The 57,671-nt window shown below is 46.8% G+C and carries 26 protein-coding genes (1 of these 26 only partly in view); 14 read left to right on the forward strand and 12 right to left on the reverse strand.

Annotation, left to right across the window (positions count from 1 at the left end; all coding sequences use genetic code 11):
- Window positions 1-2,485: COR domain-containing protein (locus tag QUA56_RS04840; RefSeq protein WP_333353959.1), on the forward strand; the 2,485-nt coding region annotated here is incomplete at its 5' end.
- 76 nt (window positions 2,486-2,561) lie between these two features.
- On the opposite strand, the gene QUA56_RS04845 is transcribed toward QUA56_RS04840, so the two are convergent.
- The 3 genes from QUA56_RS04845 to hetZ all read right to left on the reverse strand — a co-directional run bounded on the left by QUA56_RS04845 (window position 2,562) and on the right by hetZ (window position 7,362).
- Window positions 2,562-4,925 carry a transglutaminaseTgpA domain-containing protein gene (locus tag QUA56_RS04845; RefSeq protein ID WP_333353961.1) on the reverse strand — a complete coding sequence of 788 codons (2,364 nt, stop codon included), beginning with the start codon at window positions 4,923-4,925 and terminating at the stop codon, window positions 2,562-2,564.
- Between the two features lie 192 nt (window positions 4,926-5,117).
- The gene (locus QUA56_RS04850) at window positions 5,118-6,188 is read right to left on the reverse strand and encodes a hypothetical protein (protein ID WP_333353964.1); all 1,071 of its coding nucleotides are present in this window, start codon (window positions 6,186-6,188) and stop codon (window positions 5,118-5,120) included.
- Window positions 6,181-7,362 (reverse strand): heterocyst differentiation protein HetZ, encoded by a 1,182-nt coding sequence (gene hetZ, locus QUA56_RS04855; RefSeq protein ID WP_333353967.1) that lies wholly within the window; start codon window positions 7,360-7,362, stop codon window positions 6,181-6,183. The genes QUA56_RS04850 and hetZ overlap by 8 nt, the downstream gene beginning before the upstream one ends.
- A gap of 151 nt (window positions 7,363-7,513) precedes the next feature.
- Between hetZ and QUA56_RS04860 the strand changes: the two genes are divergently transcribed.
- Window positions 7,514-7,978 (forward strand): hypothetical protein, encoded by a 465-nt coding sequence (locus QUA56_RS04860; protein WP_333353970.1) that lies wholly within the window; start codon window positions 7,514-7,516, stop codon window positions 7,976-7,978.
- A gap of 83 nt (window positions 7,979-8,061) precedes the next feature.
- Here QUA56_RS04860 and sds read toward each other — a convergent pair whose 3' ends face one another.
- On the reverse strand, window positions 8,062-9,033 hold the full coding sequence (gene sds, locus QUA56_RS04865; protein WP_333353973.1) for a solanesyl diphosphate synthase: 972 nt from the start codon (window positions 9,031-9,033) through the stop codon (window positions 8,062-8,064).
- A gap of 2,335 nt (window positions 9,034-11,368) precedes the next feature.
- Between sds and QUA56_RS04870 the strand changes: the two genes are divergently transcribed.
- The 5 genes from QUA56_RS04870 (at window position 11,369) to QUA56_RS04890 (ending at window position 21,718) form a co-directional block, all read left to right on the forward strand.
- Window positions 11,369-13,942, forward strand: coding sequence for a CBS domain-containing protein (locus QUA56_RS04870; RefSeq protein ID WP_333353975.1), 2,574 nt, complete (start codon window positions 11,369-11,371; stop codon window positions 13,940-13,942).
- A gap of 53 nt (window positions 13,943-13,995) precedes the next feature.
- Window positions 13,996-14,394, forward strand: coding sequence for a response regulator (locus QUA56_RS04875; RefSeq protein ID WP_333353978.1), 399 nt, complete (start codon window positions 13,996-13,998; stop codon window positions 14,392-14,394).
- The gene (locus QUA56_RS04880; RefSeq protein ID WP_333353981.1) at window positions 14,391-17,549 is read left to right on the forward strand and encodes a PAS domain S-box protein; all 3,159 of its coding nucleotides are present in this window, start codon (window positions 14,391-14,393) and stop codon (window positions 17,547-17,549) included. Before QUA56_RS04875 ends, QUA56_RS04880 begins: the two co-directional genes overlap by 4 nt.
- Window positions 17,550-17,872: 323 nt before the next feature.
- The gene (locus tag QUA56_RS04885) at window positions 17,873-19,810 is read left to right on the forward strand and encodes a response regulator (RefSeq protein ID WP_333353985.1); all 1,938 of its coding nucleotides are present in this window, start codon (window positions 17,873-17,875) and stop codon (window positions 19,808-19,810) included.
- Window positions 19,811-21,718, forward strand: a complete 1,908-nt coding sequence (locus tag QUA56_RS04890; RefSeq protein WP_333353988.1) for a PAS domain S-box protein — start codon at window positions 19,811-19,813, stop codon at window positions 21,716-21,718.
- 267 nt (window positions 21,719-21,985) lie between these two features.
- Here QUA56_RS04890 and QUA56_RS04895 read toward each other — a convergent pair whose 3' ends face one another.
- Complete coding sequence (locus tag QUA56_RS04895; protein WP_333353990.1) at window positions 21,986-22,273, reverse strand: hypothetical protein; 288 nt, start codon at window positions 22,271-22,273, stop codon at window positions 21,986-21,988.
- Between the two features lie 32 nt (window positions 22,274-22,305).
- Here QUA56_RS04895 and QUA56_RS04900 point away from each other — a divergent pair, with 32 nt between their 5' ends.
- A complete protein-coding gene (locus QUA56_RS04900) occupies window positions 22,306-22,758 on the forward strand; it encodes a response regulator (RefSeq protein ID WP_333353992.1) in 453 nt (150 codons plus the stop codon).
- A 38-nt stretch (window positions 22,759-22,796) separates the two neighbouring features.
- Window positions 22,797-24,542: a diguanylate cyclase domain-containing protein gene (locus QUA56_RS04905; protein WP_333353996.1), complete on the forward strand. Its 1,746-nt coding sequence runs from the start codon at window positions 22,797-22,799 to the stop codon at window positions 24,540-24,542.
- Between the two features lie 425 nt (window positions 24,543-24,967).
- Here the strand turns inward: QUA56_RS04905 and QUA56_RS04910 are convergent, their stop codons facing one another.
- The 5 genes from QUA56_RS04910 to QUA56_RS04930 all read right to left on the reverse strand — a co-directional run bounded on the left by QUA56_RS04910 (window position 24,968) and on the right by QUA56_RS04930 (window position 42,805).
- On the reverse strand, window positions 24,968-28,258 hold the full coding sequence (locus tag QUA56_RS04910; RefSeq protein WP_333353999.1) for a PAS domain S-box protein: 3,291 nt from the start codon (window positions 28,256-28,258) through the stop codon (window positions 24,968-24,970).
- A gap of 502 nt (window positions 28,259-28,760) precedes the next feature.
- On the reverse strand, window positions 28,761-33,782 hold the full coding sequence (locus QUA56_RS04915) for a PAS domain S-box protein (RefSeq protein WP_333354001.1): 5,022 nt from the start codon (window positions 33,780-33,782) through the stop codon (window positions 28,761-28,763).
- A gap of 555 nt (window positions 33,783-34,337) precedes the next feature.
- The gene (locus QUA56_RS04920) at window positions 34,338-35,558 is read right to left on the reverse strand and encodes a hybrid sensor histidine kinase/response regulator (protein ID WP_333354004.1); all 1,221 of its coding nucleotides are present in this window, start codon (window positions 35,556-35,558) and stop codon (window positions 34,338-34,340) included.
- 252 nt (window positions 35,559-35,810) lie between these two features.
- Complete coding sequence (locus QUA56_RS04925; protein ID WP_445242872.1) at window positions 35,811-42,305, reverse strand: PAS domain S-box protein; 6,495 nt, start codon at window positions 42,303-42,305, stop codon at window positions 35,811-35,813.
- A 368-nt stretch (window positions 42,306-42,673) separates the two neighbouring features.
- Window positions 42,674-42,805, reverse strand: a complete 132-nt coding sequence (locus QUA56_RS04930) for a hypothetical protein (RefSeq protein WP_333354010.1) — start codon at window positions 42,803-42,805, stop codon at window positions 42,674-42,676.
- A 290-nt stretch (window positions 42,806-43,095) separates the two neighbouring features.
- Between QUA56_RS04930 and ppsA the strand changes: the two genes are divergently transcribed.
- The 3 genes from ppsA to QUA56_RS04945 all read left to right on the forward strand — a co-directional run bounded on the left by ppsA (window position 43,096) and on the right by QUA56_RS04945 (window position 54,939).
- Entirely contained in the window at window positions 43,096-45,573 is a 2,478-nt protein-coding gene (gene ppsA / locus QUA56_RS04935; RefSeq protein WP_333354012.1) for a phosphoenolpyruvate synthase, read from the forward strand.
- Window positions 45,574-46,232: 659 nt separating this feature from the next.
- Window positions 46,233-46,553 (forward strand): DUF6464 family protein, encoded by a 321-nt coding sequence (locus QUA56_RS04940; protein WP_333354015.1) that lies wholly within the window; start codon window positions 46,233-46,235, stop codon window positions 46,551-46,553.
- Window positions 46,554-47,706: 1,153 nt separating this feature from the next.
- Window positions 47,707-54,939, forward strand: a complete 7,233-nt coding sequence (locus tag QUA56_RS04945) for a DUF4347 domain-containing protein (protein ID WP_333354019.1) — start codon at window positions 47,707-47,709, stop codon at window positions 54,937-54,939.
- Between the two features lie 52 nt (window positions 54,940-54,991).
- Here QUA56_RS04945 and QUA56_RS04950 read toward each other — a convergent pair whose 3' ends face one another.
- The gene (locus QUA56_RS04950; RefSeq protein WP_333354022.1) at window positions 54,992-55,549 is read right to left on the reverse strand and encodes an NUDIX hydrolase; all 558 of its coding nucleotides are present in this window, start codon (window positions 55,547-55,549) and stop codon (window positions 54,992-54,994) included.
- Window positions 55,550-55,643: 94 nt separating this feature from the next.
- On the opposite strand from QUA56_RS04950, the gene QUA56_RS04955 reads away from it, so the two are divergent.
- The gene (locus QUA56_RS04955; protein ID WP_333354024.1) at window positions 55,644-56,426 is read left to right on the forward strand and encodes an AMIN domain-containing protein; all 783 of its coding nucleotides are present in this window, start codon (window positions 55,644-55,646) and stop codon (window positions 56,424-56,426) included.
- Between the two features lie 129 nt (window positions 56,427-56,555).
- Here QUA56_RS04955 and QUA56_RS04960 read toward each other — a convergent pair whose 3' ends face one another.
- A complete protein-coding gene (locus tag QUA56_RS04960) occupies window positions 56,556-57,152 on the reverse strand; it encodes a DUF3172 domain-containing protein (protein WP_333354026.1) in 597 nt (198 codons plus the stop codon).
- Window positions 57,153-57,567: 415 nt separating this feature from the next.
- Here QUA56_RS04960 and clpS point away from each other — a divergent pair, with 415 nt between their 5' ends.
- Window positions 57,568-57,671: the 5' portion of an ATP-dependent Clp protease adapter ClpS gene (clpS, locus tag QUA56_RS04965; protein WP_333354029.1), read on the forward strand. Its footprint extends 178 nt past the window's final position; only the first 104 of its 282 coding nucleotides appear in the window; the start codon lies at window positions 57,568-57,570; the stop codon falls past the right edge of the window.

Genomic DNA, 57,671 nt, shown 5'->3' on the forward strand with positions numbered 1-57,671 from the left:
TCTGACAACACTTTACCTCAGTAACAATCAGATAACAGAAATTCCCGAAGCGCTCGCCTCCTTGTCCAATCTGACAAAACTTTACCTCTGGAACAATCAGATAACAGAAATTCCCGAAGCGCTCGCCTCCTTGTCCAATCTGACAACACTTTACCTCAGTAACAATCAGATAACAGAAATTCCCGAAGCGCTTGCCTCCTTGTCCAATCTGACAGAACTTGTCCTCAGTAACAATCAGATAACAGAAATTCCCGAAGCGCTTGCCTCCTTGTCCAATCTGACAAAACTTAACCTCTGGAACAATCAGATAACAGAAATTCCCGAAGTTCTGGGCAAAATGGAGAAACTGGAACAATTGGATTTGCGGGGCAATCCGATACCAATTCCGCCGGAAATTCTGGGCGAAAAGGACTTCTATAAAAGTCCTGGCGATTTGCGTACCATTCTCGATTTCTACTTCCAAACTCGTGACCCCAACGACACCGAAGAACTCAACGAAGCCAAACTTTTGATTGTCGGCGAAGGCGAAGCGGGAAAAACCACCCTAGCAAACAAACTCCTCAATACCGACTACCAACTCAAAGAACGAGAACCCGCCACCGAAGGCATCGATGTGATGCGCTGGGAATTCCCACAACCCAACGGCAAACCTTTCCGCGTTCACGTCTGGGACTTTGGCGGACAGGAAATCTACCACGCCACCCACCAATTTTTCCTCACCGAACGTTCCCTGTACGTCCTCCTCGTCGATAACCGCCGCCAAAACCCCAACCTCTGCTACTGGCTGAGTGCCGTCGAACTCCTCAGCAACAGCAGTCCCGTCTTTCTCGTCCAGAACGAAAAACAAGACCGTCGCTGCGAAATCAACGTTTCCCAACTGCGTCGTGACTTTGACAACCTAATAGAAAAACCCCTCACCACCAACCTCGCCAGCAATCGCGGACTCGCAGAACTCCAACGCGCCCTCCAAAACCGCATTGCCACCCTCGACCACATCAGCACGCCCGTTCCCAAACGCTGGGCAAGCGTCCGCCACATTTTAGAAAACTATTCCCAACGCCAAACCCACATCGCAGTCAGCGAATTTTTCGACATCTGCGCCAGCCAAGGCTTTAAAAAATCCGATAAACCCGCCATGCTGACTCTCAGCAAATACCTTCACGACTTGGGAATTATCCTCCACTTCCAAAAAGACCCCATCCTCAAAAACATAGTCATTCTGCGTCCCGAATTGGCAACCAATGCTGTTTACAAAGTCATCAGCAAGAAAGAAATTACTGACGAAAAAGAAGTCGCCGACAACGCAGAAGTCATCGCCAACTGCGGGTATTTCACCCAGGAAAACCTCAAACAAATCTGGTGCGAAAGAGAATACCGAGACTTGCAGGACGAACTACTCCACTTAATGAAACACTTTAAACTGTGTTACGAAATCCCCTGCCAACCCGGACAATACATCGCCCCGCAACTTCTACCCCTGGAAACGCCCGATTACGCTTGGGACGACACCGATAACCTGATTTTGCGCTACGAATACGATTTCATGCCCAAAGGCATCATTACCCGCTTTATCGTAGAAATGCACTTGTTAATATACCGCCCTCAATCCGATTTACCAAAGGGTAGGGGGGATATTGTCTGGCGCGATGGAGTCATCCTAGCCGACAATTACGCCAAAGCCGAAGTTATCGAGAATTACCACCAACGAGAAATCGGCATTCGAGTTTCCGGCAACCAGAAAAAATCCCTTTTAGACCGTATCCGCCACGAACTCTGGAAAATTCATGCTACTTATGACAATCGCCTAAAATACCAAGAATTAATCCCCTGCAATTGCGAACGATGCCAAGGCAGCCAAGACCCTCACCTCTACGATTTTGAAGCGCTGCGCGTCCGTTTGGCAAACCACTGCTACAAAGCCGAATGCCAAAAATCTTATCAAATGGTGAACGTGCGCGGCTTGATGGAAGATTTCCCGGACAATTTGCAACGATGGGAAGAGAAAGAGCGAATTTCTGGAATCGATCGCCCCGATTTTGGAGATTCTTCTAGCATTCAATTCAATATCAACGTTAACGGTAAAAAAATGACTCAAGATTCTTCCAAAACCAACAACTTCAACGGCCCGATGTCTGGTGTGATTGGCAGCGACAACGCCACAGTTAGGAATAACGCATTTATCCAAAATAATAACGCCAATACCGCCGAACTGCTACAACTAATTTCATCAATGCGTGAAACCGCCGCCCAGTTTCCAGAAGACATTCGCGAGGGTGTAATTATCGATATTGAAGATGTCGAAGCGGAAATTAAGAAACCGGAAAACCAATGGAATAAAGCCAGATTAAAGAAAAGTTTAAAAGCTATTGCAGCGACGGCGGCTGCGATCGGAGTTGGTATCGGAGGTGCTGTTGATTTGGCCAATAAGACGATCGATGTCGGTCAAAAACTGGGTATCGAACTCAAGCTACCATCGGCACGGTAAATTATTATTTGCGATTTTCGCGATATTCATATTACCACAGTCAGGACACGGCGCCGTGTCCGACTGAGAATTTATATTATCTTAGCTTTTTGAGTTTCTTCAAGTGCGATCGCCTCAAATTTTCTACCAACTGCCGCAACTGACCCAAATTTCCCGCTTCGCCGCCGTACTTCCACCGCACGTAAGCTTGCGAAACTTCATCAATCACCTCGGCTTCATCAGTTGCACGATCGCGCCGCATTGCCTCAGCATACTCCAAAGGCGTTTGAGCTTTCTGCTTGGCAAATCCCCGACTCGCCAAATCCTTCAGCATTTGCTGATAAACCCCCTCCACCGGCGGCAATTTCGCCAGCCAGCGGCGGTAGCGCCACTTGCGCCACAGTTGCCAAATTAACCAGCCAAAGAAGCCAAATGCGATCGCACCAATCAAACCAGTAAACAACCCCACCCAGCCCTTCGCAAACTGCCCCAAAAACCAGCCCAGAATCAAACTTATCCAGCCAATTACAAAACCTATAACTGAATCGAGCCCGCTTCTGAGAGGAGTCGGTAGCCAACCCGCTATCCACTTCCAAAACGATTCCAGCGCACTAAAAGTCTGGTTGTCTTCCACCGAAGCCGGAATCAGCGGATAACCGGGAATCGGATTAAAAGCAAACCAGCCGTTATTGGGAAAATATACCTCCGTCATCAAGAAAGCGTCGGTATTTTTCACAACATACAAACCAGTAAACGGGTTAAATTCCCCCGTATCGAAACCGCCCGCCATTCGCGCTGGAATCCCGATCGACCTCAGCATAATTGTCAGTACCGTCGAAAAGTGGTCTGGATATCCACCTGTAACTTTTTTGCCGCCCTGGGTGTTTTTGTAGCCAAACAAAAAACCCTCGACTAAATCTTCACTTTCCTCTAAATAAGGCAAAGCTTTTTCAATTTTATAATTCGGGTTTTGCTTCAAATATTGAGCTAAGTACAAAGCTTTTTCGTAAGGAGAATCGATCGATCTATCTGATTTAGCTACTCTCGTCCTTGCTAGCAATATTTCCTCTGTTTTTGCCCGCACCTTGGCGGCAATTTTGGGCGGAACATCTAAATAGAACTTGCGAATGTTTTTCGGGTAATTAGTACCAGTTTTACCCAACAGAGCTCGATCGCGAAAAGGCACATTAGAAATCACCGTATAAGTCAAACCTTCCGCTAATTCCACAGGCGATCGCAAACCCCCCTCCGCATCAATCGCCACCTCTGTCGTCGGAAAATAAAGTTCCTTCGGCTTGTTTAAAGCCGGAATCAAATTCGGCAACTGAGCAACAATAGTATAACTTTGAATCACCTCTTGAGTGCGGGGCGCATTGGGAAAAGGATTCAGAAAAAATTGATAAGACCACCTAGGTCTATTCACCTTAAAAGCTTGTTCGTTGCGAGAAATTTCCCAACCCTGACCGGTGTATTTGTCGAAGCCCAACACCCGCCAAAAACCCGCCGCCTGCGATCGCACCCGCATCACCACTTGGGGTTTCATTTCCCCCCGCAAATTTTGATTGATGCGCTGGTTGAAACCGTAATAAAAAGTAGAGTCCACCTCTCCTGGCCCAGAGTCTGGGTTTCTCCCCTTTCCTCCGCCAGTTCCTTTTTTATCTCCTCCTCTGACATACCCCGGATTCAGAATGCTGCGGGAGTCAAACTCGCCCTGATATTGAATGGGAGCACTCACCGGAAAAGTCCGCAATTGATAGCCTGGGAGGCGCGGCAAAAACGCAAAAATAGTCAGCCCCAACCCGACAGTTATCAGCAGCAGCAAAGCAAAATACTTTGGGGATAAAGTAGCAGCAAATAGCGACAGGCTTTCATTTTTCTCTTTACCTTTTGCTGTTTCGCCAATGGCTTCTGGCTTCAAAAATCCCAAGCGCGATCGATAATCCAAAACCAAAGTCGGAAGCGCTAAAGCCAAAAACACCAATAACAGCGGCCCAAAAGTCAAGGTTTGGCTGAGAGTCGCTGCTACCCCCAACAAAATTAGCCCGATTACCATCGAGTAGCCCAAATCCTTGCGGCGGGGCAAATCGAAGCTGTGCAGCACTTGGAGTTGAATTAACAGTTGCGCTAAAACTAACCGCGTATCATTCAATTCTCCCACCAAGCGGCTAAAAAAAGCAAACAGCGCCACCAGCATTCCAATAGCTATGCAGAACTTAGCAGCTACATTGCGATCGCGGCGGCGGTACCAACTCCAAGTTGCTCCCAAAATACTAACAGGCACAGCCCACAGGTTCTGGGCTTCTTCGGCAGCAACGTCAGTAGCTACAATTCCCACAATTACTAACAACTGAACTAGGATTCGCAGCAGTAAAGAATCCTCAATCACCGGCGGAGGCATGGCCTCAATCTGCTCCCACAGCTTACCCAAAACAGGTATATTTCGCAGGTTATCAGTTGTCATGTGCACCCATCCAACGATTTTAGATTTTAGATTTTAGATTTTAGATTTTATCCACAGATGAATCTGAGAGGGATTTAACTAATATCTAAAATTTTTGGCTTTCCGCGATAGAAGTCGAGGAATTGCATCGGTTTTTGTGTGAGGTCAAACCGCAGAGTAAAAACCTAAATTATTTACTCTAATTAGACCTTTCTAGTTGCTATTTTGTCCTGCCAAAATTGGACGAATAGCAAACATCAAAGGTCTGGTCTCGAAGTTTTGGAATCGAACTTCTAGGGCATAAGTCTTGTCAGGTTGCGGATCGAACAACTCCACACTTAAATGCCCCGAATTCGGACGCTGTGCAGTTGTTTCGGCATCTCCTCCCTTGAGTTCCAAACTTCCTGCCCCGGGAAATTGGCACTCAACTCTTAAACACGGCATTGGCTGTTCTCTGTTGCGGTTCGACAGGTATTGAGCCTCTAGAGTCAGCGAACCCAAACCAGTCAGCCACTCCCGCGAAACCGGCGGCTGATTCACAGGACAATTCAAAGTTAGAGACTCAAGGATTTCCCTGGCGGCCAACAGCGACAGCACCATTTGTTGATCGGTAGTCGCCGCTTCGTAATTTGGGAAATTTTCAAAATCTAAAAATCCCCGCAAAGAACCTCTGAGCACTAAACCAGCTAATTCATTGAGTTCCTGAGACTGGCCCGGAAACAAGCTATCTACAGCGCGAACTAACTTCGAGCCTTCCCGCAGCGACGACATTACCAGTTCCTGACAAGGTTCTAGCAGTTGAGCAAAAACCTTTTCGGCGATCGGAATTGGCAGGCGGCCCCACTTGATATTTTGTAGTTGGGGAGTCCAGAGGTGCAGGGGGGGAACCCATTGCGGGGCTACATCGTCTGGGTAATCGTGGTCGTAGCTTTTGAATTCTGTTTCCCAGGGGAACAGCGGCGGGTTAGATTCAATTTCGGCTCTAAGCCTTTCTTTTAACAAGGTCTGAAAACGGTCTTGCACGGTCGGTATTTCTCCAATTGTCAGCGGTTGTGCGGGTGCATTGCTGTGCGCCCCCACTTGATAGTCCAGCGGGTCTGGTTCGTCCCATTCCCAGTATTCCACCCCGGAAGTCTCTTCTGTTTCGCCCCACTCTTGTGAGCGAGGGGACGGATTGAAGTTTTCCTCATCTTCACTAGAGGCATTCGCGATTGGCGCCTGCAATATCCAGTCTAAAAAATGGCGCTCGAAAGCCTCTGCATCCCTGTTCGTTTCGTTATTCATCACTAGATGCCCCTTCTCCGGAATCTGAACGATTTCGCAATTCCCACGCAAGTTCCAGCAATTTAAACCACCGCTTCTGTACCTGGGCTACCGTGCTGCCCAGGGTTTGGGCGATCGCTGACTCTGACAGACCCTGTTGCTTCAACTTTAGCAAACGCTGTCCCTCTGGACCAATTTGCTCGCCAAAATCCTGCCACTGAGAAGGCAGCAAACCCAGATTTCGATCTAAGTCTGCTTCCAGCCACTGGTGAACGAGTTCCCAGCGGTGCGACATGGCGAACCTGAGCAAATGGTACTTGAAGCGCTGCTGCAAATAGTCTCTTTGGCGGGGAGTTATGCCCAGGATCGACTCTATTTCATTAGTCGGTAAGTCTTTCAAGCGCAGCACGAAGTAATCAGCGCAGTCTTGTTGGCTGCGCTCTTTCAAGTAAGCGACTAATTCGTCAATCACGTTTTGCCGCAGAGATTCTGACTCGTCGCCTAGCGGACGAATTGCCGCCGAACCCTGTCCTGCCATCGCTTCCCGCACGGAGTGCACCGAGGTGTCGTTCCAAGTTTGGTCGGAATCTGAAGCCCCTCCGTCGGCGGCTTGTTCCATATCTACGGAGGTTTCTTTGGGCTGCTGCTGGGAAAAGGTTTGGGCCCGTAAAATAATTAGTTGCTGGCTGCGGTTCCGAGGTAAAGGAATGCGCCGCTTGCCAAAGCGCTCTACAAAGGCCATGTACTCTGCTAGTTCTAAGCGAGTGCGGGGACTGTAGGTGGGTAGCAGTTGGGTTTCGCGCCGGAATGCCTTTAAAGCTTCCAGATAAAATCCTTGCAAAAAATCTTTGATCAGTTCTACTCGCGCCTGATAGCTAGACTGCACCTGGGGTGGGGTGATGTAGCGATAGACGATCGCGCTGAGGGTACTGTGCAATTCTACTCGCCCGGGCCCGGAGCCTAAATTGTAATAGTGGAGGCATTGTTGCAAGCGGTGATGGGCGAGACTTAGGGCAGAACCTTCTATGTCTCCAGAGGCTTGAATCCGCTGGCTTTCGGTGCATATCCTGTTGACTTCTGCTGCGAGTCGTCCTGCTACATCCCGGCAGTTCTGCTCAGACGCGCGAGTGGACTTTTTGAGTTCGTCTAACAGCAGTTGAAATATGGTTTCCACGCTCTGGCAGATTTCCCGCATGATAGTTTACAGCTAACAATGAAACTAGCACACCCTGGGACTTTAAATTTGGGATTTTACATTTTATAGCGGGCAGTGCTGGGTATCACATACTTGGACGCGCACCTGTTACCCTGAAATTCTTAAACTCAAATCTCAAATTAACTGACTGATGGATTTAGACCAACAGATTCAAACACTGATCGAAAAAGCTCCGCCCGACGGTTCGACGCCACAAATCTTAAAGGCGATCGCCCCGGCCCTGGTGTTAATTGCCCAACAGCTACAGCACCTCGAATACTCGATCCTGCAAGCGGTAGACCAAAGTTGGGCGATGGTGGTTTTGAGCAATCTCAAGCAACCGGGACGGGAGAAGAGGGTGATTTATGCTTGGAGCGCTCTTAAAGATGCGTCACAGGCCGCGGCTGCTGCGGGCGATCGTCTCAGACCGGTGCCTTTGCCTGTCACTCACATTTTATTTCAGATGATAGCTCTTGAAGGTCTCGACAGCATTGTTTTTTTTGAAAATCCCGGCAATCAGGAAGTGGGAACGGAAATCCCTCGCGAGCAAGTACAGAGCTTAATTAATGTTTACTTGCAACAGTATCGATCGGCTCCACCGCCGGATATTGCCTAAACAACTCAATTTTCTATTAATTGGTAATAGGGCATTACCCATTACCAATTTCCCATTACCAATAAAGTGTAACTTTTTCACCTCTAATAAAGTCTGCTCAAAACGTATTCAGCCAAATCAATCAAAGCTTGACGGGGTTCTGAATGGGGCAGCGCAGCTAAGTATTCGACGGCTTTCTGTGCGTGATGTGTGGCTAGTTCTCGCGATCGTTCTATTCCTTTAGAATCTTCTACCAGTGCCAGGGCCTGCTCTATATCTCCTTCTTGAGCAAACTCCCGATCGACGAGAACTTCCAAGAAAGGCTTTTCTTCTAGGGCAAATAGTGCTGGTGCTGTCAGATTACCGCTTCTGAGATCCGAGCCTGCGGGTTTCCCCAAAGTTTCCGTTGAAGCGGTGAAATCTAATATATCATCTACTATTTGGAATGCCAAACCAATGTTGCGACCGTAGTTGTACAAATCGTCTGCTATTTCCGGTGAAACCTGGCTCAAACAGCCCGCTGCTTTGGAACTGTTGGCAATTAAAGACGCTGTTTTGTAATAACTTTTTTCTAGGTAAGCTTCGATCGACAAGCTGGTGTCAAATCCATTTAGTCCCTGTTGAATTTCCCCCTCAGCTAAATCCATAATCACTTCTGAAAGCAGTTTGACTACTGGCAGGTTGTCCAGATTTGCCAAATGCCAGCTCGATTGAGCAAACAGAAAATCTCCCGCCAATACTGCCACTCGGTTGTTAAACCGACTGTGAACTGTCGGCACTCCCCGCCGCAGATCCGACTCGTCCACCACGTCGTCATGGACTAGACTAGCTGTGTGGATCATTTCCGTGATTTCAGCGAGGCGGCGGTGTTTTTCCGTGATTTCCCGATCGGGCATAGTTGTCCGGGCCATCAACAGAACGATTGCGGGTCTCACCCGTTTTCCCTTTGTGCCGAATAAGTATTCTGCAGCCGCGTACAAGATGGGATGACGGGCACCCACTAACTGTTTTAAGTTTTCTGTCAACAGTCGCAGGTCTTGTTCAACCGAGGAAAATAGGAGAGTGCTAGAGATCATGGATACGCCGACTCAAGCCGTAAAGTAACAAAATTTTACAGATCATATCTTTATTTTAAGGTAATTCTCTGCAATAGAAAAGAAAAATCTAGGCGATCGGCAGTTATTTGTCATCTGCCGCCCGATGGCTCTCGGGTGACTCCCATCCGGCGGCCAGAGGGGTTGCCCCTATTGTATCGAATTGTTAAGGACACTGCCAAAAAATCTCTAAATCCCAGAAACCCTGTGTTACTATGGGTATTAAGGATTTAAACAATTCTATACATTAAGTACAGCCAGACTGGCAGGTAGCTTTTAGGTGCCTGTAAGAGTTTCGTAGAGCCAGCCTTGTTAGTCGATCGCAGCAAAAATTTCTGGGACATATTTTTAGTTACTCGTGGCTAAAAGTTTTCAGAAGTTAAGAGTAGCGCATCTTAATGTGCACGGTAGCTCAAAGCAGCTAAAGTGGATAGTTTTAGGCTGTTTAAGCATCTGTAAAGCAGTAAATCATTATTGATGACCGGGAACGCCTAAATGTTCCCGGAGGCTCGATCTGGAAAAGCAGCCTTCAGAACCAAGGCATGGTCTTGCGTGCTGACTTAATGTAGTAGGTCTTGAACTTGTCCTCCTCCCCCTAGTCCTTGACTTTTGGTTCTAATTATGATTTATCGCGATATTCCTCTAATTATTCCCATTATGGCCGCCGGCTATGTAATGACTATTTATGTACTGCTGATGCTGGCCGAACGCAGCGCTAAAATAACTCGATTGGGCGAGTAGTACACTGCTCGGCAGCCAAATCCGGCAGCAGTGCGATCGCTTCACCGCAGAGAATTCCGAATACTCAATAATAACCCTGCCTTGAATGCTTGCGCGCAAAGACAGGGTTATTATTTACAATTGCAGGCACCGTGGTTTTCTGGAGTACGAGTTACTGCAACACTTCGGACAGTTTCAGGGCTTAAGCATGGGGACGCTTATTCCCCTACGAAAAATTTTGCGACCAGGAACGACAAATATACGAGTAAACTGGGTTTCTTCGGTCTGCGTGCGAAGCGAACTAAGTGTTGAGGTCGTAGTCTCAAACCCTTGATTTACCAGAAAGCCTATAGTGTACCTCGGCAAGCGAAGCCCTCACATTCATCACCCTGAAACCCTTATTCTACGGTTTACCATCGAAAACTATCCGAAGTGTTGCAGTAGGGGAATTCACCGATTTATGCCTTTTTCTACGCGGCTTGGATCGTCGTTTTCAACGGTGAATCTCAAGACATTGAATCGGCAAATAAGTTAGGCAAATTGGCTTTAAACTTAGTATCAATGTTCAATGCCAAAAGCCTCTGAGGCAGGATACTATATGTAGTAGCAGCTTGTATCGCTCACAGCATATATCGTGTCAGGTAAACCCTGCCAATGTTCCTATAAAGCTATCAAAGTGCGCTAAAAAACGGAGATTTTGAAGTTGTCGGTTATTTGACAAACACAAATATCAATATTCCTATTTTGTCTTGCAATAGCGAGCTTGCAGACCTCTAACATGAAATTGCCGCGTCTAGCAACCTGCTCGCTTAACTCAAAAAATCAATAAACTTGCAGTGCAATCAAGTATTTCATCAAGCGGTGCTTAACTGCCTGAGTCAGGCCGATATTCCCTGCACTTTCTCGACACCTTGCCAAGCAGAGCATCTGCTGCTACAGATAGAGCAGCAAAAGTAGTTTTTGCTTTAAAAATATATTCTCGCTCTCACTGTACGGGAGAAAAGTAATTGCCAATATTACTGACAGCATTGAAAATATATTAACTCTTTATTACAACCACTAAAACGCGGAGTAAAAATTGTCATAAATTATCAAGTTTGACTGCCTGAATTGTTGTGTTATCCAGACAAACTAAATCAAGTTTGGAGAAATCTGATTCACAATGCTTTACAAGCGATGGACAATTTCCGACTTTTAACAGTAGAGGTGAGATCGTAAAATTAGAACCTGCTCGTCAGCGTCACGGATAGCGGTAAGGGAATTTCCCCGGGATTTTGCCAATATTTGAGCCGTTCTTTACCACAAAACCCGCCGGCGAAGCCAGCGGGTTGGGAGTGGAGATTGTTAAAAAAGTGTAGAAAAACCTTCGGGTAAAATAGAAGTAACATCAGCGATCGGTCAAAGGACGTTTATTGTGTCAATTCAGATCGCCGTTGAGCGCGATCGCACTAACAAGCATACCGATGCGCGACTAAAAATGCAACTCTAGACTGGTGTCAAACCTCGATTGCGGTCAGGGTGCCGCCACTGTAAAATCTGAAATCTAAAATGGTATTAATAGCCGGTTCCGCTTTCATCTACCCCCCTTGATTTGCCCATGTCAAGAACAGTTTCTGATACCCACAGCTTGCTAGAACAGGCGATCGACCCCAAACCGCCGGTGCTGCCTCCAGACACACCCTTGAAAGTCGCAATCGCTGCCATGACTCAGGCGAGTGCCAGTTGCATTTTAATCGCGTTTGAGCAGCAACTGCTCGGAATTTTTACAGAGCGCGATGTTGTGAAAATAACTGCTAGCGAAATACCGCTAGCAGGGGTAGCCATTTCTGAGGTAATGACTGAAAATCCGATCGCCCTGAACCTCGATAAAGCGGGGAATATCTTCAAGGTATTGAGCATATTTCGATCCTCTTCGAGGGCTGCGCTAACGGCAAAAATCCGTCATTTGCCCCTCACAGACGAACGCGGCAACTTGCTGGGTGCCATCACCTGCGAAAGCCTCCGTCAAATCCTGAAACCGAGCGACTTACTGCAAATGCGGCGCGTTGAAGAAATTATGAGCGCAGAAGTAATAGTTACCTCAACCAGCGCCTCAGTTTTAGAAGTCGCAAAACAGATGACAACCCAGCGCAAAAGCTGCACAGTCATTTGCACTGACAGCGACAACAAAAATCAGAAACCTGTCGGCATAATTACAGAACGCGACATTGTTAAATTCCAAGCTTCTGGACTCGATTTTGCCGGCACTCCTGTCACCGCCGCGATGAGTTTTCCCCTGATACCGTTGCACGTAAAAGCCACATTGTGGCAGGCTCACCAATTAATGCAGCAGCACCGCATCCGGCGCTTGGTGGTGGTAGATGAGGAAGGATATTTAGCCGGTATTGTGACCGAAAGTACCCTGCTGCAAGCCTTAGATCCAGTAGAAATGCACGCGAATGTCGAGCTTTTGCAGGAAACAGTTGCCGAAAACATTCAGGAGTTAAAACAAATGAACGAACACTTGCAAAAAGAAGCGTTTCGGAGAACAGAAGTAGAGGAAAAGTTGCGGATTTTAAATGAAAATTTAGAAGAAGAAATTCAACAGCGAACTTTAGAATTAATTAACGCTAACAGTCAGTTAAAAAAGGAAATACAAGACCGCGCCACCGCTGAAGCTGAAGTCCGCCGCCTCAACACCGAACTCGAACAGCGAGTTTTAGACCGCACGGTTCAACTAGAAGCCAGTAACGAAGAATTGCAGCAAGAAATTAGCGGTCGCAAATTAATAGAAGAAAAATTGCACTTTTCTGAAAGCAAAGTCCGCGCAGTTTTTGAAGCGATGACCGACATCGTTCTAGTGCTAGATATTCATGGCAACATAGAAGTTTTGCCGACGAATGTGGCAGCGTTTTCTGAGCCGGATTGCGATATAGTCAGCCTGACGATAGAACATTTTTTTGACGACGACAACCCGGATGATTGGTGGGTGTTAGTTCAGCAAGTGTTAGAGACACAACAAACGCTCAATTTTGACTACAGCTTAACAGTTGGCGGTCGCGAAATTTGGTTTTCTGCCTGCATTTCTCTGTTCTCAAAAGATGCAGTAATTTGGGTAGCCCGCAATATCAGCGCCCGAAAATTAGCAGAGTCAGCGCTGTGCCAAAAAAATACAGAATTAGCTCATACCCTGCAAGAACTGAAGCGCACTCAAAAAGAACTGATTCAATCAGAAAAAATGGCAGCCCTCGGACAGTTAATTGCCGGAGTTGCCCACGAAATCAATTCTCCTTTAGGGGCGATTCGCTCCTCGGTGCAGAACATCGCCGACTTCTGGGCCGAACAATTGCAGCAGTTGCCGATATTTTTCCAACAACTATCCCCGGAACGGCGGCAGGATTTCTTTGCCTTGCTGCACAAGTCAACCCAAGAAACAGACACCTTATCTAGTAAAGAAAAACGTCAGTTAAAAAAACTTTTGCAGCGGCAATTAGAAGCAGAAAAGATTGACGACGCCGACAGCCTTGCCTGTACCTTATTAGATATTGGAATCGGCAATAATGTAGAACCTTTTTTACCTTTGTTGAAAGACCGCCAAAGTCCAAATATTTTACAAACCGCCTACCAATTCGCTACGGTACAAAAAAGCACTAAAAATATTGCTACTGCAACAGATAGGGCAGCCAAAATCGTTTTTGCTTTGAAAAGCTACTCTCGTTACGACCAGTTGGGTTCCAAGGCGATCGCTAATATTACTGACGGCATTGATACTGTTTTAATGCTTTACCACTACCAAATCAAACACGGTGTGGAAGTAGTCAGAAACTATGGTACTGATTTGCCCTCTGTGCTATGCTATCCTGATGAACTCAATCAAGTTTGGACAAATTTGCTTCACAATGCTTTACAAGCGATGAACAACAAAGGAGTGTTAAAAATTGATGTTAAACACCAAGCTAACGCAATATCAGTCAGTATTACCGACAGCGGCCAAGGCATTCCCCCAGAGATTATGCCGAGAATTTTTGAGCCTTTTTTCACAACTAAACCTCCAGGAGAAGGCAGCGGTTTGGGATTAGATATAGTTCAAAAAATCCTTGAAAAACACCAAGGTGAACTGCAAGTAGAAAGCGTGCCAGGTCAAACCAAATTTACTGTATATTTGCCCATCGAAATCCCTGATAGCAATTAAAAACCTGGGGGAAAACGCCCCCCAATTAAAAAATCAAAGAGGAGTAAAATTTTATGCCCAAACCAGTAATTTTGTGCGTTGACGACGAAGTTGTGGTCTTAAACAGTTTAAAGATTCAACTTAAAAAAGAATTTGGGGATGCTTACCTCTACGAAGTAGCAGAAAATGCAGATGAAGCTATGGAAATTATAGAGGAAATTCAAGAAGAAGATGAAAGCGATATTTTGGTCATAGTATCTGATTGGTTAATGCCAGGTATTAAAGGAGATGAGTTTTTGATTTTGGTTCACCAAAAATATCCCAATATTGTGAAAGTCATGCTGACCGGGCAAGCCGACGAAGTAGCAATAACACGGGTGAAAGAGCAAGCAAATTTGCACCGCTGCTTGTACAAGCCGTGGGACGGCAAAGAGTTAGTAGAAACTATAAAATCTGGTTTGGCAAAACTATGAAAAATAAACCTGTCATTATTTGCGTGGATGACGAACCGATAATCCTTGAAAGTTTGAAAATTGAGTTAAAAAAAACCCTGGGAGAAGAACACTTATTAGAAACCGCTGAAGGGGCTGAAGATGCTTTAGAGTTAATCGAGGAATTGCTGGCAGAGGGCTGCGAAATCGTGGCAGTGATTTCCGACTATCTCATGCCCCATATCAAAGGAGACGAATTGCTGAAGCAGATTCACAGAATTTCGCCAAAAACGATCAAAATTATGCTGACGGGGCAAGCAGACCTTGAAGCAGTAGCGAATACTATTAAATATGCTAAATTGTACCGCTACATATCGAAGCCTTGGCAGTCAGAAGATTTGAAGTTGACCGTAAAAGAAGCGGTCAACAGCTATTTTATGGAGAAGCAATTAGCGGAACAAAATGCTCAACTCCAAAAGCTGAATCAAGAATTGGAAACTTTAGTTGAGGAGCGGACTGCACAACTACGCTTGTCTGAGGAAAAGTTTGCTAAAGCTTTTCGTTCTTCTCCAAACCCGATTAGTATTACCCGACTTAAAGACGGTCGTTATTTAGAAATTAATGAGGCATTTTGCCAGACAATCGGTTATTCGGCAGCAGAAATTCTCGATCGCACGGCGCTTGATTTGAATCTTTGGGAAAGTAAACAAGCCCACGCCGAGTTGTTTAAAATGTTAGACGAAAAAAAAATTGTTCTCAACTACGAATTTGATTTTCGCACTAAAAGTGTGGAACTCAGAACCGGGCTGCTGTCAGCAGAAATCATTGACATTCATGGCGAAACCTGCGTGATTTCTGTGATTCAAGATATTAGCGATCGCAAATTAGCTGAAGAAAAACTCCGAGCTGTAGCGGCTTCTTTAGCAGCAGCGCAAAGAATCGCCAGCGTCGGCAATTGGGAATGTGATTTCTTGACAAACACAACTACTTGGTCGGAAGAATTATCTCGAATTTTCGGTCTCGATTCAACCCAGGCTGCGCCAACACTAACTCAGTTTCCGCAATACGTGCATCCAGACGATCGGCAGAAGTGGCAAACAACGATCGACGCTGCTATTGCTAGCGGGCAATCCTACAGTTTGGAATATCGAATTTTGCGACCGGAACCGACAATTGCTGCGGATAATTACCCGTCACAAACAAGTGAAGGTGGCTTCATCCGCTACATCGAAGCCAGAGGAGAAGCAGTTGTCAACCAACAAGGGCAAGTGACAAAAGTATTCACAACTTTGATGGACATTACCCCCCGCAAGCTGGCAGAAATAGCTTTAGCAGAGAGCGAAGAAAAATATCGCCATTTAGTAGAAGCTTCCCAAGATATTATCTGGTCTTGCGATGCAGACGGACACATTACTTTTGTGAACCAAGCAGTGAAACAAATCTACGGTTACGACCCTGAAGAGATGCTCGGCTGTTCTTTTAGCGATTTTTTAGCGCCATCACAAATAGACTGGAACTGGGAACTTCAGCAGCGCTTGCGGACGGGAGAGGCTGCGTTTCAGTACGAAAGTATAGTATTAGGAAAAGACGGCAGACCGATTGATGTAAATACGAAGGCGATCGCGCGCTTGGACGCTGAAGGAAACATCACCAGCACAACAGGCACAGCTAGCGATATTACCGAGCGCAAACAAGCAGAAATAGCCCTGGAAAAAGCCAAAGAAGAAGCCGACAGAGCCAACAGGGCCAAAAGCGAATTTCTCTCGAATATGAGCCACGAATTGCGAACTCCCCTCAACGCAATTCTCGGTTTCAGCCAACTGCTGGCGCGTGACCCAGCTCTCGGTATCGACCAACAGGAATACTTAGGAATTATTAGCCGCAGCGGGGAACATTTGCTCGATCTGATCAACAATATTCTGCATATGTCAAAAATTGAGGTGGGGTTGGTGACTGTTAATAACAGCACCTTCGACTTGCACAAAATGCTAAATAATACTGAAGATATGCTGAAGCTTCAAGCAGAAAAAAAAGGATTGCAGTTAATTTTTGATTCCACACCCGACCTACCTCAATATGTAGAAACAGACGAAAGCAAGTTGCGCCAAGTATTGATTAATGTAGTCGGAAATGCTATTAAGTTTACTGCGGAAGGTGGTGTTAATTTGAGAATTAAACAAGAGCTGTTGTCTAATAAAAAAGACGGAGAGATTTCGATAAGTGACAGTTGCTGTTTACTGTTTGAAGTTGAAGATACTGGTTCGGGAATTTCTGCGGAAGAAATGGACAATTTGTTTAAACCTTTTGCACAAACAGAAAGCGGGATAAAAGCTCAAGAAGGAACCGGTTTAGGCTTGCCGATCAGCAAACAGTTCGTCCACTTAATGGGAGGGAAAATGACGGTAACAAGCAGCGTCGGTCGCGGCAGCATTTTTAGATTTGATGTTAAAGTTTCGCTCCCTAATGCAGTGGAAATTCAGGTGGCTCAAACAGCTCGCCGCGTTGTGGGTCTCGAACCCGGACAGCCAGAATACCGCATTTTAGCTGTTGACGATCGCCTGGAAAGCCGTTTGCTGTTAGTCAGAATGCTGACATCGCTGGGCTTTGCTGTGCAGGAGGCTGAAAATGGCGTTCAAGCTGTGGAAATGTGGTCGAGTTGGGAACCTCATTTGATTTGGATGGATATGCGGATGCCGGTGATGGACGGCTATGAAGCTACTAAACAGATTAAGGCGCATTTGAAAGGTCAAGCAACGGTGATTATTGCTCTGACGGCAAGTGCTTTTGATGAGGAGCGATCGCTGATTTTGTCTGCTGGTTGCGATGATTTTGTAGCGAAGCCTTTTCGGGAGCAAGTGATTCTGGAAAAGATCGCTAAGTATCTGGGAGTCCGCTATGTTTACGATCGAGAAACTTCGCTAAGTTCTGATGTTGTGGCGTCCGGCGAGGTTTCCACGGCAACTGAAACGGTTAATTTGCCTTTTACGCTTAATGCTTCATTTTTTGACGCTATGCCTGCTGAATGGGTTGATGAATTGTACGCGGCGGCGGATGCAGTCGATAACGAGGAGATTTTTCGGCTGCTGTTGTTGATTACTCCGATTAATGCTGAGTTCTGCAGGGCGATCGCCGATTTGGCGAACAACTTCCGGTGCGATCGGATTATCGATTTGATTGAGGAGTTTAGAAATTTTTGAAGGAAGCAGCAAGAAGGGAGAGGGGAGAGAGAAAAGGTAAAAGCGAAGAGAGAAAAGGGGCGGGTTCAGGATTATTGATGATTTAGATCGATCGACTATTTGTAAATTCGCCTGCGGGCGATCGACTAATTTACCTGTAGGCCCGCGCTCCCAACCCTGGTAATCATCAGTCATTCCCTATTCTAAAATCTACAATCTCAAATCTCAAATGGTATAAGTTATGTAAATATAAAAGTAGTTGATTCACGACGGAGTGCTATAATTACAATTTAACCAGTTTTCATAATTTCAACAATTCTCAATTTAACATAAAATAGCGCTCGATGACCAGCAATCAAACAGAAGAGAATAAAGGCAACATATTAATTGTTGACGACACTCCAGAAAATTTGCAAGTTTTATCGGCAACGCTTTCAGATCGGGGCTACAAAGTTCGGGGCGTAATTAACGGCAAAATGGCAATCAGAGCCGCGCGATCGGGTTCTCCAGATTTGATTTTGCTCGACATCAAAATGCCGGAAATGGACGGCTACGAAGTTTGCACGCAGCTCAAAGCCGATCCGAAGACAGCAGAAATTCCTGTTATTTTCATCAGCGCTTTAGATGAAGTATTGGACAAAGTAACCGCCTTTCAAGTTGGAGGGGTAGACTATATCACAAAACCGTTTCATTTGGCAGAAGTTTTAGCGCGAATCGAACACCAACTGACTATCCAAAGACTGAAAAGACAATTGATCGATCGCAATACCGAACTGCAACAAGAAATCATAGAACGCAAAAAAGCCGAAGAAGCCGCAGCCGCTGCATCCCTAGCAAAAAGTCAATTTGTTGCCAACATGAACCACGAATTGCGGACTCCCCTGAACGCCATCCTGGGTTTTACCGAAGTCATGAGCCGCGACTCTTTACTGAGCCACGAAAATATCGAAAACCTCGGAATTATTAACCGCAGCGGCCAACATTTGCTGGAACTAATTAACGATGTTTTAGACTTGTCGAAAATAGAAGCGGGGATAATTGGCTTAGACGAACGCAGCTTGGACCTTTATCAACTCCTCGACACTCTCGAAGAGATGTTTCAAATCAAAGCTGAAACCAAAAATTTGCAACTGAGATTTTCCGTGGAGGCAAATGTTCCCCAATATATAAAAACTGACGAAAAAAAGCTGCGCGTCTGCTTGATCAACCTGCTGGGAAATGCCATGAAATTTACCAAAAACGGCGGCAGCATTTGGCTGCGCGCGAGCTTGGAAGGCAAGCAGCAGTTAGCCGAATCGGAAATTTCTCCTAATTCTAGCAGCGCCGAACAATATTTAATTTTGTTTGAAGTTGAAGATACGGGAGTTGGCATAGCAGCAGCAGAAATTGATACTTTATTTGATGCTTTCGTGCAAACAGAAGCTGGCAAACAAGCGGCTGACGGTACGGGATTGGGTTTAACAATTACTAAAAAATTTGTAGAAATAATGGGCGGAGAGATTGGGGTAGAAAGTGTTTTAGGCGAGGGAACCAGTTTTAAATTCAACATCCGAGTATTTCCTGCTATTTCGTCTGAAATAACAGTAGCGACATTGCAGCGGGTAATCGGATTAGAAGCAGATCAACCGATTTATCGAATTTTAGCAATTGACGACAATCAAGAAAATCGACTGCTGCTGGTTAAAATGCTGCAACCAATTGGTTTTGAAGTCCGAGAAGCGGAAAACGGCTTCCAAGCTGTTGAACTTTGGGAAAGTTGGCAGCCCGATTTAATTTGGCTGGATACGCGAATGCCAGTAATGGACGGTTTAGAAGCTGTCAGACAAATTAGAGCTAAAGAGAAACAAACTCAGCGGCGAACTGTAATTATTGCTCTGACTGCTAGCACTTTTGAGGAAAGAAAAGGCGAAATTATCGCCGCAGGTTGCGACGATTTTGTGCGGAAACCTTTTCAAGAACAAATCCTCTTTGATAAGATGGCTTGCTACTTGGGAGTGCGCTATATTTATCAAGAGTTGCCCCGACAGGTAGCGGGGGCTTTACGGCGTTATTTTGTGAGCGAAAAGCCAGATTCATTTTTCGGGGGGCTGCTGGCAGAGATGCCTCGAAGTTGGGTACAGGAACTCTACGACGCAGTTAGTGATGTTAATGAAGAGCTGGCGATTCAAATTGTCGATCGCATCTGGGAAAGTCATCCAATTTTAGCTGATGCTTTAAAAGATTTGCTTGCCGATTACCGACTCGACAAGATAATGGATTTAACTCAATCGAGTTTAAAATAAATGGATAATAGCGAAATTAAAGTATTGGTGGTTGATGACCAACCGAGCAATCTGCGGTTCTTATCCAAACTGCTAACAGCCCAGGGGTATCAAGTTTATCGAGCTATTTGCGGTCAACTGGCGTTGAATGCTGCACACGCCCATTGCCCCGATTTAATTTTGCTCGACATTAGAATGCCGGAAATGAACGGTTATGAAGTTTGTCGGAGGCTGAAAGCGACAGCAGAAACCGAACAAATTCCGGTAATTTTTTTAAGCGTATTAGATGACATTAAGGATAAATTACAAGCTTTTCGAGTTGGTGGCGCAGACTATATTGCCAAACCATTTCAAGTTGAAGAAGTTTTAGCGCGCATCGACAAGCAAGTCGGCTTGCAAAAACTGCAACAGAAACTAAAAGAGCAAAACGCTCAACTGCAACAGTCGCAGTCGCTGCTTGCTAGCATATTAAATAGTTCCTTAGACGGTGTGGTGGCTTATTCTGCCGTCCGCAACAGTGAGGGCGATATTGTGGATTTCCAGTGGCTGTTGATTAACCCTGCCGCCGAAAAAATTTCGGGTTTACCATTTAATGAGATAGTTGGCAAGAATTTGTTGGCAGAAATTTCCCAACTTCGCAAGAACGGGTTATTTGATTTGTATGTTTCTGTAGTAGAAACAGGAGGAACTGTAGACCAAGAATTTTATTACGAACACGATCGAGATATAAGTGCTTGGCTGCACATTGTTGCGGTCAAGTTAAACGATGGCTTGGCAGTAACATTTCGCAACGTCACCGAGCGCAAACGAGCAGAAATTGCCCTGCGAGAAAGCGAAGAACGCTTCCGCGCGATATTCGAGCAAGCGGCAGTCGGCATAGCTAAAACCGCGCTTTCAGGTCAATTTCTGCGTGTAAATCCCGGCTTTTGCCAAATTGTCCGCTATGCAGAATCGGAATTGTTGCAGCAAAATTGGGAGGCAATTACTCAGCCGGATGACATGGAAGCTGACAGAGAATACGTGCGCTTGCTGTTATCCGGGGAGATTCCAACTTTTTCTAGAGAAAAGCGTTTGATCTGCAAAGATGGAGAAGTGCGCTGGGCGAATGTTACGGTTTCGGCAATGCGCGATGCTGTGGGGACGCCGCAGTATTTGATTTGTGCGATCGAGGATATTTCCGAGCGCAAACTGGTACAAGAACTGCTGCAAGCGAGTTTAGACACTCAAACCCGCTACGCTCAAGAATTAACTCGTTCTAATGCCGAACTAGAACAGTTTGCCTACGTGGCTTCTCACGATTTGCAAGCACCTTTGAACACGATTGCCGGCTACGGTCAACTATTAGAAAAGAGCAGTCACAACCAACTTGATGCCCAAGGGCATAAATTTATCCACAATATTGTTAATTCTTGCGGGCGGATGCAGGCGCTGATCGATGACTTGCTGGAGTATTCGCGGGTCGGTCGCAGTCAAAAACCTTTTGAGCTGATAGATTGCAATCAGGTTTTTGAAGAGGCTTGTGCTAATTTGCAGTTAGCCATCCGCAAGAATCAAGCTTCTGTTACTAGGGGCGATTTACCAAGGGTAACAGGTGACTGTTTTCAACTGCTGCAACTGTTTCAAAATTTAATTGGCAATGCCATTAAGTACCGCAGCAGCGATTCGCCGGTGGTGCAGGTGGGCGCTTGGCGTCAGGGGGATAACTGGGTGTTTTCGGTGCAGGACAACGGTATTGGCATTGCCAAACAGTACCATCCGCGAATTTTTCAGATTTTTCAGCGCTTGCACACCCAAAAAGAGTATTCGGGTACCGGTATTGGTTTAGCGATTTGTCAAAGAATTGTCGATCGGCACGGCGGTCGCCTTTGGGTAGAATCAGAACCCAATCGAGGCTCGACTTTTTATTTTTCTATTTCTATGAAAAACTGAACTCAGCAGTTAGCCTAGAGCAGTCAGCAGTCATTTATACAATTTTAGATTAAAGAATTGAAGAATTCGGAATGACTGATGACTACCAGGATTTGGATCGCGGGCCTGCAGTTGCATTTTTTTTTGAAATTGGTTTACTTAAGCTTTAAATATCTTTATCTTTTCTTTACACAAGATATCAGAAAATGTAGCATATTCACTGATGACATCTTGTGTAACAATCCATCACTATAAATCTATTAGCTCGATCCTTCTACAACTTAACAATCAGCGGTGCCCGTAATACTTGTCAAATTTTTTCCACTGTATCCAGAGCATCTTGCTTTGGGATGCAGTAGTTTCCCTAGTAGTTTGCGGACAAACATTTGCGATGTCTTTGCAGTTGGCCGGTTCTCGGACAGACTGCCAAGAGAAACAAGCATGATTCGCAAACCTTTCCAAATTCAGCAAAACGCCAAATTGCTGCAACACAAATTCATTGTTCTCAGCCAGATTTGCCGGATGATGGCAACAGATGCTTTGCAGGCGCTCAGACACCGATCCAAGTCCCGCCACCTCATAAAATCCGTTGGTAGTGAGGCAAAGCCGTGAATTATCAACAGAAAAACTTTACTCTTTTAATAGCTAACGATGACGAGGGCACGCGCTTTTTGGTGAAGGAAGCCATGCGAGAAGTTCGATTAGCAATTAAAATCGAATTTGTGGAAAATGGTGAGCAAGTGCTAGACTATTTGTACCGTCGCGGTCAATATGCTGGTAGCAGCAATTGGCATCGGCCAGACTTGATACTGTTGGATCTGAATATGCCACGGCTTGACGGGCGAGAAGCACTAACTTCGATCAGAGCAGACCCGGAATTGCAACAAATTCCGGTTGTGATTTTAACAACTTCGCACCGCAGCGGAGATATCTTGCATTGCTACCGCTTGGGTGCTAATTCTTTCATATCCAAACCAGTCACTTTTGAAGGATTGGTTGAAGTCATGAAGACTTTATGTCAGTATTGGTTTGAAATCGTTTCGCTCCCGCCGGATCTGTAAGCTTTAATTCTGGTCTAGATAGATAATTTGAGTGTAGAGTGAATTTGATAAACCGAGATATTGGCCCGATCGCAAGTATCGCTCTCAAAACTAAAAGTTTCCTTCAACCCGCTCCGAACGCTATAGTTGTGTTAACACGTAACCAATTTCTGAATATTTTGTTGGTTGAGGATGACCTCGCAGATGCGACGCTGATCGAAGACCTTTTAGGCTCATTCAGTGAGTCTCTGTTTCGCCTCCAAACTGTTAAATCTGTGGAGATAGCCCTGGTGTTTCTGGAAGCAGAAAAGTTTGACGCCGTACTATTAGATTTGTCACTCTCAGACAGCTTGGGGGGAAGCCAGGCGATCGCGGTTTTGAAAGCCCGATCGCCCACAGTGCCTGTTGTGGTGCTGACAGATATCAACGATGAACATACGGGGCTCTCGGTATTGCGATCGGGCGCTCAAGATTGTTTGGTAAAGGGAAAATTTCACAGAACTCTTCTGGTGCGCGCAATCCATTACGCGATCGAACGTCACCACATAGAAGAACAACTGCGGCAGCAAGCCCTCCGAGAGCGGCTGTTGGGCAAAATGATCGAAAAGATTCGATCGTCAATAGACGCGGCAAGCATTCTCCACAGTACCGTCGCAGAAGTGCGCCAATTTCTCAAAACAGACCGCGTTTTAATTTATCGCTGTCAGAATTGGGCGTCTCCATTCGACGGGGAAGAGCAAACAGGTGGGATCGTCGCAGGTGACGGTTTACCAGAAGGTTATATTGAAAACCAAAGTATTACTGCTGCTTTGGCGGTGTCATGCTTTGTTTTAGTCGAATCCCAGTCGGTACAAGCAATAGCAGATGTCAGCAGTTCCCCGTTGGCTGGCAGTTGCAAAGAATTGCTGGCAGATTGTGAAATTGCAGCAGTTGTAAGCGTTCCAATTTGGCAATCTGGCGACTGGGAAACGGCAAACCAAACACAAGAAGGCACTGTTTGGGAAGCAGAAAAAACAGAAGATGCAGCCGAAAATTATCTCTGGCTGCCGGCTTTGGGGCAACCGCAGGCGCAGGGGAAAAGTGCGCCGGATTCGATGGCAAAAAATGGCAATAGTTTGTGGGGAATGCTGACAGCATACAATTGCAGCGGTGTGAGGGAATGGCAGCAGTGGGAAATAGATTTTTTACAGCAGTTGGCAAATCAAGTGGCGATCGCGATCGAACAATCTCAACTTTACCGCAAGCTAGCAATAGCCAATCAAAAATTGCAGCAACTGGCAACTACTGACGGACTGACGGGCATTGCCAACCGCCGCCAGTTCGATCGCGTTTTGATTTTAGAGTGGCGCCGATTGGCAAGAGAGGAACTGCCGCTGTCTTTAATGATCTTTGACATCGACTTTTTTAAACTTTACAACGAGTTTTACGGACACCTCGGCGGTGACGATTGTTTGCGCCAAGTTGCCAGGGCGATCGCCATAGCTGCCAACCGGGCTGGAGATTTTACCGCCCGCTACGGCGGCGAAGAATTTGCCGTAGTGCTGCCCAACACCAGCGCCGAAGGGGCAAACGCTGTCGCCCGGAAAATTTGCGACGCCATCGCCAGCTTGAAACTGCCCCACGCGCGATCGTCGATCGGCCCCTACGTTACCCTCAGTTGTGGCATTGGTACGGCGGTTCCTTCTCCCCAGCAATCTCCCGACACCTTAATTCGCAGCGCTGACAGCGCCCTTTATCAAGCCAAAACCGAAGGCAAAAATTGCATTTGTCACGCCACCAGCAACTCATACCATTTAAAATTTTAGATTTTAGATTAAAGAATTGAGTAATTGGGAATAACTGATGACTATCACGGTTTGGAGCGCGAGCCTACAGTTGCATTATTTTTTAGAAATGGTATCAGAATCTTCCTCAATTTTGATATAAAATCTGCTATATCATATCGTTTCCGGTTGCATCGGAATCATAAAATCGAGTCAACAGTCAACCGATTTTAGATTTTAGATTTTAGATTTTAGATTTTTAACAGTCAACAGTCAACCGATTTTAGATTTTAGATTTTAGATTTTAGATTTTTAACAGTCAACAGTTAACAGTCAACAGTCAACAGTCAACAGTTAACAGTCAACAGTCAACAGTCAACAGTCAACAGTCAACAGTTAACAGTCAACAGTCAACAGTCAACAGTCAACAGTCACGGACGGTGTAACCGGAATTGATATCACAACTTTTATTCTGCGTGCGGTTGGCGGATCGGTATTTCGATCGCAAACTCCGTACCAATTCCTAATTCTGAATTGCACAGCAATTTTCCTTGATGTTTTTTAACTACAATTTCGTAACTAATAGCCAATCCCAATCCCGTCCCTTTGCCGACGGGTTTCGTGGTAAAAAACGGGTCGAACAAGCGCTGCTGCATGGACTCGGGAATGCCGGTACCGCTGTCGGCGATCGCAATTTTCACTCGCTCCCCCTCGATAACTTCCGTGCGAATCTTAATTGTAGGAACTGACGAGCTTCCCCCGGCAGGTTGGAAACTTTTTTCCCTTTCTTCCACAGCATCGATCGCATTAATCAACAAATTCATAAACACCTGATTCAATTGACCGGAGTAACATTCAACTTGCGGTAAATTGCCGTACTCTTTAATTATCGAAATAGCGAGTTTATCTCCTTGCTCCTTCAAACGGTGAGCGATAATCATCAAAGTGCTGTCAATCCCTTCGTGCAAATTCACCGCCTTAAAATCTGCTTCGTCCAAACGCGAAAAAGTCCGCAAAGACTTGACAATTTCCTGAATGCGATGCGCTCCAACTGCCATTGAATCCAGCAGGTTCGGCAAATCTTCTTGGATAAACTCTAAATCAATTTCCTCAAGTTCTACCTGAATTTCTGCGGTGGGTTCTGGGTACGCTGCGCGGTAAAGTTCGAGCAGCCTTAACAAATCATTTGTGTAATCTTTGGCATAGCTGATATTGCCAAAGATAAAACTGACAGGATTGTTAATTTCGTGAGCAACTCCAGCAACTAATTGACCCAAAGAAGACATTTTTTCGCTTTGCACGAGCTGCGCTTGGGTATGGGTGAGCGCGTGATAAGCTATTTCTAATTGCGCTGCTTTTTCTCTGAGTTGCGCTTCCGATTCTCGCAGGGCAAATTCTGCTGCTGTTCGCTCAGTAACATCGACACCGATTCCCCAAAAATCCCAGCCTGGAACGGAAAAATCAGCAGAAACATTAGACCAAGCAATTGTTTTGACGCTGCCGTCAGCCGCCTGAATTTCTACTTCTAAATCTCGAAAACTGTGACCGAACTCTACAACTTTTCTAAAGACTTTTTGACGGTAGTTAACATCAGGTATGAGCCATTGTATTGCTTGCTGGTTGCCGACAAGTTCTGCGGTGCTGTAACCCAGCACTTGTTCGGATTCTCGGTTCCAGACTATGATATTGCGATCGGCATCGACAGCGCTCAGCATTACTGGCATATTTTCGAGAATTAGGCGCAGCTTTGCTTCGCTTTGTCTCAGAGCTTCTTCAACCCGCGCCCTCTCTGTGATGTCAATGGAAACAGCAATTAATCCTGCAACTTGTCCTTTTTCATCTAATATTGGTGTCCCGCGATTTTCATGAATGTGACCTTTGAGTTCAGAAGACCAAATTCTTTCCTCGCCTGCTAAGATAAAATTAATATTTTCGATAATTTCGGGATAATCTTTGTAGAATTCGTACACTGATAAGCCAACTACTTGTCCGGGCTTAAGTCCTAAAGGCCCTAAGCCTTTTCCTTCATAAAGGGTAAATATCCCGTAGCGGTCAATGCAGTATAAAACTATGGGTGCATTGTTGACAACGGCGCGGAGGCGTTTTTGGCTGACTTGCAGTTCCAATTCTGCTTGTTTGCGATCGGTAATATCGATCGCAGCTCCGAATAATTTTACCACTTCGCCTTGCTGGTTTTGCAAGACTTGCCCCCAACCGATCAGATATCTCATTTCTCCCTTGGAACTGTAAATGCGGTAGTCAATTTCGTAGGGTTGGCGGGCCGCGATCGCTTCCTCTATGGTTTTTTGAAAGCGTTCTCTATCGTTGGGATGAATTTGCTCCACAAGTTCTGGATAAGTTGGTGTTGGCATATTTAGTTCTAGATCGTAAATTCTTTTTAATTCATCCGACCAAGTAATTTGGCTAGTAATGAGGTCGAATTCCCAGTTACCGATATGAGCAACTTTTTGAGTTTCTTCGAGTTTTCTCTGATATTCTAATAGTTCGTCGGCGGCTTTTTTGCGATCTGTAACTTCTTTGGAGTTGCCGATAATTCGATAGATTCTGCCTGCTTCGTCCCGCAGCGGAGTTAGGGTAACTAGCCACCAAGTATCCGCTCCTTGGAACTGCAAGCATTGTTCGGAAGTAACTGAATTTTGCGATCGCGCGCAACTGATATAAGTTTGCCGCAGCATGGTTCCGACTTCCTCGCCAAATACAGCTTCGGGAGTTTTGCCGCACCACTCGCTATCGTCCCCGATCCCCAGAATTCGCTTGCCTAGAGGGTTCAAACCTGCATAGCGAAATTCGCCGTCAGTGTCTGCATCGATCGCAAAAATTATTTGGTCAATACCGTCATAAATACTCCGCAAAAATTGTTCTTGAGAGCGGAGTTGTTCTTGTACTTTTTTGCGATCGCTAATGTCTCTAATAGAACCGGCAAATCTCAGCGGCGCGCCACTCTCGTCCCAAATTGCTTGTCCGCGAGCGGCTACCCAAATGTATTCGCCACTTTTTTTTTGCATCCGATATTCTATATCTTTGAAAGGGATTCTTTGTTCTAAGTGAGCGGATATTGCTGCAAATACCAGATCGACATCTTCTGGATGAGTTCGCGCTATCCAGCCGCCTAAAACATTTTCAAACTCGCTGATTTCATAACCGAGCAATTCTTTAAATCGGGGCGACCAATACACCGGATTTTGCGGGTTAAACACGTCTTCGGAAACAATCGGCGCATCCCAAATGCCGTCAAAAGAGGCGCTGACTGCTAAGTCAAACCGATTTAAGTTCGCTTCTACAATTTTATGTGCTTGTTGCAGGGCGATTTCGGCTGTTTTGCGATCGCTGATATCTATCGCCGTGCCGATAAACCCTTGAAATGCACCTGCAGGCGTCAATTTAGGAACTGCTGTCTCCTCGATCCACCGATACTCCCCGTCAGCTCTTTTTAGTCGATATTCTCGCTTAAAATTAGAGTTTAAATTCCAAGCATTCACATATATTTGCTCGCAATAATCTAAATCGTCAGGGTGAATGTTTGTCGTCCAACCCCGAGCAGAAATTTGTTCTTCAGTCAGCCCAGTAAATTCTGTCCACTGGAAATTAAAGTAATTGCAACCGCTCTCTGCATCTGCGATCCACAGCATTACTGGGATGCGATCGGCCCAGTCGCGCCAGCAATTTTCGCTCGCACCCGAGAAAGTGGCGATCGGCGCTTGTTTTGGTCGTTGAGTTTCACTTGTAGAACCGGTCATAAATTTACAAATTGTAAGTTGACAGTTGATATTTTTATTGTTATAATATGCCGCGTTCAACTATCAAACAATCTCAGCTTTTTAAAACTATTTTCAAAACTAATATATCAAGGTGAGCTTGATTTGTGCAAGCGTCACATAACTCGCGCACACTAAACGTAGCAGGGCGCACATAAATAGACTCGTGCAAGCGCCACAAGACTTGTTCGCAATGGCTCAATTTAGAGTGCGCGCTGAGTACATTAAACGCAAATGAATATTGATGAAAATTCAGGAATTTTATCTGGTGCGCGGTGCACAGGCTAGAGGAGATAGATTGTTCAGAACTTTTTTGCCAATTACCCATTACTGATTACCGATTCCCAATTACCTATTACCAAATCCTAATTTATACCAGTTGAAAAAAAATAATGCAACTGTAGGCCCGCGCTCCAAACCATGATAGTTATCAGTCATTCCGAATCGACAATCGACAATCGACAATCGAAAATCGAAAATGGTATTATCCACCCAAATTTGAGTTCGTACCAGTTAAATTGGAGCGCACAGGAATTTCAATCAAAAACTCCGCTCCCTCTCCGGGTGTCGAAATACAGCTCAATCGTCCGCAGTGCCGATCGACTATAATCGAGTGAGAAATCGACAGTCCCAAACCCGTCCCCTTGCCCACTGGTTTAGTCGTGAAAAACGGGTCAAACAGCCTCGATCGCACCGGCTCCGGTATCCCCCCGCCGTTGTCGGCAATAGATACCGCTACGAAGCCCGCAGCAGCCTGATAACTGCGAATAGCGATCGTGCTGGGATGTCGATCGCACTCCTCGATCGGACGCTGCTTGTCCCGTTCTTCCAAAGCATCGATCGCATTAATCAAAATATTCATAAACACCTGATTCAACTGGCCCGGAAAACATTCAACTTGCGGCAATAGCTGGTAATCTTTAACTACCTGAATCCCCGGACGGCTGCTGTGAGATTTCAACCGATTTTGCAAAATCATCAAAGTGCTGTCAATTCCCTCGTGAATGTTGACCGATTTCCCAGCAGACTCGTCCAAGCGGGAAAAGTTTCGCAAGGATTTTACGATCTCGATAATTCGCTCGGTTCCTACTTGCATCGAATTAAACAATTTCGGGCAATCCTCAGCAATATAATCCAAGTCTATTTCATCAATTTTATCGAACACTTTGGCCGGAGCATCAGGACAGTAATGTTGGTAAACTTTAATCAATTCCAGCAAATCTAAAGTGTAAGCGCGAGCCGGACTGAGATTCCCGTGAATAAAGCTGACGGGGTTATTAATTTCGTGAGCGACACCAGCAACTAACTGACCCAAACTCACCATTTTTTCATTTTGAACGAGCTGAGTTTGAGTGGTTCTGAGTTTGTTAATAGCTGCTTCTAACTCTAGAGCTTTTGAGCGTTCTCGCGCTTCCGATGCCTGCAAAGCTGACTCGGCTTGTTTGCGATCGGCAATTTCAGTTTGTGCTTGCTCAAACAGCGTCGATTGCTGGATCGCGATCGCCAACTGCACGCTAATTTGTTTGAGACACTCGACCTCAATTTCCAGCCAGTGACGGCGGCCCGCGCACTCGTGGGCAATCAATAGCCCCCACAACTTCTCGCCTTGCAAAATCGGCACTACCAAATTAGCTCGCACCTGAAATTGACTTAATAAATTAATCGAGCACTCGGAAAGACCGGCTTTATAAATATCATCCACAGCTACAGCGCGACCTTGTTTGTAAGCAGAAGCATAGCTGTCTTCAAAGCAGGAATCGTTAATAGTTATCCCCTGAATCGACAGCCAATTTTTGCCCGCAGACTCGACAGTTACAAAACCGCTCCGATCGGGATTAAAGCGATAAATAATTGTTCGATCGGTTTGCAAAAAATGCCGTACTTCAGCAACAGCTTTTGTCAAAATTTCTTCTAAATTGAGAGAAGAGCGAATGCGTTCCAGCATCGCTACCACCAGGCGTTCTCGCTTTAATTGCTGGCGCAAGATAGCCTCGGCAAGTTTGCGAGCGCTAATATCTTCAATCACAGCAATTACATAGCTCGGTTCCCCAAACCCATCCCGCACTAAAGATACAGTCATATTAGTCCAAACAAATGAACCGGATTTGCGAACAAAGCATTTCTCAATTGAATAATTCAAAATTTCTCCAGCTAACAGCCTGTCGCCCGACTCGACATCTGCTGCTACATCTTCCGAGTGAGAAATATCCCGAATATTTCGCGCTTTTAGTTCCAATTCTGAGTAGCCGACAATATTGCAAAAACCTTGATTGGCATTCAAAAATTGACCGTCTGGCCACACTTTAACAATGCCGATCGCCGCTTGTTCAAATACAGCTCGAAATCGCTGTTCGCTTTCTTGCAAAGCAATTTCTGCTTGTTTGCGATTGGTAATGTCCATTGCCGCGCCAAACAGCCGTACCACCTGACCAAATTCATTTTTAACAGCTTGTCCTTTACCGTTAATGTGCCTGATTTCTCCTGATGAAAAACAGATGCGGTGGTCGATGTCGTAAGCTGTGCCTTCAGTCACTGCCTTTTGCACAACTTGTGTAAACTTTTCTTTGTCATCGGGATGAATTTGCTCTAAAAGTTCTTCCATTGTCGGCGGCCGATTCAATTCTCGACCGTAAACTCGAAACAGTTCTTCCGACCAAGTAATAATTCCTGCCTCCATATCGAACTCCCAATTGCCGATGCGGGCTATTTTTTGCGCTTCTTGCAACTGGTCGGCAAGTTGTTGCAGAGATGCGATCGACTGAGTTTTTTCCGCTTCTGCTGCAACGCGGGCGCTGATATCTTTGTGAGTGCCTGTTATCCGCAACGGCGCACCCCATTCGTCGTACTCGACTACCTTGCCCATCGCCATAATCCACTGCCAATTGCCCGCTTTGTTGAGCATCCGAAATTCAAATTCATAGATATCAGTCTCACCATCCAAATAGGAATTTAAACATTCCATTACCTTCACTCGGTCTTCTGGATGCACCAAACTTTCCCAAGCTTTGAGGTTGTTTTCAATTTCGGTTTCTGCGTACCCTAGCATTGATTTCCAATGAAAGTCGAAATAAGTTTCGCCAGTAGCTATATTCCAATCCCACAGCCCCAAAGAGCTGCCTGAAACAGCCAACTGCAATCGCTCTTGACTGAGTTTTAATGCCGATTCTGCGCGTTTTAGTTCTGTGACATCGGCAATTATCGCCATCATTCCTATTGGTTTATTTGCGCTATTTTTAATGCACTCAGCTCGCAATATAGTTTCTATAATTTCGCCAGTTTTAGTTTTGATTTCAATTTCAGTGTCCCAGGAAAAACCTTGCCGCAGCATCCTAAATAACTTTCTCAAATATTGAGATTTGGCGTACATTACTGCTGGGCCACCGGCATTATTTAGTTCCTCAACTGTATAGCCGTAGCGCTGAATAAATGCTTGATTGTGATAAATGGAATGACCGTCCAAATCTGCGATCGCGATCGCATCGCTAGCGCTGTCTACAGCTTGATTTACCAGGCACAGAGTCAGTTCGGCGCGTTTGCGATCGGTAATGTCAAAAATCGCTTTGTCGAGCCACAAAACTACCCCTTCTAGATTGTAATTCGGTCTACCTCTTTCCGACATCCACCGCACCGCGCCGTCAGCGCCAACAATCCGGTATTCTAGATTGTACGGCTGTTTCGACTCTACCGCTGCCCTGACTTGTCGATCGACCATTTCCTTGTCAGCCTCATGGATAATGCTAGCAAAACTCAAGCGGTTGTTGTGAATAAAATCTTCAGCAGGATAGCCGCTAATTGCCTGAATTTCATCGCTAATAAATACCATCGTCCAATCAGCATCGTACAAGCTGCGGCAGATAGCAGCGGGGATATTCTCAACGAGCGATCGATATTTTGCTTCGCTCTCCCGCAAAGCTGCTTCTGCCTGTTTTAAATTAGTAATATCCAGCACCATACCTTCCCAAACTATATCCCCTTCCTGCCCTATTTCAGTAGGACAATCAACTCGTTCCGGTCTCGCAACCCCTTGCATCCACTTATGTTTTCCCGACGGTACAATCGCGCGCCATTCCTGCTGCCAGGGCTGCATATTTGCCGCAGAAACAGCCAGGGATTCTTCAATTTTTCGGCGGTCGTCTGGATGAATACACCTAAAAATAAGTTCGGGATTCTGCTGAATGTTTTCTGGTTCCAATTCATATAAATCGCGACTGCCAGAAGAAATGTAAGGAAAAGATTTTTTACCGTCGGTTGAGATCCGAAATTGATAAATTATTCCCGGCAAATTGGCAGCAAGTTGCCGCAGTCTAGCTTCGCTTTCTTGCAGGGCTAATTGTTTGCGCCTATCCAGAGTCATATCTCTAATTATACCCACGAGAATTTTACGGCCGTCGGTATTTTCAAAGACCGTTTTTTTAGTAGACAGAATGTGCTTTGCACCGGTGGCGTCCGTAAATATTTCCTCGCTCTTGTTTTCTTCTCCCGTCCTAAACACTTGTTGGTCATTCTGCCAAAAAATCTCAGCTTCTTGTTTTGGGAAAAAGTCGTAATCCGATTTACCCAGCAGTTCCTCGTGCTGCTTGCCGCTCAGCTTGCAAAAAGCATCATTTAACAGTATCCATCGGTGCTGTTCGTCCTTGACAAAAATTGGATCGGCAACTGCATCGATCGTATAATTCAAAAATTTTTTACTAGCTTCCAGTTCCTCTCTGGCTAAAACTTTCTCCGTAATATCGTTGATAGTTCCTGTCGTCCCATGCGGCTCACCGTTCCAGCGAAAAATCAAATCTTCCTGCACTTCCATCCAGCGAATTTCGCCATCTTTGGTAACATATCGAATTTGATAACAGCAGGATGTTTCTTGATGTTCGCTCAGGCGTCTAAACAAATTTAAATATTGATAGTGGTCGTTACAATGAATGTAACTCAAACAGGAAGTTCCTAAGCTTTCATCAACTGTAAATCCGGTAATTTCCGTCCAACCCGGATTGAGAAAAGTCCAATTACCAGCAGTATTTGTTTCAAAAACTACTGCTTTAATATTGTTGACAACCTGCGGGTATTTTTTTTGACTTTTTGGCCATTTTGCTTGCCGTTTCTGGCGGGCGATCGCGCACCGGAGCGTCCGCACCAGCAGCCGACTGTCTACTTGTCTTTTCACCAGATAATCTTGGGCGCCGGCGGCAATTAACTCGATGGCCATTTCTTCGTCATCGGTGGCTGTCAGAATGACGATCGGAATATTTATACCGCAATCTTGCAGCCGGAAAAGAGTATTAAATTTTGGGTTGTTTGGAAGTGAAAAGTCTAATAAAATTACATCAAAAATCTCGCAGCTTAAAATTTCTCTCGCTTCCTGAAGGCTAACTACCTTAGTCGTCTCAATTGATTGTCCCAGTCGGCGATCGGACAGCAGTTCTTGAATGAATTCTGCATCTTCTGCAGAGTCTTCTACTAAAAGAACTTTCAAGCAAGCAGGCGTTAAAGTTGGCTCAAAAACAGATGTCATACCATTTTAGATGTTAGATTTTAGATTTTAGATTTGGAATGACTGATGACTATCGCGGTTTGGCTGTTGCGTAAAGTGGCATTTTTTTACTGGTATCCTTTTGCTATTTTTTATTAATAAAAAAAATCAGCAGCCAATGCAGCTACCTAGCTGATTATTGGGGAACTTGAACCGCAGGCTTTAGAGTGTGCTGGGTGCTTGCAGACCCCCCAGATTTATTTGTAGAATTGAGTTGTTTGCTGCAAGTTGTCAGCCTCGCCCCAAACCTAGCGGCCCAAAATTATCAGACTCTTACCAATATTGCAACTCAACTCTGTTTTAATTTACAACCTTTGGCAGGGAAATAGCAAGGGGCCACGCAAAAGAGCGCGGAGGAATCAGGACTTTAGTCCTTACTAAAAACCTAGAGTAATTAGGGTTGAGTAACCGATTTGCAGTCAGGAATGCAAGTCTTCTATTTCTGGAGGAACAAAGACTTGCATTCCTGACTGCGAACTTAGTTACGAACTTAATTGCGGTTGTCTAACCGGACACAATTTTACTCAGTTGAGCCGCTCAAGTTTTCTGCTGTTTGGGCAGCACAACTGTAAACACGCTGCCTTTGCCGACATTACTGCTAATAGCAATCTCACCGTTAAAAGGTTTTAAAAGTTCAATACAAGTATAAAGTCCGAGGCCAGTTCCTGTCGGTTCGCCTTCGGTTTTTTCCTCGCCTTTAGGCGGCTTTGAGGTGTAAAAAGGGTCAAAAAGTTTTGACAAATCTTCAGATGATATGCCGCATCCCGTATCTGCAATATCCATGTATATGTTCGAGTCGTCTTGCCGAGTCACGATAGTTAGTTCCCTGCTTTTCTTTTCCCACATAGCATCCATTGCATTATTGATTAAATTATAAAAAACTTGAGAGATATAGGAATAAATTAATGGAATGCTGCCAATGTGTTCGTCATAAAAATATTTTTTTCTAATTTTATTTTTAAAATAAAGGTTCCCTTCCAATAGCTGAATTTCTCGCTGCACTAAATCGTTGATATTCACAGGGTGCAAATCTTGCTTTTGCTCATTTCTGCTTTTCATCATCAGAGTATCCATGATCTGATTGATTTTTGTGACTGCTTGAAAAATATACTTAGTATAATTAAACAGAGAGTCTTCTTGAATTTTTGTGGCTTTTGTTTCAATCAAATCGACGCTAGTCTGGATCACTTGCAGCGGACTTTTGAGGTTGTGAACCATTCCTTGGGTCAAACGTCCGATGATGGCTGTTTTTTGCTGGTCGATTAATTGCTTGGTTTTTTGTTCGACAAGTCTTTCCAGGTTTTGGTTGAGGTGGGCAAGTTCGAGGTTTTTTTCTTCGAGTTTTTTTTGCAAGCTGCAGATTGTCAAGTGAGTTTGAATGCGGCTCAACACTTCTTCGTGCTGGAAAGGCTTAGTGATGTAGTCAACGGCTCCTGTCTGAAAGCCTTTTACTTTATCAAGCGTCTCGGAAAGGGCGCTCATGAATATAATGGGAATGTCTTGGGTTGAGGGGTCTGATTTCAAACGCAGGCAAGTTTCAAAACCGTCAATTCCCGGCATCATGATATCCAAAAGAATCAAGTCTGGATGGATGTATTCAATTTGCTCGATCGCACTTTCGCCGTCTAGAGCCACTAATACTTTAAACCCGTAATTCCTTAACAATTCAAAAAGTACGTCGAGATTTGTTTGGTTGTCATCGACAATTAGTATGATGCTTCTTTCGGAATTCTTATCGTTCATATTCAAGGGAAACATTCAATTTTTTGAGTTGGGAGTTGTGGGTGGTCACTTTCAATCGGATTCAAGGGATTTTCTGCCGCTCTAGAAACTCGGTTGCTTCGTAGATGCTTATATTTGGGAGTACCTTTTAAGGGCGGGTAGGATGCCCAACCCTACTCCCTACAAGAAATTCAGTCTCTGTGGAACAGGCCGGAAAGCCTGTTGCTGACAATGGTGGAAGATGTAAGACTTAACAGATTTTGAGTTGTCTGTTAGCTACCGTCAATTTTAGGACAAATATTGCTTCAAAAAATCTCTAATTTGCTTGAGCTGAAATCCTTTAGCAAGTTGGCGCACGTGATGAACGAAAGGCACTAATGTCGAGTCAGAATGTTCGAGTTTAGCAGTTTCCTCCAGAATAGCTTCAATATCGCCCATTGCAGCCAATCTCAACAAGGCCAAGACTGACTCTGAGGCAGGAGACACCATCGTTGAGTCAGCAGCAGCGATCTCAGATGATGCTTTGGGAGTTTGAGCTTTTGGTTTTGTGGTTTCCGATCCGTCTTCGTAAATCCATTCTAGTCTCAAATGCAGGCGCAATAATTCTAACAGATCGTTAGTTTGAAGGGGCTTGGTGAGAAAATTATCGCAACCTGCAAGTATGCTCTCTTGCCTGGTAGTGTCGTAAACGCGAGCGGACAAAGCAAGGATAACCGCATCTTTTAATTCCGGCAACTGTCGCAGCCGCCTGGTAGCTTCCCAACCGTCCATTACGGGCATCAGCAAGTCCATTAAAATTAGATCCGGTAGAAATTCCTGTGCTTTGTGCAGGCAGTCTTTGCCGTCTGTGGCCTGTGCAATTTCAAACCCCAAATGAGAAAGCAGCCTGTGCAGCATGGCGCGATTTACTTCGCGATCGTCCACGACTAGCACTTTCCGCTGGTGACCGCTAAAACCGACAAGCCGGCGTTTTTCTGGCATGGATGGGAGTTCTGAACTGTGGGCGACTGCGGGCAAGTCTAGATCCAACCAAAATAAGCTGCCTTTGCCGGAGGTACTTTGAACGTGAATTTGGCTGCCCATCATGTTGACTAATTTTTGGCTGATGGAAAGTCCCAGTCCGGTACCTTCTACGAAATTGTTATGAGCGTCCACTTGATGAAAAGGCAAAAATATTTCTTCTAATTTATTCTGAGAAATGCCAATGCCAGTATCTTCGATTTGAAAGCGAATTTTAGCGGTAGGGGCGCGATCGCCCGTATTTGCTGCTGTTATCGCCCCGCGCGCTTCTTTTGTTCCCAGCGGTGCGATCGACATTTGCTGCGCGTCTAACTTCGCGGTCAAATTGATTGTTTGAGCGGCAACTTCCGCTGTTAAACTCGAATTTGGAAAATGGGTTTGAGGATAATTTTCGGCTAAATTTTCTGCATAACCGACTTTGAATGTAACACCGCCGCTGTTAGTAAACTTAACGGCATTGCTGAGCAAATTAATCAAAACTTGGCGCAACCTTTTTTCGTCCGCAAAAACTCCTTCTGGCAGCGCCGACACCTGCTCGTAATTAAAGGCAATTCCTTTTTGATCCGCTCGCATATGGAACAAATCAACAATACTTTTAATAAAGGTGGGAAAATGCACGTTTGTCGGCGACAATTCCATTTTACTAGCTTCGATTTTCGAGAGGTCTAAAACGTCATTAATCAGCATCAGCAGGTGGTTGCCACACTGGTGAATGTTGTTTAGACTGTCGTGCTGATCGGCGGTTAAATTATTATCTAGTTTCAGCAATTGAATGTATCCTAAAATCCCGTTCAAAGGCGTCCGCAATTCGTGGCTCATGTTGGCGAGGAAGTCGCTTTTAGCGCGGCTGGCGGATTCGGCGGCTAATGCGGCTAATTGCAGGGCGGCTTCTGCAAGTTTGCGCTCGGCAATTTCGGTTTGCGCTTGTTCAAATAGGGTCGATTGCTGAATGGCGATCGCCAACTGCACCCCCAATTGTTTCAGGCACTCTGCCTCCAATTTGTGCCAGGGACGCGGGCCCGTGCAGTCCTGGGCAATTAACAGCCCCCACAAGTTTTTGCCTTGCAAAATCGGCACTACCAGATTCGCTTTCACATCCAACCGAGTCAACAAATTCAAATGGCACTCGGTGAGACCGGCATTGTGAACATTATCTGTGGCTCTAATTCTGCCGTCTTGGTAAAGAGTAACGTAGGCTTCCCCAAAACAGGGGTCGTAAATTTCCATTCCGACAATTGGTCTGGTATTTTCGCTTACTGACTCGACAGCGATAAACCCGCTCCAATCTGGATTGAATTGGTAGATAACAGTGCGGTCTACTTGCAAAAACTGCCGCACTTCTTCGACTGTTTTGGTGAGAATTTCTTCTAAATTGAGAGAAGATCGAATGCGTTCCAGCATGGCTACTGCCAACTGTTCGCGTTTTAATTGCTGGCGCAAAATTGCTTCTGATTCTTTGCGTTTTGTGATGTCTGTAATCACTGCAATTAACCCTATTGAATTGCCATTTATATCTTTAATACTGTCGGCTCGCACCAGAGCGGTAACAGCTTCACCGAGCTTATTTTGCAGCGCAACTTCGCCGCACCAAGAGCGACCTTGGCGAAGGTTTTTATAGATTTGTTTGTAGCTTTTAGGCCGGACGTAAAGCAGGGTGCTATCGCCGATCTCGTTGAGTTCTTGCACCGTGTAGCCGTAACGCTGAATGAATGCTTGATTGTGGTAAATAGACCGCCCTTTCAAGTCGGCGATCGCGATCGCGTCGCTGGTACTTTCGACGGCTTGAGTGACCCGCAACAAAGCTAATTCTGCTGCTTTGCGATCGCTGATATCCGTCATAGAACCCACCATCCGCAGGGGGTTTCCGGCTTCGTCCCACACTGCTTGAGCGCGGGCGAGCACCCACTTGTAGCTGCCGTCTTTGCACTGCAAGCGGTATTCGGCGGCGTAATTGGGGGTTTGGCGGTCGAGATAATTTTGAATTGCTGCTTGCACTCGCGAGCGATCGTCTGGATGGATGCGATCGATCCATTCGCTGTTTCTGCTATCGATTTCGCCGTCTGCGTGACCGATAATTTCTTGCCAGCGAGCCGATCGAAAAGCTTCATTTGTTTGAAGATTCAGATCCCAAATTCCGTCTTGATTGCCTTTGAGAACTAACTGCCAGCGTTCTTCGCTTTTACGCAATTGTTCTTCGGCTTGTTTGCGCTGAATCTGAGAACCCAACTGAGTCGCTACCGCCTTGACCAACTCTACTATACGCGGTTCCATAATCGAGCGATCGCGCTTGCAGAATACTAAAACTGCCAGCACCTCTGAGCTAGTGCGAATAGGCACTCCGAAACAACCTTTCAATCCGACTGCTGCCGCCATTTGCGATCGGGCAAAAACAGAATTTTTGGCTATAGAAATATCTTCAATCCATTCTACTTTTCGGGTTGACCAAATCCGTCCGGGTACTCCCACTCCGGGGGCGAATCTAATTTTTTGACTTTCGCGGCCGAACCTATCTAAATCGCGCTCGCTAGCGTACCAAGTTTCGCTGTGTTCCAAAAAAGTGCCGTTAGCAGCCGGTATCCAAGCTTCCGCAAAATTCCAGCCGATCGCATTGCACAGCAATCGCAGGATATCTGGGAGGGCGCTGTGAAAATCTGCTGACTGACTAATTGCTTGAGTTGCTGCCAGCAACAGCTTGATTTCATCTTCTGCTTGCTTGCTTTCTGTAATATCAGTTCCCGTGCCGAGAATTTGTTTTAACTTACCGTCTGCTGTTTTCGCAAATACAGTATCTCGGCTCAAAATCCAGCGCCAAGAACCATCCTTGTGCCTGATTCGGTATTCAATTTCAAAGATATCCCCTTCCGTGCCCGTTTCGACTTGCTGTAAATAATTAGGTATTTTGATTGCATCTTCCGGGTGGATTAAATTTGACATCATCCACGCCCCTATTGCCTGAAGCTCCTCTACCTTATAGCCGAGAATGTGATATATAGAAGCGTTAGCATAGATATTTTTTTGTTCAATTAAGTCGTAAACATACAACATATTAGGACTTGCCCCAGCAATTTGTTGAGTAAACCGCTGGCTTTCTCGCAGTGCTGCTTCTGTTTGTTTTCTTTCGGAAATATCGCGAACAACGCAAATCATTTCCCCGTCGGGCAGCATTGTCAGGGAGACATCTATAGGGACTTTCGAGCCGTCGCGGCGGCATCCGACTGCTTCGGTGCTGTAACAACCTTTCTGCACTAAAGCTGGCACAACTTCTTGCTCAAACCTTTGTATTTCTGCATCTTCGTAGAATACTTTCCAACTTTTGCCTAAGAGTTCTTCGAGAGAGTCGTAACCGTAGATTTTTAGTCGGGCTGTGTTGCAATAAATCAAGTCTCCGCCGGCATCGAGTATGGCGATACCTTCGGAAGCGGCAGCCATTGCCGCTGCTTGCCTGTGGAGTTTTGACTCGAAACGTTTGCGATTCGTGATGTCGCGGACGATCGCGATAATTTCGTCATCCGTGCAGAAGACAATTCTCGCTTCAAAATCGTACCGTTCACCATTAACTGGCATTTGATATTCTACGACTTGAATCTCGCCGTTGTCGATCGCTTGTTGATTGCCGGACAAGATTTTTTCAGCAAAAGCAGCAGGTAATATATCTTGTGCTTTTTTGCCGATTACTGTTTTTTCCCGTAGGATATTATCGAAATCTTTGGCCGGTTTAAAGTCTACAAAAGTGCCGTCGGGCAGACAGCGAAATATCATGTCCGGTATCGCATTTAAAAGAGCGCGGTTGGTGGCTTCGCTCTTACGCAATTCAGCTTCAGCTTGCTTGCTAAAGGTAACGTCGCGAGCAACTCCATAAATCAAACCTTCTTCTGCAAACGGCGATGCCGTCCACGACAGCCATTTATAAGTACCATCTTGGCAAAGATAGCGGTTTTCTAAGTTAATAATAGGGTTGCCCTTTTTAAGTATTTCTAATTCATCTATAGTTATTGCTCGGTCTTCTGGATGCACGAATTCGACCCAAGGTTGGGCTAACATTTCATCGCTGCTGTAACCTAATACAGTAGACCAAGCGGGGTTTAAGCGTTTGAAATAGCCGTCAAAACCTGCTATGCAAAGTAAATCCAGCGAGATATTAAAAAATCTATCGCGGTCTTGCTGGGTTTGTTTTAATTCGGTGACATCCATTACCAAACCGTCCCAAACTATATCGCCGTTGGCTTGCTTTTCTGGCTTCGACGCACCTTGCAGCCACTTCACTTTGCCCTGGATAATTTGCCGCCACTGGTGCTGCCAAGGTTGCAGAGTCGTTGCTGAAATTTTTATCGATTTTTCAAAGCCTGTGAGGTCATCTGGATGAATTGTTTCATAAGCAAAATTTTTCTTTTTTTCTATATCTTTCGCTTCTAATTGGTAAAGGTTCTTGCTGCCAGAAGAAACGTAAGTAAAATACTTTCTACCGCCCGGTTCGACGCGGAATTGATAAATCATTCCCGGCACGTTGGCTGCCATTTTTTGAAATCTAGCTTCGCTCTCTTTCAAAGCTAATTGTTGGCGTTTGTACTCGGTGACATCTCGAATTGTGCCGACTAACATTTTACTGCTGTCAGTTGCTTTAAAGACACTTTTTTTAATCGATATTATGCGCTTTTTTCCGGCGCTGTCTGTAAAGTTTTCTTCCGTTTCGACCGCGTTGCCAGTTCTGAATACCTCTTCGTCTTTTTGCCAAAATCTTTGGGCTTTTGCTGGCGACAAAAATTCGTATCCCAACTTACCGATCAGTTCTTGTCGCGGTTTTCCCATTAAATCACAAAAAGCGTCGTTTAATACGACCCACCTGTGCCGATCGTCTTTGACAAAAATTGGGTCAGGACTAGCATTAATCGTGTGATTTAAAAACTCTTCTGATGCTTTTAATTCTGCTTCGTAACGGTAGCGATCGCTCACGTCCAAGACTACTTTAATCATCCGATCGATCGAGCCGTCCCGACCGCGAATACAGCGCAGGGAAACTCTAGTATAAACTATTTTTCCGTCTTTTCTGCGCCACCTTTTGTCTAAAACATAGCCTTCGCTCTCCCCTGCCAAAATTTTATTTAACTGCTCTAAACTGGCCCGCAAGTCTTCAGGAAAACCCCACTGCTCCCAATTTCCGTGCAAAAGTTCTTCGCGCTCGTATCCCAGCAAATCGCACAAAGCATCGTTAACTTCCAACCACTCGCAGTTTTCGGCTTGTGATGGGGAAATTGGAGGGGCAATAATGGCAATTCCGACAAGGGAATTCTCGACTACCGAGCGATATTTTTCTTCGCTTTTTTGCAAAGCTTCTTGGTTGTGCTGCCGCTCAACTGCGTAGCGGAGCGATCGCATTAACACTTCGCTGTCGATTTTTCGCTTGACTAGATAATCCTGAGCTCCTGCTTGGATTGACTGCACGGCGAGTTCTTCATCGTTGCGGCCCGTCAGTACGACGATCGGAGTATTTAGGCTGTATTCTTGCATTTTGACAATTGTACTTAATTCTTGACTGTCGGGCAGCGAAAGGTCTAGTAAAATCACATCAAAATGTTGGCAACTCAAAAGTTGCTGCGCTTTGCTGAGACGGTCTGTACAGCTTACTGATAGCTTTTGGCTCTCTGCTCGGTTGACATTTGTTTCTAATAATAATTCTTCGATCAGATCGGCTTCGGCTTGATTGTCTTCTACCAAGAGAACTTTAAAGCCGTTTCGCTTTGCGGTTGAGCTCAAAACTGATATCATATACCTTGTTATTTGTCATAAGGCAGTCGAGCTAACTATTATAGCATATAAATAATTGAATCCCCAAAAACACCGCTGAAAACATTTTCAAATGTTTTGGTTGAACAACTACCGTGCACTCTCTGCGACTGTGTTTTTGTTCTAAGTAGGTTAACCCAATCAGAAATAAAACTTTTACGGTTTTTAGAAGCTCGGTTTCTTGAGGAAACAAAGCTGCTTGGTGTTGTATTTTTTCGGCGATCGCCCTTGTCAGTCGATTTGAGATTTTAGATTTACTCCACAGATGAATCGGGGAGGTTGAACAAGAGTCTAAAATTTTGGCCGGCTCACGACGAGTGTCGGAAACTTGTATGGGTTTTTGGGCGGGGTCAGTCGATCGCGCGATCGAAACCCACTCTTTGCTGCCCTTCGATTCCGCTACCAACACAATTCGAGCGGTATCCCCGCACCAATGCGCGCTCAGCGCCAAAAAAGCGGTGGGAACTATCTTCGATATTCACATTTTTACCAGTTCTTTTATGATAGCTTACAAAAACTCCTTACTGCCATTTCTTTACTTTTTGCAATCAAATAAAATTTCTCCACAGCTCTTGCTATTTACCCAAAAAGTGATACTCTTTAAATAGAGGGGATCAAAAGTCTGCTGGAGACAGCCTCGGAAAAAATTAGATATTTTTCGCAACAAAACTACGTTTTAAAAATGACTGTCATTTGTTTACTGTCATTTGTTTACTGTTCTTTGTTTACTGTCCTTTGACCGAACAGAGATGAAGTTGAGAGGAAAAAAGCAATGCTAGAAAATTTAGCCGTTCAACAAAAAGAAGTTTTAATTCCCAAAGAAAAATCCTTAGTATTGTGGTTTGATGAAGTCGGCATCGCCGACATCCCATTAGTAGGCGGAAAAAATGCTTCTTTAGGCGAAATGATTCAACAGTTAACCGCCCAAGGAGTCAGAGTTCCCAACGGATTTGCAACTACAGCACACGCTTACCGCTACTTCATCGAGTCGGCGGGTTTAGAAGCTAAATTGCGCGAAATTTTTGCCGATTTAGACGTAGAAGATCTGCAGAACCTGCGACAAAAAGGCAAGCAAGCGCGGGCACTGATTCTCGACACGCCGTTTCCGCGAGAATTGCAAGCTGCGATCGCGGATGCTTACGAGAAATTGTGCGATCGCTACGGCGACAGTACAGACGTAGCAGTGCGTTCCTCCGCCACCGCCGAAGACTTACCAGACGCCAGTTTCGCGGGACAGCAAGAAACCTACCTCAACGTCCAAGCTTGCGCTGGCGTCCTCGAATGCTGTCACAAATGCTTTGCTTCCACATTCACCGATCGCGCGATTTCCTACCGCCACCAGCGGGGATTCGACCACTTTGAAGTCGCCCTATCAGTCGGCGTCCAAAAAATGGTGCGATCGGACTTAGCATCCTCCGGCGTCATGTTCAGCATCGACACCGAAACCGGATTCAAAAACGCCGTATTAGTCACCGCCGCCTACGGATTAGGCGAAAATGTAGTCCAAGGCGCCGTCAACCCCGACGAATACTTTGTTTTCAAACCAACATTAAAACAAGGTTTTCGCCCAATTTTAGACAAACGCCTCGGCAGCAAAACACTCAAAATGGTGTACGATATCGGCGGTTCTAAATACACCAAAAACGTATCGGTTATCGCAGCAGAAAAAAATAAATTTGCCATACAAGATGATGAAATTCTGCAACTAGCAGAGTGGGCCGTACTCATAGAAGAACACTACTCTAAAGTGCGCGGGACTTATACCCCGATGGACATTGAGTGGGCAAAAGACGGCAATACGGGCGAATTGTTTATCGTCCAAGCGCGACCCGAAACAGTACAATCTCAAAAGTCGGCTACAGTTTTGCGCCACTACAAATTGCACGGCACCAGTGCAGTTTTAGCAAAAGGACGCGCCGTTGGCGAATCAATCGGACAAGGCAAAGCCCGCGTGATTTTAGACGTTCACAAAATCGCTGAATTTAAATCAGGAGAAGTTCTTGTTACCAACAAAACAGACCCGGATTGGGAACCGATTATGAAAAAAGCAAGTGCGATCGTCACCAATTCCGGCGGCCGCACTTGTCACGCTGCCATCATCGCCCGAGAAATGGGAATTCCGGCCATTGTCGGCACCGGCGAGGCCACCCAAATCTTGCAAAACGGGCAAGAAATCACGGTTTCTTGTTCCGAAGGAGACGAAGGCAAAGTTTATGCCGGTTTGCTGCCTTTTGAAATTCAAGAAACTGCGATCGAGAATTTACCCCGCACGCGCACTCAAATTTTAATGAATGTCGGGAACCCAGAAGAAGCCTTTGGTTTATCAGCAATTCCTTGCGACGGCGTAGGCTTGGCGCGGCTAGAATTCATCATTGCCAATCACATTAAAGCACACCCGCTGGCACTAATTCACTTTGACGAATTGGCAGATCGATCGGTCAAGGAAGAAATTGCAGAACTGACAGCACTTTACCAACACAAACCAGATTTTTTCACCGACAAACTAGCCCACGGAATTGCCACAATTGCCGCCGCATTTTATCCAAATCCAGTCATCGTGCGGATGAGCGATTTCAAGAGCAACGAATACGCTAATCTTTTGGGAGGGCGGCAGTTTGAACCCAAGGAAGAAAACCCGATGATCGGGTGGCGCGGCGCATCTCGCTATTACGACCCGAATTACCGCGAAGCTTACGCTTTGGAATGCAAAGCCTTGAAGCGAGTTCGCGATGAAATGGGCTTGACAAATGTGATTCCGATGATTCCATTTTGTCGCACGCCGGAGGAAGGCCGAAAAGTGTTGGCGGAGATGGCAAAACACGGTTTAGTCAAGGGCGAGAACGGCTTGCAAGTGTATGTGATGTGCGAATTGCCGAGCAATGTCATATTAGCTGACGAATTCGCGCAAGTTTTTGACGGATTCTCGATCGGCTCTAACGATCTAACTCAGCTAACATTAGGATTAGACCGCGATTCTGCTTTAGTCGCGCACATCTTTGACGAACGGAATGAAGCTGTGAAGCGAATGGTAGAAATTGCCATTAAAGCCGCCAAGAAGTACGGCCGCAAGATTGGAATTTGCGGTCAAGCGCCCAGCGATTATCCTGAGTTTGCTCGATTCTTGGTTGAGTTGGGAATTGATTCGATTAGTTTGAATCCAGATTCGGTTTTGAAGACTTTGTTGGATGTTGCTAAGGTGGAAGGTGCAGGTTCGCTGATGGATTTAGCGGGGGATGTTGCTAAGGTTTAACCGTTTTGGTTTTTGATAGAAACCGGGTTTCTCAAACAATAGCTGCGCCCTTTTATGGCTTCGTTGTTTTTGAATTAGACCCGGTTTCTCATACAGCATATTCCATCTATATGCGGTACACACAACAAGGGTCGTAAGTAAGGTGCGTCGCCACCAGTCAATCTGCAAGTTCCATTAAACATGAGCAGCGACGCACCCTACATAACTACAAACCTATTTTATTGCGGATAATTGAGCGGACATAATACAGCGTATTCCATGTATATGCGGTACACACCATATTGTAGTAAGTAAGGTGCGTCGCTTTCAGAGTCAATCTGTAAGTTCCATTAAACATGAGCAGCGACGCACCCTACATAACACGTACCAGACAATATAGCTTTATAGTGTACTTCATGAACCACCGAATATGCTGTATCACACCATACCTGCGCCTCTGGCTTTGTTGGGCTTTTGCGATGCGCTTTACGAAGAAAGCGGCGCCAACAGCGATCGCCCTCCTCAACCGCCAGCAAATGGTTAACGCTTAACGGTTAACGGCATAATAGTTTGAAATTTGGTCGGGAACTTTTCTAATTTAAAAATGTCGTTTCTGGAATAATTTTCTGTTGCCGATCGCCTAAATTAAAACAAATATTCTCCACATAAGCTCTGAAAAAGTGCTAACTGCTCTCCTGATTATTTTCATAGGTTTACTTCCGTCGCTGCTGTCTTTGTGGGTGATGCGCTCTGCCGAGAGCCAGGCCCGCGATAGAATTGCCGCGGCCAGGCTGGCGGTAGCAAATAGACCCCTGCGAACTCAACTACCTACTGCCGATCGCACCTACATAGAAGGCCTCGGTTATCCGATCGGCGATATCACTTGCGAGTATAACGCCCGCTCTAATTACATTCGCTGCGCTGTCAATCCTTCTGGGCCCTGTCAAGATTGTCGGTACTACCAAGCCAGAACTCTTGACGCTCGCGGTGAAAAGATATAGCTTATATGTACGCATATTTGCGGATGTAGTAATCAATGAGTTAATATGTACTTACGTGTAAGGATTATTGTTTGAGCTTGTTTTGGACGACCCGCGCCCAAACTCAGCAATCAAAACCTAATCGAGCAGTATTGCTGGGTTACAGTTGCCATAACTGGCTGATTGCGATCGGTGTTTTTATAGTTGAGGAGTTGCGATCGGAAACCAGGTTTAGATGATAAATTTTGGTTTGGCGGCGAGAAATCTAGGAATAAATCCGGTTTCTAGTCTCCTGGGCGTAACTCTTACAGTTAAGAAAATTAGCCAACAAAAATCGCAAATAGCTGATTGGTCAATCTCCAAACCAGTTTCTTCAAAACATCATGAAAAATTCTGCACGAACAATTGTCCCGAGCATTTATCTTAAACAGAAACCCGCTCGCAGACTCTAAGTTGACAGTTTGAGAAGTTGGTTGTGGGCGGCACTAATCTGTTTGTGCGATCGCAGCAAAACAGTCTCAAACCAGAATTGTTGTCTCCCGACTGCAAGTCATGAATTTTTAAGACGCCTCATCGATACAGGGTATGTATATTTTAATTGAATGACACGCCTTGGGTACTGCTGGCCTAATTATGTCACTGCCAGCACTCCCTAATTAAGGTCGGGTTACTATTGCGAACAGGGCTTGCGAACCCAAACCAAAGAAAGCGAGTTTTTTACCGGGAGCGAGGGCTGCAACTAAGTCTTTTCGTCCATAAAACCCGGTTTGTGCGTCCATAAGTGGTGAAATTTCTCTGCAAATAAAGTGCATTAGACTATTGACAAAAAACCTCATCAAGTAAATTTTTGAGAAGTCCTGTTCTTCTCTACTGCGGGAGCTAAGATATCTGCGCGTAACAGATACACTCGGTAACAGAAAACCGAAAAACAAATCTCAGCCGATAGATTGATTATTGGGATTTAAACTCCCAATCCTCAGCGCTTGCACCGACAATATTTGCAATGCTATCAAATAGCAAGATAGCACCGCTTTGTGATGAATAAAATCCGCCTGTTGCTCTCAATAGCAGTCAAGCAGCAGAACATCTAACTCTGCAATTAAACCTTTTCAAGAGGCGATCGATATCACCTTGAAGTGGGCATCTTACATACAATCCACGAGGTCATTCTACCATGCAAAGCATCTGCAACCAACCATTTTTTTCGATTCCAAAAGTAGGTAATTTTACCGCAAGTATTGCTGGCAAAAACTTCCGAACAACAGCAACTTATCCTCATAAAAAAACAATAAAACAAGCAAAAGCAGAGGAGTGTTTCCTGTCCCAGAAACCCAGTAGCGACGCGGGAATTGGGCAGCCGCACAGAGAATTTTTGCTCTTCACCGAGTCGAGCGGCGGCCGGAGTGTAAAAAATGTACTGTTCGTCGATTCGAGAGTAGAGAACTGCGATAGCTTGGCAAGGGGAGCAACAGCCGGTACAGAGGTATTTGTACTCGACTCGACGCGGGATGGAGTCGAGCAAATTACTAGAATTCTGGCTAATTGCAGCGATTTAGACAGCATTCAGATCGTTTCTCACGGTCGAGAAGCGGGGGTGCAACTAGGGTCGATCGAACTGTGGCGCGACAACTTAGAAACCTACAGCCATTTGTTGCAGCAGTGGGGAAAAGCCCTCAGCGAGAGAGGAGATATCTTGTTATTTGGGTGCAGCGTCGCAGCAGGGGAAAGCGGCGCAGCCTTCGTGCGGCGGCTGAGCTTGATTGTCGGTGCAGATATTGCAGCGAACGACGGCTTGACGGGGAGTGCCGCACTCGGCGGCGACTGGGAATTAAAATTTGCGACAGGGAAAATAAAGGCGAGTATCGCCATTGAAAAAGAAGTGCGGGAGGCATACAGTTACGTCCTCAGCACATTAGTTAATGAGACTTTCAAGAACCCGACAGTTAGGGGGCCTTGGATTTACGGGGGAAAAGACGGTGCGCTGTTCGATCCGGCCGGGCCTCCAGCAGCGAATCAACCTATCCCCGGCATTACCGGAGGCACAGTATCCGGCGTACTTCCGGCTTTGGGCGGGGATAGCAGCGGCAACGGCGCTCTGCGATTAACTCCAGCAGAAAACGTTCGGGAAGCCTTCGTCATCTACAACAACCCCATTTCTTCAACCGACGGTCTCAGAATCCAGTTTGATTTTTATTCCTACGGTTCAAACCAGCAATCTCCTGCTCCTGTGGGCTCATCTATTGACCCTCAGCCGGCAGACGGCTTGGGTTTCTTCTTCATTGACGGCACTGCCAGCCCGACTAGGACTGGGGGTTTTGGCGGTTCTCTGGGCTACGCTCAACGAACGGGTGTACCCGGTATTGAAGGAGGTTATTTAGGCATTGGATTTGACGAGTATGGCAATTTTTCAACATCCACAGAAGGGCGATCCGGCCCCAATCCGCGTCCGATTCCCGGCTCCTCTATTGGTTCTTTCAGACCTGATTCAGTAACCCTCAGAGGCAATGAAGCAGACGGTTATCCGTTTTTAGCAAATGCGATCGTTCCCTTCGGCATCGATAACATTCCTACGAGCATTAACTTTACCGGCCCCCCCGGCAGCAGTTTTAACTTCAGCAATACGTTCACGAGCGATCGCGATTTAGCCAAAAGATCCGTTCAAATTACGCTGAATCCATCTAACGATCCAGATAATCCCTCTCGCCTCACCGTAGCCTTCGATGAAGAATTCGACGGCATCTACGAAACTACAGCGATCGACATCCCCAACTTGGCAACCAGCAACGGCGCAATACCGCCAATTTTCAAGTTTGGTTTTGGTAGTTCCACAGGAAGCGCCAACAACGCTCACGAACTTCAAAACCTGGTAGTTGAAACTATCAATACTCCCAGTATCTCCGCCGACGTTGCCACTATCAAGACCGGCCCGCAGTTCGTCAAGCCCGGGGGCAGCATTACTTACACGATTACGACAGTAAACAGGGGGCCAGCACCCGCTACAAATGTCCTGATTCAAGACGAAATACCCTTAGAAATGCTGCTTCCAGGCGGATTGCCACCGGTTCTCAGTGCCTCCAACAACGGCACTTACGTGAACCAAACGAAGGCCGTCACCTGGCCGTTAATTCCCGTTCTCAATCCCGGCGAGACTCTCACTTACACCCTGACAATTAATTTGCCGCCCGGTTTAACCAGCGGTAGCAGTTTTGCCAACGTTGCATTCAGCACTAGCTCGACTTTCGACCCCGACCTCAGCAACAACAGCGGTATACTCCCGCCGGGGCAAGTCGAGGGGCCTGGTGTAGTCTCTACCACAGTTGTCGATGCAGCCGCGGATTTAGTAACTACCAAAAGCGGGCCTGTGACTACCTCGGCCGGGTCAAGCATTGCCTACACGCTGACCACGACTAACAGGGGGCCAGACCCCGCTGCCAACGTAACTATCACTGACAGCATTGTTCCGGGTTTAACAGGAGTCAGCGTATCGGACGGCGGCACTTACGACCCAGTTTCGGGCATTGTCACCTTCCCAGCACTGACGGCGCTGGCAAATGCGGCTACTGCGACCCGCACTATCAGTTTCATTGCCCCAGTCACCCGTACCGCCATCAGCAACACGGCGCGGAGCACCTCGGCGACTTTCGATCCGATCGCCACTAACAACAACGGTTCGGCAACCAACAAAGACGGCACTCCCACTAACTCTAGCGTTACGACAAGTATTGGGCCCAACGCGGATCTTGCAACCACCAAAACCGGATCTACCAGTGCCACCCCCGGTAGCTCGGTCAGCTACACGATCGCCACAGTCAACTTAGGCCCGAGTCCAGCAGAAGCTGTAACCATCACTGACAGCATAGTTCCCGGGTTAACCGGAGTCACGGCATCTAACGGCGGCGTTTACGACCCAGCGACGGGCATTGTCACCTTCGCGCCCGTGCCAATTGCCAATGCGGAGACAGTGACCCGGACGATCGGCTTCACAGTACCGCTCACCGTAACTTCGATCGGCAACACGGCCAGAAGTAGCTCGCTCACTCCCGACTCCACTCCGGCCAACAACAACGGTACAAACCCCAACGCCACCGTCACCACCACCGTCAGTCCCAGGGCCGATGTTGTCACCCAAAAAACAGCTCCGGCCGCCATCAACGCGGGCGGCACTCTCACTTATACAATTACTACTACCAACAACGGGCCGAGTGCAGCGGCCAACGTAGTCATCACCGACAGTCTGATTCCCGGCTTAACAGGAGTCACGGTGTCCGACGGCGGAACCTACAACCCAACCACAGGGACGATCGAGTTCCCAGCGATCGCGAATTTAGCCAGCGGCACCAACCAGAGCCGCACCATCAGCCTTGTACCGCCGCCTACCCTGACGAGCATCACCAACATTGTATCGAGCCGATCGGACACGGCAGACCCCGACTTGACGAACAACAACGGCTCGACAGTCGCAGCGCCCGGTCAGCCTGGGGGTCGAGTCACTACCTCGATCGGTGCTGTGGCCGATGTTGTCACCCAAAAAACGGCTCCGGCGAGCATCGACGCGGGCGGCACGCTCACTTATACAATTACTACTACCAACAACGGCCCGAGTCCCGCAGCCAACGTAGTCATCACCGACAGCCTGATTCCCGGCTTAACAGGAGTCACCGTGTCCGACGGCGGAACCTACAACCCAACCACAGGGGCGATCGAGTTCCCAGCGATCGCGAATTTAGCCAGCGGCACCAACCAGAGCCGCACCATCAGCCTTGTACCGCCGACTACCCTGACGAGCATCACCAACATTGTATCGAGCCGATCGAACACTGCTGACCCCGACTTGACGAACAACAACGGCTCGACAGTCGCAGCGCCCGGTCAGCCTGGGGGTCGAGTCACTACCTCGATCGGTGCAGCCCGCGCCGACCTGGTTACGTCCAAGACCGGTCTCACATCTGCTCCTGCCGGCAGTTCTGTGACTTATACTATAACTACCGCCAACAACGGGCCGAATGCTGCTGAAAACGTAGTGATTACAGACAGCATCATTCCCGGTTTAACGGGAGTCAGCGCATCCGATAACGGCACTTACGACCCAGTGACAGGGGTTGTCACCTTCCCAACAATTCCCAGCTTGACTAGCGGCAGCAACACCAACCGCGAGGTAACAGTAGTCGTTCCAGCAACGGGTACCATTAGCAATACTTCCCAGAGCCGATCGACCACTTTTGACCCAGAACTCAACAATAACAACGGTTCCGAACCCAGAGCCACTGTCACCACCGCCATCAGCGCGCAGCCCACACCCCCCAACCAATTTCCATCAGCCGACAGCAGCAACGCAGGGCTAACGCCCAACAGCGCGGTCAAAATCAGCGGGCTCGGAGGCAGAGACTCAGACGGCACAGTGGTTAGCTACACCATCAACACCCTGCCACCGGCAAATCAAGGCGTCCTGTTCTTGGGCGACCCCGCAACCGGGGGAGTAGCCGTCACGCCCGGTCAAACCCTGACAGCCGAGCAAATCACGCAGTTATTCTTCCAATCGGCAGGCAATTTCACAGGGGCTAACTTTACATACAGCAGCAGGGACAATCTCGGTGACAGCAGTCCAGCAGCCACAGTTTCTCTGGTGTCGCTGGCGTTCAACGACCCGCCGGTACCGACAAATATCAGCAAGACACTACCGCCAAACAGCACCTTAAACCTCACAGGACTGACGACCACAGACCCCGACGACTCGATCGACTTCTACACCATCAACACCCTGCCGCCGGCAAATCAAGGCGTCCTGTTCTTGGGCGACCCCAGCCTGGGAATCCGGGTGACGCCCAATCAAAGACTGAGCACAACTCAAATCAGTCAGTTATTCTTCCAAGCAACCAGCGAATTCGCAGCCGCCAACTTTACCTACAGCGCCACAGACAGCCGCGGCGCCATCAGTCCAGCCCCCGCTACAGCCTCCCTGCTAGCACTATTACCTCCCGCCGACCAGCAGCCACCCGTCGCCAACAACTCCAGCGTCGCTTTGTTGCCGGGAACAAGCGCGAACATCCCCGGACTCGGAGGAACCGACCCCGACGGGACGGTGGTTTCCTTTATCGTAAACACCTTGCCGCCGGCCAATGAAAGCACGCTGTTCTTGGGCGACCCCAGCCAGGGAGTGCCGGTCACGGCAGGTCAAACCCTGACACCCGAGGAAATTACCCAGTTGTTCTTCCAGGCGTCCGGCAATTTCACAGGGGCAAACTTCACCTACAGCGCTACAGATAACCTCGGTGCCACCAGTCTGGCAGTTGCCACTGTCTCTGCCATTCCCCTTAACGAACCGACACCGACTCCAACACCAACACCGGAACCCGCGCCGACACCGACTCCAACACCGGAACCGATACCGACTCCAACACCCGCGCCGACTCCAACACCGGAACCGATACCGACTCCAACACCCGCGCCGACTCCAACACCGGAACCGGAACCGACGCCAACACCCGCGCCGACTCCAACACCAACACCAACACCGGAACCGACGCCAACACCCGCGCCGACTCCAACACCGATACCGATAACGACTCCAACACCCGCGCCGACTCCAACACCGGAACCGATAACGACACCGACGCCTATTTTCGGTCGAGTTCCCGAACCGGATACCGGTTGCGGCTGCAACCCCTTGCCCCTGCCACCAACGATCGCATTTATCCAACCCCAGCCTTCGCAAATACTTAACTTCGACTCAAACGCCGTAGAACTCACCGACATCCAAAACGGGATTGCAGGCACTCCCGGAAACGATTCTTTAACAGGGAACGATGCTAACGAACTGTTTGTCTCCTTTGGCGGCGACGACACAGTTTTAGGTGAAGGCGGCGCCGATATCGTCTTCGGCGACCAACAGCGAGACTTCATCGCTGCCGGTAGGGGCAACGACATCGTTTACGCGGGCAAAGAAACCGATGTGGTGTTCGGCGGCAAAGAAGACGATCGCATTTTTGGCGATCGCAATTCCGACACATTGTACGGCGATCGCGGCTCCGACACGATCGTCGGCGACAACGGCAACAACATCGACTTGACCGGCAACGAGGGCGACCTGATTTTCGGTGGTTCTTCAGGCGACGCCATTGCTGGCACTCAAGGCCGCGACACCGTTTACGCGGGCAAAGGCCCTGACATCGCGACAGGGGGCAAAGAAGAGGACTTGATTTGGGGCGACAAGGGCCCGGACACCCTCTACGGCAACAACGGAGACGACTCTCTGTTCGGCGGCGTCCTCAACTCTCTTGACAGCGACCCCGACGGACGGGATTTGCTGTTTGGAGGCGACGGGAACGACTTACTTAACGGCCAAGAACAAGACGACACTTTGCTGGGCGGCAACGGCCGGGATTTGGTGTTTGGAGGCAAAGGGGGCGATCGCATTTTCGGCGAAACTGACTCCGACACTCTCTACGGCAATCAAGGTTCGGACACGATACTCGGCGACTACGGCTATGCTGCTGGCAGCACAATTGCTAGCGAAGAAGGCGACTTAATTTTCGGCAACGACACCGGCGACATCATCGGCGGAGGTAGCGGTAACGACAGCATTTTTGCCGGCAAAGGTAACGACTTAGCGGTAGGTGGCAAAGATAACGACATGATTTGGGGCGAACTCGGTTCCGACACGATAGTCGGCGACGAGGGAGACGATTCGCTTTACGGCGGCTTGCAAAACCAGTTAGTGTCGGATGTTGACGGCCGCGACTTGCTATTTGGCGGAGATGGTAACGACTTCCTCAACGGCGGTGAGAGTTCCGACTCTCTCGGTGGGGGTTTTGACAATGATACTGTTCGCGGTGGCAAGGATGACGATTGCGTGCACGGAGATGCCGGCGACGACTTGATTTACGGCGATGACGGCAGCGATATTTTGTGCGGCGATGAGGGCAACGATACCATTTTTGGCGATCGGGGGGAAAACTATCTAGGCCCGGTGGGTGCAAACGGCCAGCAAGACTGCATCAACGGTGGCAGCGGTGACGACCTTTTATACGGAAATGAAGGCCAAGATACCCTCAACGGAGGTGATGGTAATGACAATATTTACGGAGGGAAAGATAGCGACATTCTCAACGGAGGTGCAGGGGATGACTGGCTGTTTGGCGACGGGGGAGACGATACTTTAATTGGAGGTATTGGGAGCGATCGCTTTGTGTTAAATAGCAACAGCGGTATCGATACTGTACTCAATTTTGAAGTAGGAACCGACAAGTTTGTTCTCGCCGGAGGCTTGAGTTTCGACGCCTTGCGAATTAACTCGCGCGATGCGAACGGTTATGTCTTGCAAGTTGCTGCCACTGGCGAGATTTTGGCTAATGTTTTTGGGGCTAACAATGCTATTACTGCTCTGGATTTTGTGACTCTTTCTCGCTAAGACAGGACTGGGTTGAACAAACAGCGTTTAGGGCCTCCACGCACACCGCACCTTACTGCTGTTTGTTCAAAAATTCTAATCCTAAAAAAATAGCTGCGATGCTTCCTGCTACGCAAATTTCTCGGTTTGCTATTTTCAACAAAACTTCGGAAATGGGGACTAAAACTACTTCAATATCTTCTGTAATATCCAATTGGATTTGGCTGGCAAGTTTGACATTTTTAGCAAAGTATAGGTAAATACAATTGGTGTCTTTTACGGGGTTGTCATATAAAGTTGCTAGTTCCCAGATTTCTTCAGCAACATATCCAGTTTCTTCGGCAAGTTCTCTGGCAGCAGCAGATTTGCCGCTTTTTTCCGCAGGATTGAAACTTCCGCCCGGCAGTTCCAGCAAAATCTCGCCGGCTCCGTGCCTGTATTGGCGCACAAATACAAGTTCTTGCTGCTTTGTCGTCGCAAATACTAGGGCGATATTGGGTCGGACATGAACAAAAAAGTCGTCGATAATTTGTCCGCTTGGCAATTCTATTTCATCTTGTCTGACCTGACACCACTTGTTGTTAAGAACGAAGCGCGATCGCACTAATTTCCATTTAGTTAAATTTTTCATATCGCCATAATGCTAAACTTTCAGCGTCATCCGAAGGCACAATTTTCCCATCCACAATCTATTTCATATCACTCACAACTTTCACGCAGCAGCCATGCCATACAAAACATTACTCACCAGATTTGGGGAAGACTTACAAAAATTGACTGTTAATTCTCTAGCACCCGGATTGTTTGCGATCGAGTCACTGAGTCTGAGTCTAGCAGTCGCCGCCGCAGTTGCGACAGTGCCGATCGCACAACAAGCCAACGCTTCCACAGTCCCAAGTTGGCAATTCGATCCGGCGACAAATGAGCTAGTAATTAATCTCCCAGAGGGAACGGCGCCCAAGTATTCTCTGCTAAATCCCAGTCAGATTGCAGTGGATTTGCCCGATACGGAGATCGGAATAGATGCAACTCAGCTATACCCAGAAGGCATGGTGCGTTCTGTGGGAGTCAGTCAAATTGAAGGCGGGAAAGCCAGAATTGTGGTGGATTTGGCGCCCGGATTTGCTGTGAGGGCCGATCGAACTCTATTCCAAAAGATCGGGACAGCAAATCGCTGGGTGCTGATTCCGTCGATCGAACCAAGTTCGACCGCCAACACTACCGAAACCCAAACCCCGTCAGCAACACAAGTACCGCAGTCCAGGCCGGTGAGAACTCCCAACTCAGTTGCAGCTCGATCGCCTGTCTCACCCGCCCCGATCGCCACTCTAAATTACAATCGCAATTCTTCCCAGCAGACAACCCAAAATGACCAAATACGACCCATTACAGTGCCTTTAGTTAGGGTTGCAGTCAAGGAACGGCGGGGGATACCTCTTACTCCCCTACCCCGTCCTGCTGCATCAAAACAGCGGATTATCAATTTTGGTGAACCCCTGCCCAAATAGTAGGTTTAACCCATCTTCCAGCATCCTCAAGAACAGGCAAGATACCTGTTCCACAAACAATGAATTTGATTGTGGGATGTCCCGCCCGCCCAAAAATATAATTTAGATTGCGGGAGAGCTTAATCAAAATTAGAAATTTTGATTATCTGTGGATGGAGCCACTGAACCGGGCTGGTTGATAAACAAATTTTTGGCACTGTTGTTTTGGTAGATACAGTTGATGTCGGGTTCACTTTCGAGGGCACCGGTGAAGCCAAATGTATTCATCCGATTTTTGCAATCGCGCACTTGGTCTTGGCTGACGAGTTTTCTTTGCTCTAGAATTGCCCAGTTATTGGTTCGCAGCACGCAGCCGGGGCGCATAGTCGGCTGTGAAATGTAGACGTTGAAAGGGTTGAGGGTGACGTAAGCGCGCATATCTGTAACCATCGCGCTTGCTCCAAACTGCACGCAAAGTTCTGGGTTCGGGGCGCTGCGATCGATAAATTCGCGGGATGCTACATTTTCTGGGCTAATTGTAGCGGTGGAGCTAAAGGCAATGCCAATCCCAATTCCCAGAATAAAGACGGCTGTTAAAATCCCAAGGGTGGCGGAATTGAGGAAAGAGGGTTTGCCTGACTGAGGTTGGCGCCGCGACTGTCCGCCAAATAAGCCGGAGTCTTCATCTCCCCGGGATGGGTCGCCGCTGAATCTGTCGTCGTTGTAGGATTTAGGTTTGCGTTTCATATAAAGTTCCCTCAGTTCTGGAGACTCAACAGGTAGTAGTTTGTTATTTTTAACTCACATCTTGGACTATTCTCAAGAACGGGCATCTTGCCCGTTCCACAAAGAGTAGATTTTCTCGCTTCACAGGCCGGAAAGCCTGTTCCTAAAAGGCTAATTGAGAATGGTGCAACATCTCAGTTTTAACCGATCGCCTTTCTAATATTATGGCGCTAGGAAGGTGGTTGCTGCAGTCCCAGGACACCACCTCTGGGTTTGGTGTTGGGTTCACAGATCGCGATCGACCAAGGGGCTGCCTTGTCTGAATTTTCAGATTTCAATAAAATAACTGAAAGTGACATACTCTTGCACAGCGGAGGAATCCGGCTCAAGATTGTTGACAAATTTTAACATTTTACAAGCCAGGAGGTATAGATTAGTGTCTGTCGAAACTATTCAAAAGCGTTCCACAGTCCGCAAGCTTGCACCGCGCTACCGCGTTCTGCTGCACAATGATGATTTCAATCCTATGGAGTACGTGGT

The organism is Microcoleus sp. N3A4 (assembly GCF_036701805.1).
Taxonomy (GTDB): domain Bacteria; phylum Cyanobacteriota; class Cyanobacteriia; order Cyanobacteriales; family Microcoleaceae; genus Microcoleus.

Excerpts from the sequence above, each read along its gene's own strand:
- QUA56_RS04845 (WP_333353961.1), bottom strand. The coding sequence starts at position 4,925 with ATGACAACTGATAACCTGCGAAATATACCTGTTTTGGGTAAGCTGTGG.
- QUA56_RS04850 (WP_333353964.1), bottom strand. The coding sequence starts at position 6,188 with ATGAATAACGAAACGAACAGGGATGCAGAGGCTTTCGAGCGCCATTTT.
- hetZ (WP_333353967.1), bottom strand. The coding sequence starts at position 7,362 with ATGCGGGAAATCTGCCAGAGCGTGGAAACCATATTTCAACTGCTGTTA.
- QUA56_RS04860 (WP_333353970.1), top strand. The coding sequence starts at position 7,514 with ATGGATTTAGACCAACAGATTCAAACACTGATCGAAAAAGCTCCGCCC.
- sds (WP_333353973.1), bottom strand. The coding sequence starts at position 9,033 with ATGATCTCTAGCACTCTCCTATTTTCCTCGGTTGAACAAGACCTGCGA.
- QUA56_RS04870 (WP_333353975.1), top strand. The coding sequence starts at position 11,369 with ATGTCAAGAACAGTTTCTGATACCCACAGCTTGCTAGAACAGGCGATC.
- QUA56_RS04875 (WP_333353978.1), top strand. The coding sequence starts at position 13,996 with ATGCCCAAACCAGTAATTTTGTGCGTTGACGACGAAGTTGTGGTCTTA.
- QUA56_RS04880 (WP_333353981.1), top strand. The coding sequence starts at position 14,391 with ATGAAAAATAAACCTGTCATTATTTGCGTGGATGACGAACCGATAATC.
- QUA56_RS04885 (WP_333353985.1), top strand. The coding sequence starts at position 17,873 with ATGACCAGCAATCAAACAGAAGAGAATAAAGGCAACATATTAATTGTT.
- QUA56_RS04890 (WP_333353988.1), top strand. The coding sequence starts at position 19,811 with ATGGATAATAGCGAAATTAAAGTATTGGTGGTTGATGACCAACCGAGC.
- QUA56_RS04910 (WP_333353999.1), bottom strand. The coding sequence starts at position 28,258 with ATGACCGGTTCTACAAGTGAAACTCAACGACCAAAACAAGCGCCGATC.
- QUA56_RS04915 (WP_333354001.1), bottom strand. The coding sequence starts at position 33,782 with ATGACATCTGTTTTTGAGCCAACTTTAACGCCTGCTTGCTTGAAAGTT.
- QUA56_RS04920 (WP_333354004.1), bottom strand. The coding sequence starts at position 35,558 with ATGTTTCCCTTGAATATGAACGATAAGAATTCCGAAAGAAGCATCATA.
- QUA56_RS04925 (WP_445242872.1), bottom strand. The coding sequence starts at position 42,305 with ATGATATCAGTTTTGAGCTCAACCGCAAAGCGAAACGGCTTTAAAGTT.
- ppsA (WP_333354012.1), top strand. The coding sequence starts at position 43,096 with ATGCTAGAAAATTTAGCCGTTCAACAAAAAGAAGTTTTAATTCCCAAA.
- QUA56_RS04945 (WP_333354019.1), top strand. The coding sequence starts at position 47,707 with ATGCAAAGCATCTGCAACCAACCATTTTTTTCGATTCCAAAAGTAGGT.
- QUA56_RS04950 (WP_333354022.1), bottom strand. The coding sequence starts at position 55,549 with ATGAAAAATTTAACTAAATGGAAATTAGTGCGATCGCGCTTCGTTCTT.
- QUA56_RS04955 (WP_333354024.1), top strand. The coding sequence starts at position 55,644 with ATGCCATACAAAACATTACTCACCAGATTTGGGGAAGACTTACAAAAA.
- QUA56_RS04960 (WP_333354026.1), bottom strand. The coding sequence starts at position 57,152 with ATGAAACGCAAACCTAAATCCTACAACGACGACAGATTCAGCGGCGAC.